Origin of the sequence: Nostoc sp., from assembly GCF_036917275.1 — a bacterium.
Lineage (GTDB): Bacteria > Cyanobacteriota > Cyanobacteriia > Cyanobacteriales > Nostocaceae > Nostoc.
This window is the reverse complement of the sequence record NZ_JBALDF010000012.1, coordinates 1-57,671: the sequence shown is the minus strand read 5'-3', so window position 1 is coordinate 57,671 and position 57,671 is coordinate 1. Positions and strand designations below refer to the sequence as shown.

The 57,671-nt window shown below is 40.9% G+C and carries 43 protein-coding genes and 6 pseudogenes (1 of these 49 running past the window's edge); 32 read left to right on the top strand and 17 right to left on the bottom strand.

Annotation, left to right across the window (positions count from 1 at the left end):
- From V7K35_RS05440 to V7K35_RS05430, 3 genes are all read left to right on the top strand, one after another.
- On the top strand, window positions 1-1,303 hold the 3' portion of the coding sequence (locus tag V7K35_RS05440; RefSeq protein ID WP_335077014.1) for a tetratricopeptide repeat protein. 758 nt of this gene lie to the left of the window's left edge; the window shows 1,303 of its 2,061 coding nt (coding positions 759-2,061); the start codon falls outside the window, past its left edge; the stop codon is at window positions 1,301-1,303.
- A 3-nt stretch (window positions 1,304-1,306) separates the two neighbouring features.
- A complete protein-coding gene (locus V7K35_RS05435) occupies window positions 1,307-1,432 on the top strand; it encodes a hypothetical protein (RefSeq protein ID WP_335077012.1) in 126 nt (41 codons plus the stop codon).
- A 267-nt stretch (window positions 1,433-1,699) separates the two neighbouring features.
- Complete coding sequence (locus tag V7K35_RS05430; protein ID WP_335077010.1) at window positions 1,700-2,680, top strand: magnesium transporter CorA family protein; 981 nt, start codon at window positions 1,700-1,702, stop codon at window positions 2,678-2,680.
- A gap of 469 nt (window positions 2,681-3,149) precedes the next feature.
- Here V7K35_RS05430 and V7K35_RS05425 read toward each other — a convergent pair.
- Window positions 3,150-4,328 (bottom strand): annotated as a pseudogene (locus V7K35_RS05425) (RNA-guided endonuclease InsQ/TnpB family protein).
- Window positions 4,329-4,410: 82 nt separating this feature from the next.
- Between V7K35_RS05425 and tnpA (V7K35_RS05415) the strand changes: the two are divergent.
- The 10 genes and pseudogenes from tnpA (V7K35_RS05415) (at window position 4,411) to V7K35_RS05370 (ending at window position 14,423) form a co-directional block, all read left to right on the top strand.
- On the top strand, window positions 4,411-4,809 hold the full coding sequence (gene tnpA / locus V7K35_RS05415; protein ID WP_335077004.1) for an IS200/IS605 family transposase: 399 nt from the start codon (window positions 4,411-4,413) through the stop codon (window positions 4,807-4,809).
- Window positions 4,810-4,956: 147 nt separating this feature from the next.
- Window positions 4,957-6,435 (top strand): amidase, encoded by a 1,479-nt coding sequence (locus tag V7K35_RS05410; RefSeq protein WP_335077001.1) that lies wholly within the window; start codon window positions 4,957-4,959, stop codon window positions 6,433-6,435.
- 142 nt (window positions 6,436-6,577) lie between these two features.
- On the top strand, window positions 6,578-6,871 hold the full coding sequence (locus tag V7K35_RS05405; RefSeq protein ID WP_335076999.1) for a microviridin/marinostatin family tricyclic proteinase inhibitor: 294 nt from the start codon (window positions 6,578-6,580) through the stop codon (window positions 6,869-6,871).
- A gap of 168 nt (window positions 6,872-7,039) precedes the next feature.
- Complete coding sequence (locus tag V7K35_RS05400; RefSeq protein ID WP_335076997.1) at window positions 7,040-8,044, top strand: MvdC family ATP-grasp ribosomal peptide maturase; 1,005 nt, start codon at window positions 7,040-7,042, stop codon at window positions 8,042-8,044.
- 65 nt (window positions 8,045-8,109) lie between these two features.
- On the top strand, window positions 8,110-9,075 hold the full coding sequence (locus V7K35_RS05395; RefSeq protein ID WP_335076995.1) for an MvdD family ATP-grasp ribosomal peptide maturase: 966 nt from the start codon (window positions 8,110-8,112) through the stop codon (window positions 9,073-9,075).
- Window positions 9,076-9,516: 441 nt separating this feature from the next.
- Window positions 9,517-9,782: pseudogene (locus tag V7K35_RS05390) on the top strand (biliverdin-producing heme oxygenase); the annotation flags it as partial.
- Window positions 9,783-9,873: 91 nt separating this feature from the next.
- Window positions 9,874-11,256 carry an oxygen-independent coproporphyrinogen III oxidase gene (hemN, locus tag V7K35_RS05385; protein WP_335076993.1) on the top strand — a complete coding sequence of 461 codons (1,383 nt, stop codon included), beginning with the start codon at window positions 9,874-9,876 and terminating at the stop codon, window positions 11,254-11,256.
- 807 nt (window positions 11,257-12,063) lie between these two features.
- Window positions 12,064-12,345, top strand: a complete 282-nt coding sequence (locus tag V7K35_RS05380) for a GlsB/YeaQ/YmgE family stress response membrane protein (RefSeq protein WP_335077041.1) — start codon at window positions 12,064-12,066, stop codon at window positions 12,343-12,345.
- A gap of 174 nt (window positions 12,346-12,519) precedes the next feature.
- Window positions 12,520-13,212, top strand: coding sequence for a manganese catalase family protein (locus tag V7K35_RS05375; protein ID WP_334798372.1), 693 nt, complete (start codon window positions 12,520-12,522; stop codon window positions 13,210-13,212).
- Between the two features lie 470 nt (window positions 13,213-13,682).
- Window positions 13,683-14,423: a DUF3891 family protein gene (locus V7K35_RS05370; RefSeq protein ID WP_335076991.1), complete on the top strand. Its 741-nt coding sequence runs from the start codon at window positions 13,683-13,685 to the stop codon at window positions 14,421-14,423.
- Between the two features lie 329 nt (window positions 14,424-14,752).
- Here V7K35_RS05370 and psaK read toward each other — a convergent pair whose 3' ends face one another.
- Window positions 14,753-15,013 (bottom strand): photosystem I reaction center subunit PsaK, encoded by a 261-nt coding sequence (gene psaK, locus V7K35_RS05365; RefSeq protein WP_335076989.1) that lies wholly within the window; start codon window positions 15,011-15,013, stop codon window positions 14,753-14,755.
- A gap of 1,179 nt (window positions 15,014-16,192) precedes the next feature.
- Between psaK and V7K35_RS05360 the strand changes: the two are divergent.
- The 6 genes and pseudogenes from V7K35_RS05360 to cls form a co-directional block, all read left to right on the top strand.
- Window positions 16,193-17,428: pseudogene (locus tag V7K35_RS05360) on the top strand (glycosyltransferase family 4 protein); the annotation flags it as partial.
- A 565-nt stretch (window positions 17,429-17,993) separates the two neighbouring features.
- Entirely contained in the window at window positions 17,994-19,730 is a 1,737-nt protein-coding gene (locus V7K35_RS05355) for an Rqc2 family fibronectin-binding protein (protein WP_335076985.1), read from the top strand.
- A 979-nt stretch (window positions 19,731-20,709) separates the two neighbouring features.
- Window positions 20,710-22,311 carry a DEAD/DEAH box helicase family protein gene (locus V7K35_RS05350; RefSeq protein WP_335076983.1) on the top strand — a complete coding sequence of 534 codons (1,602 nt, stop codon included), beginning with the start codon at window positions 20,710-20,712 and terminating at the stop codon, window positions 22,309-22,311.
- Window positions 22,241-23,455, top strand: coding sequence for a DUF790 family protein (locus V7K35_RS05345; protein WP_334798364.1), 1,215 nt, complete (start codon window positions 22,241-22,243; stop codon window positions 23,453-23,455). Before V7K35_RS05350 ends, V7K35_RS05345 begins: the two co-directional genes overlap by 71 nt.
- A gap of 5 nt (window positions 23,456-23,460) precedes the next feature.
- Entirely contained in the window at window positions 23,461-24,306 is an 846-nt protein-coding gene (locus V7K35_RS05340; RefSeq protein ID WP_335076981.1) for an endonuclease/exonuclease/phosphatase family protein, read from the top strand.
- 1 nt (window position 24,307) lies between these two features.
- Window positions 24,308-25,750 carry a cardiolipin synthase gene (gene cls / locus V7K35_RS05335; protein WP_335076979.1) on the top strand — a complete coding sequence of 481 codons (1,443 nt, stop codon included), beginning with the start codon at window positions 24,308-24,310 and terminating at the stop codon, window positions 25,748-25,750.
- An 80-nt stretch (window positions 25,751-25,830) separates the two neighbouring features.
- Here the strand turns inward: cls and V7K35_RS05330 are convergent, their stop codons facing one another.
- On the bottom strand, window positions 25,831-26,517 hold the full coding sequence (locus tag V7K35_RS05330) for a PD-(D/E)XK nuclease family protein (protein ID WP_335076978.1): 687 nt from the start codon (window positions 26,515-26,517) through the stop codon (window positions 25,831-25,833).
- Between the two features lie 98 nt (window positions 26,518-26,615).
- Here V7K35_RS05330 and V7K35_RS05325 point away from each other — a divergent pair, with 98 nt between their 5' ends.
- Both V7K35_RS05325 and V7K35_RS05320 read left to right on the top strand, forming a co-directional pair.
- A complete protein-coding gene (locus tag V7K35_RS05325; RefSeq protein ID WP_335076975.1) occupies window positions 26,616-27,050 on the top strand; it encodes a hypothetical protein in 435 nt (144 codons plus the stop codon).
- Window positions 27,051-27,125: 75 nt separating this feature from the next.
- Window positions 27,126-29,327 (top strand): tetratricopeptide repeat protein, encoded by a 2,202-nt coding sequence (locus V7K35_RS05320; protein WP_335076973.1) that lies wholly within the window; start codon window positions 27,126-27,128, stop codon window positions 29,325-29,327.
- 164 nt (window positions 29,328-29,491) lie between these two features.
- Here V7K35_RS05320 and V7K35_RS05315 read toward each other — a convergent pair.
- The 3 genes and pseudogenes from V7K35_RS05315 to V7K35_RS05305 form a co-directional block, all read right to left on the bottom strand.
- Window positions 29,492-29,809, bottom strand: a pseudogene (locus V7K35_RS05315) (DUF5615 family PIN-like protein); the annotation flags it as partial.
- A 54-nt stretch (window positions 29,810-29,863) separates the two neighbouring features.
- Window positions 29,864-30,094: a DUF433 domain-containing protein gene (locus V7K35_RS05310; protein WP_335076971.1), complete on the bottom strand. Its 231-nt coding sequence runs from the start codon at window positions 30,092-30,094 to the stop codon at window positions 29,864-29,866.
- 639 nt (window positions 30,095-30,733) lie between these two features.
- On the bottom strand, window positions 30,734-32,143 hold the full coding sequence (locus V7K35_RS05305) for an AAA-like domain-containing protein (protein WP_335076969.1): 1,410 nt from the start codon (window positions 32,141-32,143) through the stop codon (window positions 30,734-30,736).
- A 559-nt stretch (window positions 32,144-32,702) separates the two neighbouring features.
- Here V7K35_RS05305 and V7K35_RS05300 point away from each other — a divergent pair.
- The 4 genes from V7K35_RS05300 to V7K35_RS05285 all read left to right on the top strand — a co-directional run bounded on the left by V7K35_RS05300 (window position 32,703) and on the right by V7K35_RS05285 (window position 38,095).
- Complete coding sequence (locus V7K35_RS05300; RefSeq protein ID WP_335076967.1) at window positions 32,703-34,244, top strand: PAS domain-containing protein; 1,542 nt, start codon at window positions 32,703-32,705, stop codon at window positions 34,242-34,244.
- A gap of 535 nt (window positions 34,245-34,779) precedes the next feature.
- A complete protein-coding gene (locus V7K35_RS05295; protein ID WP_335076965.1) occupies window positions 34,780-35,379 on the top strand; it encodes a cytochrome b/b6 domain-containing protein in 600 nt (199 codons plus the stop codon).
- A 62-nt stretch (window positions 35,380-35,441) separates the two neighbouring features.
- Window positions 35,442-36,875 carry a bifunctional orotidine-5'-phosphate decarboxylase/orotate phosphoribosyltransferase gene (locus tag V7K35_RS05290; RefSeq protein WP_335076964.1) on the top strand — a complete coding sequence of 478 codons (1,434 nt, stop codon included), beginning with the start codon at window positions 35,442-35,444 and terminating at the stop codon, window positions 36,873-36,875.
- Between the two features lie 119 nt (window positions 36,876-36,994).
- Window positions 36,995-38,095, top strand: a complete 1,101-nt coding sequence (locus V7K35_RS05285; RefSeq protein ID WP_335077039.1) for an AI-2E family transporter — start codon at window positions 36,995-36,997, stop codon at window positions 38,093-38,095.
- Between the two features lie 191 nt (window positions 38,096-38,286).
- Here the strand turns inward: V7K35_RS05285 and V7K35_RS05280 are convergent, their stop codons facing one another.
- A complete protein-coding gene (locus V7K35_RS05280) occupies window positions 38,287-40,740 on the bottom strand; it encodes an ATP-dependent Clp protease ATP-binding subunit (RefSeq protein ID WP_335076962.1) in 2,454 nt (817 codons plus the stop codon).
- Window positions 40,741-41,111: 371 nt separating this feature from the next.
- Between V7K35_RS05280 and V7K35_RS05275 the strand changes: the two genes are divergently transcribed.
- Window positions 41,112-41,408: a DUF3288 family protein gene (locus tag V7K35_RS05275; protein WP_335077036.1), complete on the top strand. Its 297-nt coding sequence runs from the start codon at window positions 41,112-41,114 to the stop codon at window positions 41,406-41,408.
- Between the two features lie 70 nt (window positions 41,409-41,478).
- Here the strand turns inward: V7K35_RS05275 and V7K35_RS05270 are convergent, their stop codons facing one another.
- The 6 genes and pseudogenes from V7K35_RS05270 to V7K35_RS05245 form a co-directional block, all read right to left on the bottom strand.
- Window positions 41,479-42,915 carry a hybrid sensor histidine kinase/response regulator gene (locus tag V7K35_RS05270; protein WP_335076960.1) on the bottom strand — a complete coding sequence of 479 codons (1,437 nt, stop codon included), beginning with the start codon at window positions 42,913-42,915 and terminating at the stop codon, window positions 41,479-41,481.
- Window positions 42,916-42,949: 34 nt separating this feature from the next.
- On the bottom strand, window positions 42,950-43,273 hold the full coding sequence (locus V7K35_RS05265; RefSeq protein ID WP_335077035.1) for a sensor histidine kinase: 324 nt from the start codon (window positions 43,271-43,273) through the stop codon (window positions 42,950-42,952).
- Window positions 43,274-43,435 (bottom strand): hypothetical protein, encoded by a 162-nt coding sequence (locus V7K35_RS05260; RefSeq protein WP_335076958.1) that lies wholly within the window; start codon window positions 43,433-43,435, stop codon window positions 43,274-43,276. It lies immediately after the preceding gene.
- A gap of 266 nt (window positions 43,436-43,701) precedes the next feature.
- Window positions 43,702-44,790, bottom strand: a complete 1,089-nt coding sequence (gene aroC, locus V7K35_RS05255; RefSeq protein WP_334794020.1) for a chorismate synthase — start codon at window positions 44,788-44,790, stop codon at window positions 43,702-43,704.
- Window positions 44,791-45,074: 284 nt separating this feature from the next.
- Window positions 45,075-45,197, bottom strand: a pseudogene (locus tag V7K35_RS05250) (photosystem II q(b) protein); the annotation flags it as partial.
- 87 nt (window positions 45,198-45,284) lie between these two features.
- On the bottom strand, window positions 45,285-45,635 hold the full coding sequence (locus V7K35_RS05245; protein ID WP_334794021.1) for a histidine triad nucleotide-binding protein: 351 nt from the start codon (window positions 45,633-45,635) through the stop codon (window positions 45,285-45,287).
- A gap of 372 nt (window positions 45,636-46,007) precedes the next feature.
- Here V7K35_RS05245 and V7K35_RS05240 point away from each other — a divergent pair, with 372 nt between their 5' ends.
- The 3 genes and pseudogenes from V7K35_RS05240 to V7K35_RS05230 all read left to right on the top strand — a co-directional run bounded on the left by V7K35_RS05240 (window position 46,008) and on the right by V7K35_RS05230 (window position 50,821).
- Window positions 46,008-47,546 carry a glycosyltransferase family 39 protein gene (locus V7K35_RS05240; RefSeq protein WP_335076956.1) on the top strand — a complete coding sequence of 513 codons (1,539 nt, stop codon included), beginning with the start codon at window positions 46,008-46,010 and terminating at the stop codon, window positions 47,544-47,546.
- A 692-nt stretch (window positions 47,547-48,238) separates the two neighbouring features.
- Window positions 48,239-50,185, top strand: coding sequence for an amino acid transporter (locus V7K35_RS05235; RefSeq protein WP_335076954.1), 1,947 nt, complete (start codon window positions 48,239-48,241; stop codon window positions 50,183-50,185).
- Window positions 50,186-50,218: 33 nt separating this feature from the next.
- Window positions 50,219-50,821, top strand: a pseudogene (locus tag V7K35_RS05230) (Uma2 family endonuclease).
- Window positions 50,822-51,004: 183 nt separating this feature from the next.
- On the opposite strand, the gene V7K35_RS05225 reads toward V7K35_RS05230, so the two are convergent.
- Both V7K35_RS05225 and V7K35_RS05220 read right to left on the bottom strand, forming a co-directional pair.
- Window positions 51,005-51,775 carry an SDR family oxidoreductase gene (locus V7K35_RS05225; protein ID WP_335076952.1) on the bottom strand — a complete coding sequence of 257 codons (771 nt, stop codon included), beginning with the start codon at window positions 51,773-51,775 and terminating at the stop codon, window positions 51,005-51,007.
- A 120-nt stretch (window positions 51,776-51,895) separates the two neighbouring features.
- Window positions 51,896-53,116, bottom strand: a complete 1,221-nt coding sequence (locus V7K35_RS05220; protein ID WP_335077034.1) for an RNA-guided endonuclease InsQ/TnpB family protein — start codon at window positions 53,114-53,116, stop codon at window positions 51,896-51,898.
- A 78-nt stretch (window positions 53,117-53,194) separates the two neighbouring features.
- Between V7K35_RS05220 and tnpA (V7K35_RS05215) the strand changes: the two genes are divergently transcribed.
- Window positions 53,195-53,590, top strand: coding sequence for an IS200/IS605 family transposase (gene tnpA, locus V7K35_RS05215; RefSeq protein WP_335076950.1), 396 nt, complete (start codon window positions 53,195-53,197; stop codon window positions 53,588-53,590).
- 114 nt (window positions 53,591-53,704) lie between these two features.
- On the opposite strand, the gene V7K35_RS05210 is transcribed toward tnpA (V7K35_RS05215), so the two are convergent.
- Entirely contained in the window at window positions 53,705-54,541 is an 837-nt protein-coding gene (locus V7K35_RS05210; protein ID WP_334794030.1) for a nuclear transport factor 2 family protein, read from the bottom strand.
- 84 nt (window positions 54,542-54,625) lie between these two features.
- On the opposite strand from V7K35_RS05210, the gene murG reads away from it, so the two are divergent.
- Both murG and V7K35_RS05200 read left to right on the top strand, forming a co-directional pair.
- On the top strand, window positions 54,626-55,699 hold the full coding sequence (gene murG, locus V7K35_RS05205; protein ID WP_335076948.1) for an undecaprenyldiphospho-muramoylpentapeptide beta-N-acetylglucosaminyltransferase: 1,074 nt from the start codon (window positions 54,626-54,628) through the stop codon (window positions 55,697-55,699).
- A gap of 38 nt (window positions 55,700-55,737) precedes the next feature.
- Window positions 55,738-57,054, top strand: coding sequence for a hypothetical protein (locus V7K35_RS05200; RefSeq protein ID WP_335076946.1), 1,317 nt, complete (start codon window positions 55,738-55,740; stop codon window positions 57,052-57,054).
- A 23-nt stretch (window positions 57,055-57,077) separates the two neighbouring features.
- Here the strand turns inward: V7K35_RS05200 and V7K35_RS05195 are convergent, their stop codons facing one another.
- Complete coding sequence (locus V7K35_RS05195) at window positions 57,078-57,443, bottom strand: VOC family protein (RefSeq protein WP_335076944.1); 366 nt, start codon at window positions 57,441-57,443, stop codon at window positions 57,078-57,080.
- Between the last annotated feature and the right edge of the window lie 228 nt (window positions 57,444-57,671).

The window sequence follows — 57,671 nt, the reverse complement described above, 5'->3', positions numbered from 1 at the left end:
CCAGTATGCAACCGAAGTTTTAGACGATCTGAAAAATATAACAAATGTTGATCGCGATCAGCAAAAACAGCATGATAAAAAATTATTACTAATTCTAGCGGGGGTAGCTGGCTGTATCACACTTGGTGTTGGAGCACGGTTTTTGCATTCACTAAAACCTGTAAGTGATGCTCAACAGCAATTATATCAAGAAGGAGTAAATAAATATGATGCAGGAAACTATGAAGGAGCAGTTGAAGATTTCAATCAGGTTATTGAATTAAATCCACATAACGCTTTGGCTTATAATCGGCGAGGCGATGCTTATTATCGATTAGGAGACTATGAGCAAGCACAAGCAGACTCTAGCCAAGCCATTTTACTCAATCCTCAAGATGCTAATGCCTATTTTGACCGAGGATTTGCTTTGTCTGAATTAAACAAATACAAAGAAGCGATCGCTGACTATACCCAAGCAATTAAGTTAAATTCTGACAATGGATATGCTTATTATGGCCGGGGGTTAGCCCGTGCCCAAATGAAGGATAATAAAGGTGCAATTGGAGATTTCAGCAAAGCGATCGCTCTCAAGCCTCAGTATAGCGAAGCCTACTTGCAGCGAGGGATTCTCCACCGTCGCCTCAGACAAAGACTTGGAGCAATCCAAGATTTTGATACAGTAATTAAGATTAATCCTAGTGATGCCAAAGCTTATTATCAAAGGGGTTTAACTCAATCTCTCAATAAACAAAAATATGCAGCGCTTAAAGATTACACGGATGCAATTAGCATCAATCCTAAATATATAGAAGCTTATCTTAATCGTGGTGATGTTTACAGTGATCTGGGAGATAAACTCGAAGCTACTGAAGATTACAACGCTATTTTACAGATTGATCCTAAATTTATTGCAGCTTATATCCACAGAGGTATTCACCGCTTTTCTTTTGGAGATTATAAAGGCGCTATTGAAGATTACACCGAAGTCCTGAAACTAGATCCTAATAATATAGCAGCTTACAATAACCGTGGTAATGCTTATCTCGATATGGGAAATAAAAAAGCTGCAAATCAGGATTATTCACGAGCGATCGCCATTAATGGGAACAATGCCTTAGCCTACTATAACCGGGGTGTGATTCGCACCAAGCAGAAAAATAAACAAGGAGCGATCGCAGATTTCAAAAAAGCTGCAAAACTATTCCAACAGCAAGGAGAAAAAAATAGTTATCAAGATGCACAGAGAGAAATTGCAATTATACAAAATAAGTCGGCACCAGCACCAACTACTCGCCCTAAATCTGGGGAAAGAGAAAAAAATTGAGCTATGACTCAATATAGTGGGGTAGCGATCGCACTCAATATATTCCGTCAAAATGGTCAGGTTTTCATCACAATTGCTCAAATATTTATCTCTAATGATATTGACAAAAATCTTGCCTTTATAAAATAAAATAGCCCTGCTTGAACAAGGGGCTTAACCCCTTTGTTGTCTGGTTAATAAAGATGATAGCTGGATTTACGCGCCCGTTGTACTAGCCCTTTTAGGAGAGATGATATCAGTGGTGAATACCCGGGTATATGTCTCTTCTTTCAGCCCAATATGTCCAGTTACCGTCGGAAATCGTAGGCTTTGACATTTTACGTGTATTTGTAGTCAAATAAATTATCGCTCAATATGAGTCACCATATTTTCTCACGACTCAATTAGGATTACTATATGCTAATTCTCCTTACTTTTCATCCAAATAACCTGGAATTATTCACCAGTAGGGATGTCGATCCGGTACTAAAAAAGATTGATGGTTCTCACAATATTTGGTTGCGCTGTATTCACTTCCGTGATCGGACTGGAATAGCCAAAATTATCAAGCACTTTGGACTCAATCCATCTCGTGTTAATATGATTTTCAATCATTCCCCTCTAGGAATTGATGAAGACGTAGAAGATTGTTTATTTGACAGCTATGAAATTATAACTCCCCAAATAAAAAATCACGAGATGGAGGCTGCACGTGGTAATATTGTGGTTGGAAATAATTTTATCATCACCTTTGAAATCACTGAACTAAAAATTTTAAGTATTCTAGCTAATAATCTGCAAAAGCGAACTCTAGATATTCAAAAGTGGGGAATAGACTATCTTTTTTATCTTATTTTTAAAGAGATTTTGAATAATTACGATACTGTCTTTGAATATATTTCTCGAAAACTTGATGATTTAGAAGACGAAGTTTTAGAAAATTCCGGTGATGAATCAACGTACAAAAAAATTGCCACGATGAGGCAATCTACTCGTTCCGGACGCCGTAACTTTCAAAGCATCAAGTTACTTATGGCTATTATGGATCACGAAGATTTTCAATGGCTCACCCAGCCAGTTAAAGAACTATTCAATCAAGAATTGGTTCATCACGTTGATAAACTCTGGCAAGAATATCAAGCTCTGAGAGCCTGGATGTCAGAATTAATGGAAATTCAACGCGATAATATTGCTAGCAAAACTGGTGAACGAATTAATCGCCTGACTATCCTCTCGACCATATTTTTACCAATCACTTTTATGTCTGGTTTCTATGGTATGAACTTTAAATATATGCCGGAATTAGAGCAACCTTGGGCTTATCCTGTTGTGATCTGTGTGATGACATCAATTGTAATTGGTAGTATTGTTTATGCTAAAAAACAACGTTGGTTGTAGCTTCTATCAAGTTACAGACTATTTATAAACTAAAGATAAAATCATTGTCGGGTGTGTTAAGTGCATATTTTGATACAGCAGATTGCAAGTTAATGAAGTACAAAAATACCCCTCCCTAACCCTCCCCTTAGAAAGGTGAGGGAACTAGATTGGGAATTTCCCCCCAATACATCGGGGAGCCACTGCGTTGCGGAGGTTCCCTCCGTTGTAGCAAGTGGCGTGGGATTAAGGGGGGTAAGGATGTACTTCATTTAAATGCAAAATGCTGTATAAGTTGTAACCAAAAATAGTAAAATGAGCGCCTAACGCACCCTAACTTTTGATTTACTATGCTAAACAAAAATATTGGTTGTAGCAACTTGCAGACGTAAGCCTAAGATGCGGCATTCCTGCGTGAAGTTGGAAGCCGACTCTGTACAAGGCACGTCCAATTGACACTCCCCACGCCGTCATGCGGGGGATTCCAGCGTCACTGACGTTCCTTGCTTTTACAGGTCTTACGACCAATAGAAGTAGAGGAAACATCTCGACTGGCGTTACTTTGGGGTTGCCCACCCCTAGCGTTTACACGACTTAAAATTACTTTGGCTGCATTCACATCACGCTGTTCGAGATACCCGCACTTGTTGCAAGAATGAGTGCGGGTGCTAAGAGATTTCTGGACTTTAGCACCGCAATTACTACATTCCTGGCTTGTGAAATGGGGAGGAACTGCAATTATTTCTCTCCCAAATTTCTCTCCAAAGTATTCGAGCCACTGACGGAAGTTATACCAAGAAGCATCTGTTATACTTTTGGCTAATTTGTGATTTCTTACCATGCCGGAAATATTCAAGTCTTCCAGGACTACCTTAGCGTTAGCTAGGCACAAGTTACGCGCAAGTCTTTTTGCGTGTTCATCCCTTTGTCTTGTTACCCTTAAATGCTTCCGAGCATAAACACCACGCGCCCGAATTCTACCAGACGAACCTTTTTTCTTCTTGTAAATATTGCGTTGAACCCGTTTTATATCCTTCTCGGCTTTACGCAAATATCGTGGGTTTTCTTCATGATTGCCAGAAGAATCAGAGTAGAAATATTCCAACCCAACATCAATACCGATAGCAGACGTAGTTAATGGTGCGTCTTGTTGGTTGTCCACTTTGACACAAAATTGTACATAACAACCATCTGCACGACGAACAATCCGAACTCGTTTAATTAGACCAACAGGGTATTGATGAATATCCCATTTACCCAATAATTTAAGTTCGCCAATAGCTTTTTTATCAGTGAAAGTTATTCGGCGCTTTGTTGGGTGCAACTTTCATCCGGAAACTTTGTACTCAATAGAACGGGAATGTTTTTTGAACCTGGGATAACCCTTTTTCCCTGGTTTGTTCTTCTTGCAATTATCAAAGAATCTATTAATAGATCGTTCTACATTTTCTACAGATGCTTGGCAAGCATGACTGTTTAAATCATTAACAAATTTGTATTCTGAACGTAACTGAGTGTTGTACTGATACAGTTCTTTTTTGCCAACGCCACGATTATCTATCCAATATCTAAGTACCTTGTTTCGTACAAATTGACTTGTACGGATAGCCTCATCTATTGCCGTTGACTGAGCTTTCTTGAGGACAGCTTTGTATTCTAGTACCAACACTCCTGAATCACCTCCTTGGTTTGCCTATTAGCTTAAGCTATCCTATCATATAGATTGGATGTAGTAAACTACTTTTCTTGGGATGACTGAAAAATTTAAATCAAACAATAATATCGTCTACTCTTGCAAGTATCATGTTATTTTTTGTCCCAAGTACAGGCGAAAAGTTCTTGTAGACGCAATAGCATCTAGACTCAAAGAATTACTTGCAGGTATTGCTATTGAGATTAAGGTTGAAATCTTGGAAATAGAGATAATGCCCGACCATGTACATTTGTTGATAGATGTTGACCCTCAATTTGGAGTACACAGAGCGGTGAAGAGATTTAAAGGTGCAACATCTAGATACTTGCGGTTAGAATTCCCGGAGCTAAAAAGTCGTTTACCATCGCTGTGGACCAACTCTTACTTTGTCTCTACAGTAGGTGGTGCAACTCTAGACACAATTAAAATGTATATTCAAAATCAGAAAGAAACTTGACAGCGAATAAATTCGCCTGCGGCTAGCCCCCATAAATAAATTTAGGGGCTTGCCCGCCGCAGCTATCTTGGTCAGTGCGGCTAGTTCACGTAAATATAATTAACTTGATCAAGCTTTGGAATCTGACGAATGAGGTGAAATCGACTTATGAGTGACTTAGTTTTCCTACCCGCTCATCAACTTGCTCAGATGATTCGCGATCGCCAAGTCTCTGCTGTTGAAGTGTTCGATGCTTACCTGGCGCAGATTTATAAACATAACTCAAAGCTGAATGCGATTTGCACCTTAGACGAAGACAATGCTCGTGCTACAGCAAAGCTTGCGGATGAAGCCCTCGCTAGAGGAGATTACTGGGGCGCTCTGCACGGTGTCCCTGTAACAATCAAAGACATTTTTGAAACAGTTGGACTCAGGACTACAGCAGGTTATATTCCTCTCAAGGACTACATTCCTCAACAGGATGCCACGGTTGTAGCAAGGCTACGGGCAGCAGGAGCCGTTATCCTGGGAAAAACCAACATGGCCGAACTGGCTGGTGATTTTCAAAGTACAAATTCTCTGTTTCCCCGGGTAAATAATCCCTGGAATCTTGAGTATACAGCAGGTGGCAGTTCTGGAGGTAGTGCTGCTGCTGTTGCAGCCGGACTTTCAGCATTAGATATAGGCAACGATATTGCGGGTTCCGTGCGCCAGCCTGCAACTTTCTGCGGTGTGTATGGTTTAAAGCCAACAGATCGCCGGATTTCAACCGCAGGAAGTATCCCGGAAGTACCGGGAATGCCGTTATGTTTGCGACAAATGTTGACTATTGGCTGTTTTGGGCGATCGCTCGAAGATATTCGCCTTTGTTTTTCACTGATCGCTGGTGCAGATGTGCGTCGCCCAGATGTGCCACCGATTCCCCTTGATACTCCATCAGGTAAATCTTTGCGGGATCTTAAAATTGCTTGGATTGATGAATGGGTAGAGGTTCCCGTTGCTGCACAAATTCGAGCCGCAATACAGACAGTGGTGCAAAAACTTGCTCAAGCAGGTACTTATGTTGAACGCTGGCTTCCCAAAGACTTTGATATATCGACAGCGTGGAACCTCCACGGGAGGATGGAAGCATACATCAACAACTACGCCCAACCCAAGGATCGCTATAATGTGCTACGCAGTTTAGAGTTACTCTTTCGCACGGCAACTCAAGGTGACAAAAAACTCCGAAACTTGGGAAATTTCAGCAGCTTTCTCCCAGAACTTTTGAATCCCAGCTTAAGAGGATATTTCGAGACACTCACCGAGCGCGATCGCTTCATTGCCCAAATTGATGAAGCCTTAGAAGCATGGGATGTATGGCTCACTCCTGTGACAGCAACCCCTGCATTTACCCATTGTCCGGCTTGGAGCGCCATTGATATTGAGGGCAAATCCTATCCTCATGCGGTGGCAAACGGAGCTTACACCATACCATTTAATCTCAGTGGTCATCCGGCGGTGGTGATTCCGATTGGGCAAACTCATAATGGCTTACCGATTGGAATGCAGATTGTGGGAAAGCGATGGCGCGAGATGGAGTTGCTAGCGATCGCTCAAGAACTTGACAAAGTGGTTGGTGATTTCCGCCATCCATTGGGCTATTGAATATTTGCACAGGAGAATCAAAAGTATTTTTACGCAAATGTTACAAATAATTTCAAATGAAATTAATGCTTAATAGATGAAATACTATGTAACATCATTGAGAACAGTGTAAATTTATATTACTTAATTTGAGGAAAAAATTATGTCTGAAAACAAACCAGAAGAACTAAATTCACAAGCAGTACCCTTCTTTGCCCGATTTTTAGAAGGGCAAAACTTTGAAAACCTATCTGAGCAAGAATCAGAAGAGATTAGCGGTGGAAATTGTGGTGTAACCAAGAAGAATAAAAAGAATAAAGATACAATTGCCCAAACTCTCAAGTATCCATCTGATCAAGAAGATGTAGTAACGAAAAAGGCTCCCTCTGATAGTGATGAGGCTTTTACTAATAAGTACCCTTCAGACGGCGATGACACTTTGCCGCCAGGCTTTTGAGTACTCCAGAGATGCGGTTTTGAAAATATTTTTAGAATAAAAAGACTGTTAGCTTTGCCAACTCCATCTAGGGGTTGGCTTCCCATTAAAACTAAGTTCATTTTTTTAATGCTTTATTTTTTTAATAGCTGACATAGGGAAAATACAAAAACCTAATGAAGATATTTTATGCACCTTGAGCGTGATGTGGTTTTATTAATCACCCATAGTGGTGATTACTTCACAATAGATAGAGTTGCAGAAGCTGTATCAAAACGAGGCGCACAGCCATTTCGCCTTGATACTGATAAGTTTCCGATGACAGTACAAATCGAGGCGAATTTCAGTAACTCTGGTAGCAATCATACACTGGAATATGGCGATCGCTCCCTGAACACCGAGCAAGTGCAAGCTGTATGGATGCGGCGGATCTGGCAACCTGATCTAGGTAAAGAATTGGCTCCCCAATTCCAAGCAGCCTGCTCTAGTGAATCACTCGCAGTCTTAGATGGCTTTTGGGACAGTCTGAGGGGAGCTACCTGGGTGGATGATTTACAGCGCATCAGTGCAGCTGAAAACAAGTTACGCCAACTGAGAATTGCATCGGAAGTTGGTCTTGTCATACCTCGGACTATCGTTACCAACAATCCTCAACAAGCACGAGAGTTTTTTGGGGAAGTTAAAGGAAAAATGGTTGCCAAGCTACTCAGACCTCTTTCTTATGGGATGCAAGCCTCCTCTTTTTTCATGTATACTAGCGCCGTTAAAGAAGAAGACTTACTTGATGCTGAAACACTCCGCTATTGTCCAGTTGTGTTTCAAGAACAAATCCCCAAACAGCTTGAACTACGTGCAGTGTATGTGAATGGTAATCTCTTTGTCGGGGCACTGGATGCGTCTGAGTATGCAGCATCCACCCAAGATTGGCGACGTGGGACAAAAGAGGCTCTCACCTGGCAACCCTATCAATTACCTGATAAACTAATCCGTTGCTTGGATGCTTTTATGGCAAGGTTTGGACTGATTTTTGGAGCATTTGACTTTATCAAAACGCCATCAGGGGAATACGTTTTTCTAGAAATTAATCCTACAGGAGAGTGGGGGATGCTGGAGAGAGATTTGGAATACCCGATCGCATCTGCGATCGCAGATGCACTACTCTCAACAAATCCTAAATATAATCCTCTTACTTAAAAAATTAAAAACCAACTGCTAGCCCCTATATTTATCTATACCGTACTTCATTATTCATCCTTTAAATGACTGTTTTAATCATTACTCACAGCCAAGACAACGAAAGTATTCCTTTAGTTATTCAGGCTATTGTTGCCCAAGGAGGGAAAGCATTTCGTTTTGACACAGACCGATTTCCTACAGAAATCACCTTAGATGTTTACTATGCTGGAAGTGAACGAGTTACTCTGCTCGTAGATGATCAAACATTGGATTTGAGTGAAGTCTCAGCAGTTTGGTATCGGCGTATTGCAATTGGATCAAAAATTCCCGACTCGATGGACAGGCAACTTAGACAAGCCTCACTAAAAGAATCTCGCGTCACAATTGAGGGAATGATTGCTAGTATTAAGGGTTTCCATCTCGATCCTCTGCCAAATATTCGTCGAGCCGAAAACAAGCAACTGCAATTACAAATAGCACGAGAGGTCGGTTTAGATACGCCACGCACTCTGACTACAAACAATTCAGTGGCAGTGAAGCAATTTGCCCAAGAGTGTAAGCAGGGAATGATTACAAAAATGCTCTCTTCCTTTGCCATTTATGATGAACAAGGACTAGAAAAAGTTGTGTTTACAAATCCAATTTCATCTGAGGATCTGGACAACCTTGATGGATTACGTTTCTGCCCAATGACATTTCAAGAAAAAATCCCCAAGGCATTAGAATTGCGGACAATTATTGTCGGTAAGCGTGTGTTGACAGCTGCGGTTGATTCTCAAGCTTTGGATCAGGCGCGTTACGATTGGCGCAAACAGGGAATTGCCTTACTCGACGCTTGGGAGTCATACACTCTGCCTGAAGATGTCGAAGAAAAACTGCTCAAACTCATGGCAGAGTTTCGTTTGAACTACGGAGCTATTGATATTATTTTGACTCCTGATGGTCGTCATGTATTTCTTGAGGTTAACCCAGTTGGCGAGTTTTTCTGGTTAGAACGCTGTCCTGGCTTACCGATTTCTCAGGCGATCGCACAGATTCTACAGAATTAAATAGGACTTACGCACACTCTACGAATTCTTCTCTACGAGACGCTGCGCGATGGCGCTCTTGGCGGTTCGATAAATTAAGCTTTTTAGCAATTTTTGCGTAAATACTGTTAAAGCTAAAAACTTTTATTACAAGAACCTCAAATATAATTGCACAAGTAAGGGCACAACAATGTTGTGCCCCTACCTGTGTACCTCATTTACCTGAAAAACGCTGTAAGTTCGCCGAAATAACAAATGCGAACCCCGGAACAACAAATGCGAACGCCGAAATAACAAATGCGAACGCCGAAACAACAAATGCGAACCCCGAAATAACAAATGCGAACCCCGAAATAGCAAATGCGAACCCCGAAATAGCAAATGCGAACGCCGAAACAACAAATGCGAACGCCGAAACAACAAATGCGAACGCCGAAACAACAAATGCGAACGCCGAAATAGCAAATGCTACAAAAAGTTGCTCAGTCAGCCCTGAAGCATTCTGGTTATGAAGGCACGTCTTTTTGCAATTTTGAGCAAATTCCTGACAAAAAGGCATTTAAGGATAAGTATCGTCAGGCATTAAATGCATTATCCATTAATGATATAACAGCAGAACGGATTGTTGTAGAAGCTAATAATGCCTTTCGGTTCAATTTACAGATGGCTCAGGAAGCCTTACTCGTTCCCAGAATTCAGGTAGCACCGAAATAGCTGCGGCTAATTAAGTTAGGAGACGCGATTAATCGTTAGGAGTCAGTAATTATTCTTGCCTCCCTCATCCCCCTTCCCCTCACACATTTATTGGAAAGCAACTCAATGGTTTTTGTACTACCTAGTGTCAAATTTGATCTGGATCTGATCCAAAAGTACGACACTCGCGCCCCCAGATACACCAGTTACCCGCCCGCTACAGAATTAAGCGAAACATTCACTGAAACTGATTTTAAGGCCGCGATCGCAGCCTCGAATCAACGCAAAACCCCTCTTTCTTTATATTTCCACATCCCCTTTTGCCAAAGTGCTTGCTACTTCTGTGGCTGTAACACGGTAATTTCCAACAACAAAAATATTGCCAAACCTTACCTAGAGTCTTTAATTCAAGACATCAAAAACACCTCTGCTTTAATCGATCCAGATAGAAAAGTGCTACAAATCCACTGGGGAGGCGGTACTCCTAATTACTTGGATCGTTACCAAGTAGAATATTTATGGAAAAATATCAATCGCTATTTCAACATCGATCCACAAGCAGAAATCTCAATTGAGATCAACCCCCGCTATATCGATAGAAACTATATTTTATTTCTCAGACAGATTGGGTTTAACCGCATTAGTTTTGGCATTCAGGATTTTAATCGCCAAGTTCAAGTAGCTGTTAATCGTGTCCAGCCAGAAGAAATGCTTTTTGATGTCATGAGTTGGGTCAAAGAAGCTAAGTTTGAGAGTGTGAATGTAGACCTTATTTATGGTTTACCCTATCAAACCCGTGAGACATTTCGGGAGACGGTGAAAAAGACTATTGAGTTAGACCCTGACCGAATTGTTGTCTTTAACTTTGCCTATGTACCGTGGCTAAAACCGACGCAAAAAAATATCCCTCAAGAGGCGCTACCCCCAGCAGAGGAAAAGTTAGAGATTCTGAAAATGACCATTGAAGAATTAACGAATAACCAATATCTATTTATTGGGATGGATCATTTTGCTAAAACTAATGATGAATTAGCGATCGCTCAACGGAATGGTACTCTCAAGCGCAACTTCCAGGGCTATACTACTCATGCTGAAACAGAACTTTTTGGTTTTGGTGCTACATCCATCAGTATGCTAGAAGATGCTTATGCTCAAAACCACAAGGAATTAAAGGATTATTATCAAACACTTGCAACGGGTGCTTTACCTATTAGTAAAGGTATCAAACTTACTCAAGATGACATTATCAGACGGGATGTCATCATGGGAATTATGTCTCACTTTCAGCTTCATAAGCAAGATATTGAAAACAAATATCATATCAATTTTGATGAATATTTCTTTGATGAACTAGAGGCGTTAAAACCACTAGAAGCCGATAGCCTGGTCAGTTTATCAAAAAATCATATCCATATTACAGATATTGGTAGATTACTAGTTAGAAATATTGCCGTCATATTTGATACTCACACAAGAACGCGAGAGACAAAATTCTCTCGTGCGATTTGAGATAACTTCTGCAAATGGCTACATATTATCTCCTCAATCTACCTTCAAAATAACGGTTGAGGGAATATGATATAGCAATGCTATCTGATTTCGTTTAAATTTGCGGCGTCTAGATCCCCAACTTTGTAAAAGTTGTCAGGAATCTAACTTTTCACGAATGATTTAGGATTGCTATATATTCAATAGACCTCTTGCAAAAATCCTTGAATCACCCCTCCCTGGATGTATTGGGGAGGGGGCAATATTTCAAGTTTCCCCCCTTTATAAGGGAAGATAAAGGGGGGTTTATTCGACTTATGCAACAGGTCTAATATTCACAATAATTAGTGTAAGTAAATTGTCCTGTGTAATTTCATAAGTGATTAATAAAATTATTCTTTGGTCAGTTTATAAAGTTATTAAATAAAAATTGTCCAAAGAACCTAGTTGATTATTATGTGCAATAACATATAACTAATAATGAATTATCACAAAAAATCTCCATTTTATTTACAAGTAAATATTTTTTACGCATCCCCAAAAAGTTAGATAAAATGTTTCTTTCTTAAGATAGGTATAAAAGTAGATAAATTAATTTATTGTTGTTGTCTATTTTTTCAGTTAATCAGATCCAAGATTATATTTTGAATAATTCATGACTTAATCTAGAAAAAACTTTTATTTAGCATTTTAATGGTAAGGATTTATATCCAATCTGGATGTAAAGTTTTTTGTCTAACTTTTGGATTTAGCATTTATCCCATGTGGTAGAAAGAATTGTGAATAAAAGTTGATAAATTATATATAAGTGAAATGGTTGAGGCAGTTATGAGTATTATTGCTTGGGTAGTTTTAGGATTTTTGGCAGGTGCGATCGCTAAGGCTACTTATCCTGATTATCAAGGTGGTGGAATTGTCTCCGCAATGGTTTTGGGTATCATTGGTGCTTTCGTCAGTGGAAGTCTATTTACCTTGATACAAGCAGGAACTCTGCAAAATACTGCGGCTGCTGCTACTGCTTTAACTCTTCCTGGTATTTTAGTGGCTGTGCTCGGCGCAATTGTTGCTATTTATCTATGGGGATTAATCAGAAAAAGTAGCAATGCCTAACTGTTTATCGGTAGTTATCAACCATTAAACGAATACTGTGTTTTCTCAGTCTTCTAGCTAACTTTAGAAACATATAAAGTCTCCAATTAGCTAGAAAAAAGTTGAAAAATCCTCACAGATAAAAAATTCAGTCGATCCATTCTGTAAGAACACTATTTTCGGAAGAATAACAGTATGTTTTTTCACAAAAAAGACCCGATCCATACAGTAAAGATTAGTGAACCAAATCCTCGTTATGCTCAATTGCTTCTAGAGCAGTTTGGTGGAGCTACTGGAGAACTTAGTGCAGCCCTGCAATATTGGGTTCAATCATTCCATGTTGAAAATGCTGGAATTAGAGATATGCTCCAAGATATTGCGCTTGAGGAATTCGGCCATTTAGAAATGGTTGGTAAACTCATCGAAGCTCATACCAAAGATGTGGATCAAACAGAGGCTTTTAAGAGTACTCTATTTGCAGTTCGAGGGGTGGGGCCTCATTTTCTAGATAGCCAGGGTAATACTTGGACTGCAAGTTACTTAAATGAAGGCGGAGATGTAGTGCGTGATTTGAGAGCCAACATTGCAGCAGAAGCTGGTGCTCGTCAGACTTACGAATCATTGATCAAGTTGGCAACCGACCAAGGAACCCAAGAGACTTTAGTCCATCTGTTAACACGAGAAATTTCTCATACTCAGATGTTTATGAAAGCTCTAGATTCACTGGGTAAGTTGACAGATCCATTCTTTGGTAATGTTAAGCCAGATGAAACTGTTGCTCTTTACTACAACTTATCTACAAACGGTAATGGTAAAGATGAGCGTGGCCCTTGGAATTCTGAGCCAACATTCAAATACGTTGCTGATCCGCTACAAAGTCACTCTTAATTGCATAGGTTGTAGTTAGAGTGGTTAAAGTATAAGTTGATTTGAGGCTCAAATGTTTTTGACAGATTGTTGAAAACTCTCAATCATCCGGTGGGCAAATAGCCCACTTTATTTTGCAATTATTGGGTTGTTTGTCCACACAAAAGATTTTTTAGGTTGAATTTAGCTAAATTCAACCTATAGCAATCTTAAATCATTTTTGGACACCAAGATTCCCGGCTTCTCTGAGAAGTCGGGAATCTAAACCTAGCAGTATTTGCTGATATTAATTTGGGTGCAATATTTACTGTGGATACATATGCGCCATGAAGAATAGACTATTTAACACTCAATTAAGAATAGCTATAGATATTAATCCTAAGCCACACTAAAGAAGTCAGAGCGATCGCCCTTCAATATCTACATCAACATTTCTGACTTCAAAAATTAATTCAAATTCAAACCAAAACTCAGAATCAGGAGATTGACTTGTGATTGTCAAGGCTACGCAAAATGGTTGGGAAGTCATTTATCATCGTGCCCATGCTTTGTTAGCAGCTCAACTGGCAGGACAGTGGCGACGTAAAAATGCTCCAGAAAGGTTATATGAAACGCTAGCTGCAATTTCCCATCACGATGACCTAGAAAAAGAGTGGGAAGAAGATATTCTTACTAAAGCAGGGGCACCAAAGGATTTCACCCTCAATTCTGATGCTGATGCAGATGCCGGTGTCGAGAAATTGGCTGAACTAGCAAAGAATGCCCTTTACCGTGGACGATGGGTGGCTCTATTAATTTCCATGCACATCAGTCGTCTAAATGAGCCAAGCCGGGGTAAATCTTCACAGCTAGACAAAGTTTTAGATGAGCAACTTCAAAACCAGCAGCGTTGGTACAAAGAACTGGGCATCAAAAAGGAGAAAGTTGATGCAGCCTATGCATTTATGCAATGGTGCGATCGCCTTTCTTTGATCCTCTGTCAGGAGGAACTACCTGCTGATGAGCGGTTTTTAGAAATTAGTAAGGGTCCTGAAGGTCAGCGTTATGACATCATGCAGCGCAGTGATAATTTGGTAGTTGTCAAACCCTGGCCTTTCCAGGAGGATAAATTCACAGTCAACGTCGAAGCCTGCGATATATCCCAGGTAAAATTTGAGAGCAGCACCGAATTAACTCAAGCACTACAAAAAGCCCCTATCAAGGTGCTAAAGTGGACATTTGTTAAGAGTTAGAGTCAAGGAAAGGAGGTTTTGAAGTGGGGTTTTCAGTATACTTTACGACTTTTAAAACATCTTCTCAAAGGGATAGCAATAGTTAGCTAATATCTGGAATAGCAAGCACTCTCAGAAAGCTTTACAGGATAATAAGTTTGATCCAGCTAAAAAAATCTGTAACTTGCTTTTTTATTGATCTCTACAATAAAGCCATATCTTATAATTGCACTCACTATTTAAGACATTAAAACTCAGTATTCAATAAATAAAGAGCCAGAGAACTAACTTTCTGGCTCAAAGCTGGAGACAAAATGAATCATCAAATAAAGGCTAACTTGGGTAAGAACCTAAATTCTTCCCAGGTTATGCAGCCCTAAGACAGCGCCCACTCCTAAAATATGACCAAAGGCGGTACTTGCTAAAAGGGCTGGTAAACCAAAATTACCCAGGAAATTGACTGAGGGTAGTTTTGGTTCTGCGTTGGGATACTTGATAGTAGATTTGCCAATGACAATGGCAATGATATTGGCAATAATGATAATCAGTCCAACTATCGGACTCCATTGCAGAGGTGTAGTTGCAGCAGCGAGTAAGGTTGAAGTAAACACCTGATTTGCTCCTGAAATTTATTAATGATTGAAAATATAATCTGAAACTTTCCGAAGCAAATTCCACAAAGTACCCAATTTTGCATCAATATTTAACAGTTATTCTTACTACTTAATACAACGTAAGTTCAACGCGGTGAGTTGACTGTGGTAACTGGTTTGAATTTCAATGTAAGAAGTAGGCATTTTTTAGTTTTAAACTATACCGGATTATCAAATGCTAAGAAGAATTAATCGCGGTTGATCTATAATGCAGCGAATGTTAATAATATTTCAAGTAAAAAATAGAACATTCTTATATCTCAATAAGTGATTTGGCTCTGAGCAACTAGTTAAAGGTAGGCAAACTCCTGGCACAGCTTATTAAAAAAATAAACCTTCTTTAAATATTGACCTCTTGCATAAGTCGAATAGACCCCCCTTAATCCCACGCCACTTGCTACAACGGAGGGAACCTCCCTTCGGGTTCAGCAGTTCCTCATGGGGGTTTCCCCCATGAGGAACTGCCTCACCGCAACGCAGTGGCTCCCCGATATATTGAGGGGAAACTTTAAATCTTGCCCCCTCCCCTTCATAAGGGGAGCCACTGCGTTGGGCGGGCAATGCCCGACTTGAAGCAAGTGGCGTGAGGGTTGGGGAGGGGTGATTCAAGGATTTTTGCAAGAGGTCTATTGACCTAAAAGGTTTACCTGCTCTGCCTGTGACTGCTTTTTACAGCGGATTGCAAGTTAGTAAGCTAGTGCTTTGGTTTACAAGCCTGATAAAAAACCTTTTTTACTCCTGACTGCTACTGTAACTTCCTCGAACTCACGTTGAATGCATCTATCTATAGAATTTATCTGCGCCAGAAAAAAATATAATTTTCATCTATCAAAAGTATTAGATATAACTATAGTAATTTCTTCTATCTAAAGAAATTAAATATTTATACAGGACTTACTTACGCAAAGTTATGAAAAAACGAACCGCAAAGGACACAAAGGAATAAGGTTTCAGATAGTTATTGCGTAAGTCCTATATTTGCCCTAAGAGTATATTTCTGGTAGAAGATGTAAAAAAAGATTAGACATAGTAAATTAAAATCAATATTAATCAAAGTTCTTAAACAATTCAGGAAAGTGTGCTATACACGGACTTGGAATAGCCGAAAACTTTGTTAAAATCAGCACAACACAAACTATGAACTTTACCACCGAAAAACGTATTGCCTTGATTTCCGTCCACGGAGATCCAGCGATTGAAATAGGGAAAGAAGAAGCTGGGGGACAAAATGTTTATGTGCGCCACGTGGGTGAAGCATTAGCGCGGCTAGGATGGCAAGTTGATATGTTTACCCGCAAAGTGAGTCTGGAGCAAGACTCAATTGTTGAACATAGCGACAATTGTCGAACTATTCGTTTAAAAGCTGGTCCCCTTGAGTTTGTGCCACGAGATGATCTTTTTGATTTTCTCCCAGAATTTGTGGATAATTTCCTTAAATTCCAAGTAAAAAATGACTTTAAATACCAGTTAGTTCACACTAACTACTGGCTCTCTAGTTGGGTGGGGATGGAGTTAAATAAAATCCAAGATAGTAAACAGGTTCACACCTACCACTCCTTAGGAGCAGTCAAGTATAACAGTATAGAAAATATTCCTCTGATTGCTAGTAAGCGATTAGAAGTGGAAAAACAAGTTTTGGAAATAGCAGAGCGAATTGTGGCGACAAGTCCGCAAGAACAACAACATATGCGATCGCTAGTTTCCACTAAAGGCAATATCGACATCATTCCCTGCGGTACAGATATTCAGCGGTTTGGTTCAATTGCCCGAGAAGCAGCCAGAGATAAATTAGGTATTGAGAAAGAAGCCAAAGTTGTATTATATGTAGGACGTTTTGACTCACGCAAAGGGATAGAAACCTTGGTACGTGCAGTAAACGAGTCTGGGCTACGGGATTCCAACAATCTTCAGCTAATTATTGGTGGTGGTAGTACTCCAGGTAACAGCGACGGGATTGAGCGCGATCGCATTGAGCAAATCATCAACGAATTGGGGATGAGCGACTTTACCACTTTTGCTGGTCGTCTGAGTCAAGATATTTTGCCAACTTATTACGCAGCTGCCGATGTTTGCGTTGTTCCCAGTCACTACGAACCCTTTGGACTCGTGGCGATCGAAGCGATGGCAAGCGGTACACCAGTTGTCGCTAGTGATGTCGGCGGACTTCAGTTTACTGTAGTTAATGAAGAAACTGGTTTATTGGCATCACCACAAGATGTAGATGCTTTTGCGTCTGCCATTGACCGAATTCTCTTAAATCCAGAATGGCGAGACGAATTGGGTAAAGCTGGCAGAAAGCGCGTTGAAACTAAGTTTAGCTGGGATGGCGTAGCAAATCAACTGAGTGAACTTTACACCCAACTGTTGCAGCCACAACCAGTAGCGTCAACAGCAAAAGAATTAGTGCAGTCAACTGCCGAATTAGTGCAATCAACAGCAAAAGAACTAGTAGAGTCAACTGCCGAATTAGTGCAGTCAACAGTAAAACAGCCAGTTTTTGTTACTAAATAATTCTTTTGCCTAACAGATAATGGTGAGTGGATAACTCGGAAGTAAGCAATAATTTTCTTTTCCTAGTCTTCAGTCACCATTACTTAATCATTTATAGGACTTACGCAAAAATTGCCAAAAAGCTTAATTTATCGAACCGCCAAGACGAGGCAGTGCGTTGGGCGGCTCTGCCGACTTGAAGCAACTGCCGTGCCAAGAACGCCAAGAATCGTAGAGTGTGCGTAAGTCCTAATTTATTCTAAATATTTCCTCTAGGGTGAGTGATTTGTACTATTGGTTCACTGATAGATTTATTTGTGCGTTTTTTTATTCGCAGGTACTACCAAACCAAGTAACCGTTATGATAGTTGAGGTCTGCTATGCTTTAACTAAACGAAAATATAAAGCATAGCGATCGCTACCATTTGAATGTTAACAACTAATCGCTTTGCAACCAGTTGACTTTACCACTCTCACAGCTGCTTGTAGCGAAATCCGCGCTAACTGGCTACCATCACGCTTAGAACAAGTTTACCAGCGCGATCGCTACACTATTGCCATAGCATTACGCACCCTGAAACAGCGCGATTGGCTACAGATTTCTTGGCATCCCCAAGCTGCACATATTTGTATCGGCGATCCACCACCGCGATCGCCAGATACCTTTACCTTTAGCCAACAACTAATACACCAATTGAGTGGTTTGGCATTGGTGGCTATTGAAGCGATCGCCCCTTGGGAGCGGGTTATTGATTTGCAATTTGCCCGTCGTCCCGGAGAAAGCGCCCTGTATCATGTCTATGCAGAAATCATGGGCAAGTATAGTAACGTCATTCTCACCGACGCCAGCAATATAATTATCACCGCCGCCCATCAAGTCAGTCAGCAACAATCTAGTGTCCGTCCTATCCAAACCGGACAACCTTATGAAACACCACCGAAACTGACTGGAACTGTCCCCAGTTTCAGCGAATCCCAAGAACGTTGGCAAGAACGGGTAAGTTTAGTGCCAGGAGCAATCAAGCGGCAATTGCTAAAAAGTTATAGTGGCTTGAGTGCGGCACTACTAGAGTTAATGCTGTTAAAAGCAAATATTGCACCAGAAACATCCACTGATAGCCTTAACCCCGACGATTGGCAACGGCTATTTGAGCGCTGGCAAGAATGGCTGCAAGCCTTGGATTCCAGTAAGTTTCAACCAGCTTGGACAAAAGATGGCTACACCGTAATGGGTTGGGGTGGAGTTGAAAACGTCAAAGATATTCAGGAGTTACTTAACCGCTACTACAGTAACCAGATCAATCAACAGTTATTTTCTCAATTGCGCCATCAGTTGACTCAGAAATTGAATAATATTCTGACGAAATTACGCAATAAAGCGCAAACCTTTAAGACGCGCTTGCAGCAATCAGATCAAGCCGATGAGTATCGACAAAAAGCTGATTTATTGATGGCTCACCTGCAAAACTGGGAACCGGGGATGAAGGAAATTATCCTTGCTGATTTTGATACAAATTTGCCAGTAGCGATCGCTCTCCAACCAGATAAAAATGCTGTCCAAAATGCCCAAAGTCTTTACAAACAGCACCAAAAGCTCAAACGCGCTCGTTCTGCTGTCGAACCGCTACTGTTGTCAGTGCAGACAGAAATTGAGTATTTAGAACAAGTAGAAGCTGCGATCGCTCAGATAGACACCTACCAAATAGCAGAAGATTTGCGAACTTTAGAAGAAATCCGCGAAGAGTTGATTGGACAAAAGTATCTAGAAGATCCAGAATACCGCAGCCGCAGCGCCAATGAAGTCCCCAGCACCAACTTTCATCGTTATCTTACCCCCAACGGCTTTGAAGTATTAATTGGTCGCAACAATCGCCAGAATGATCAATTAACCTTTCGGGTAGCTGGGGATTATGACATCTGGTTCCACGCTCAAGAAATTCCAGGGAGTCATGTACTACTACGTTTAGAACCGGGTGCTGTTGCAGAAGAAGCTGATTTGCAATTTGTAGCTAATCTTGCTGCATACTACAGTCGCGCCCGTCAGAGTGATCAAGTGCCAGTAGTTTACACTCAGCTAAAACACGTTTACAAACCCAAAGGAGCAAAACCGGGAATTGCAATTTACAAGCAGGAGAGCATCCTCTGGGGAAAACCACAAATGGTCATCATTGGGCATAAGCCATAGGGCATTGGTTATTTCCCTCCTGCCCCCCTTCACCTCTTCCCCCATCTTCTACTTCTCTACACTACAGTTTGCTGAATTATCCTGATAGATAGAGGCTTTTTAGCTTTGTTTATATCTTTTTTTGATGAATATTCAGGAAAAATCTGTGTTGGCTGTTACAATATTGTTAAGAAAAGTTGCCTGTTGCATTTTGGGAACACGCAATTGGGTTTTAACTCTCTTGAGAAGACAACACAAAAAATATTTTTCAGACCAGCTGTGGGAGGCTGGTTTTTTTGTATTTAAAGTGCCTATACATTAGTTATGGCACTCAGACTTCTGATGGAACCAAGACTTGGGATACTTTTATGTCCCTGGTTGCCACGATTCATAACAATTTTAGATTTTAGATAATAGAAGAAAGAATTGAAGAATTAAAGCCTCGACTACTTCGACGCGGCTCAGTATAAGTCCGCTCGGCTTTAACACTGAGCGCAGCCGAAGTGTTAAAAATTATTTCGGTTCATGCCCCAACGTTGCATGGGCAGAACAATTCCATCATCCATTATCCAAAATTCGGCTGCCCTACACTCAATCTTGCCGGGGTCAATCCAAAATCCAAAATCGTTCGACTGAGCGTAGCCGTACCACTTCTCTACGTGGAAGGAAGCTACGCGTAGCGTTCCGCAGGAAAGTCCAAAATCCAAAATTGGCAGATGGAGTAACTGCTTGCCCTAAATTATTGATTGAGCCGATACCTTTTTGCGTTATTAGTAATCAATAGAGTGGGCATTGGGGATTAGGAAATAGGGACTAGTACCGCAAGGCGGAAGTCAAAAGTCAAAAGTCACTCATGTTTTAATTTTGGGCTTTTTAGCTGTAATGAAATGGTAGGTTTATTTCCGCCGATCTGTACTAGGCAGACAAGGAAGAGTTTTTCTAATCCCCAATCCCCAATCCCCAATCCCAATCCCCAATTCCCAATCCCCAATCCCCATAAATGGCTCGCACTCCTACATTAAATTTTGATCGTGGCACATTAATTTTGCATCCACCACCACGTGGCAAAGGTTGGATGGACTATGCTACATGGGATGATAGAGTTCAAAAATTCCGCATTCCAGCAATTAGATACCGATCGCTAGTGGAAGCACTACAAGCGGAAGATGTTAATTTTATTGATGAGGCGAAGAAATTTTATCCTGTAGATTTGGTTCCCAGTCTGGAAATGGAACCCTATCTTCACCAGACTGAGGCGCTAGCGGCTTGGAAACTGGCGGGTAGACAAGGGGTTGTTGTGCTTCCCACGGCGGCGGGAAAGACTTATTTGGCGCAAATGGCGATGCAGTCAACGCCACGCACGACGCTGATTGTAGTGCCAACTTTGGATTTAATGCATCAGTGGTATGCACATTTGGTAGCGGCTTTCCCTGATGCTGAGGTGGGATTGCTGGGGGGTGGTTCACGGGATAGAACGGCTATTCTAGTTGCAACTTATGATAGTGCAGCAATTCACGCCGAAACGTTGGGGAATCAATATGCGTTGATTGTTTTTGACGAATGTCATCATTTACCAACAGATTTTAATCGGGTGATTGCTGAATATGCGATCGCACCCTATCGCCTGGGACTCTCGGCTACACCAGAACGCACTGATGGTAAACACGCTGACTTAAATATCCTCATTGGTGAAGAAGTATATCGCAAACGCGCTGAAGATTTGGCTGGGAAGGCGTTAGCAGAACATGAAATTGTCCAAATTAAGGTAAAGTTATCGCAACTTGAGCGGGAAAAATATAACCAATTAATTCAAACGCGCAATGACTTTTTAAAGCAATCTCGAATTTCTTTGGGGAGTCTGCAAGGTTGGCAAATGTTCGTGCAAATGAGTGCTAGATCGCAATCTGGACGGAGAGCTATGTTAGCGCACCGGGAAGCAAAAGATATCGCTTTGGGTACTGATGGGAAATTGCGAATTTTGGTTAATTTATTGGCAGAACATTATCCGGCACGAATTTTGATTTTCACTGCTGATAATGCGACGGTTTACCGCATTTCTCAAGAGTTGCTAATTCCGGCAATTACTCATCAAACTCCTGTGAAGGAACGGCATGAGATATTAACAAAGTTTAGAGAGGGTAAATATAATACTTTGGTTGCTTCTCATGTGTTGAATGAAGGTGTTGATGTGCCGGCGGCAACTGTTGCGATTATTTTATCGGGAACGGGTTCGGCTAGGGAGTATACTCAGCGATTGGGGAGGATTTTACGGAAGGGAAATATTGAGAATAAGCAGGCGATTTTATATGAGGTGGTGGCGGAGGATACGAGTGAGGAAGGGACTTCGGCTAGGCGAAGAGGTGTGGAAAGAGAAAACGAACCGCCAAGACGCGGAGGACGCACAGAGGAGGAGAAAGGGAAGTTACAGGTTGTGTATGGGAGTGGGAAGGAAAGGAGTTTTAAGGCTGCGGAACAGTTAGAAATTAATTATTCAACCGGAAGTCCAAAATCTAAAAACAAAAATTCAGCAGATGTTACCGACAGATTTACTGATGCATCGCCAAAACGGGGAGGAGATTATTCCGAAGAGACTGAAGATTGATCAGAAAACTTCGGAGTTGGCGATTGAGTTGATTAATTATTTTCAATCAGCAGTGGGGAAGACTCAGGGTGTGCTTGAGCGACAGCTGACTGATTTTGAAGGAGATTCTACAGATTATCGGGTGAAGCGGGGATTAGCTTATATTCTCAAAAGCAGTTTTTGCACTTTTGAGGTGATTAGTCCTTTGGAACCACAAATGTTAAGAGAACGGGTGTTTTCACTAGCTTCAAAGTCTGTTTCTAGTCGAGAATCAACACAAGTTACTCTTGGTAAAGTTGCTGATGAGTTAACTCAAGAACTTGAACGGGAAGTTTTACTAGAACAGGTTCGGAATGGACTATATGCTGATTTATCTGAAAATAAAATTTTGACTGTTTTTGATGCACCAACAGCGCCAGATTTGTTGAATCGCTATAACTTATCTCAAGTGCAGGGTGTATTTTATAAAGCTAGTCAAATGGTGTTAAATGCTCATCGCAATGTTCCGGGTGAATATAAGCTGTTGTTTCGCTATCTAAAGTTGTTTCAATTGATGGCTTATATTGAGGGCGATGCTGACCACGGGTTTACAATTACCATTGATGGTCCGACGAGTTTGTTTAATCCTAGTACGCGGTATGGGTTAGCGATCGCTAAACTTATTCCCGCTTTACTTCACGTTACCAAATGGAGTCTTTCGTCGATTCTCCAAAGCCGCGACGCTTATACAAATACTTGGAAAACTGGACGTTTCACCCTTAATTCTGAATGTGGTTTGGTATCCCATTATCCACCAGGTAAGCCATATGATAGTATGCTCGAAGCATCTTTTGCTGATAAGTGGGATGCATTGAAAAGCGGTTGGGCGTTAGAGCGAGAAGTTGATTTGATCCCAATCCCTGGTAGTGTGATGATTCCTGATTTTCGCTTGGTGCATTCTGATGGACGCACCTTCTTATTAGAAATTGTTGGTTATTGGCGGCCAGAATATTTACAAAAGAAGTTTTCTCAGGTGCGACGGGCTGAACGGGACGATTTAATTTTGGCAATTTCCGAGCGACTTAATTTAGAAAAGGCGGGAGTAAAATTAAATGATGTTCCCGCGAGAATTGTTTGGTTTAAAGATAAGTTATTGCCGAAAGCTGTGTTAGCTGTGATGGATTGATAGTAATGCTTAATATTCCAGAATATGTAAACAGTCTCGTTACGAAATTTGTTCCATTTTATAGATTTATTCGTTTACAAGAACTTACAATTGATAAAAATTATTCCCTCCAAACAGAAATTAATAGTAACTCAATTAAAGTTCTCAGTTGGAATATTGCTAAACAAAACTATAATCAAACTTGGTTAAAAGATTTTTCAACTATAATTGAAACTTACCAACCCAACCTCATATTTTTACAAGAGTTTTCTCTAAAGCTAGAAGCAGATAAATTAGAAACCTGGCTGAAAATGAATTGGAATTTTGCCCCGAACTTTGTAGATATTCATCATCAAATTTATTCGGGAATTTTCACAGCAGCTACAATCAGTCCAGTTACAAAAAAAGTTTTCACTACTAAACATTATGAGCCTATTGTTAAAACTCCTAAAATTTCTTTAGTTACGGAGTATTTGCTATCAGATAAAAGCACAACTCTCCTGACAATAAATAGTCATCTGATCAATTTTGTAGATTTAAATAAATTTAAAATACAACTGAATGAATTAGAGCTAGCGTTATCTACACATCGTGGTCCACTAATATTTTCAGGAGATTTCAATACTTGGAGTCAAAAAAGAGCAGTTATCCTCAATCAAGTAACAACTCAATTAGGATTAACGCCTGTAATTTTCGCACCTCATGAGAAAGAGAAAATTAAACGCTTCCTGTTATCACCTCCTTTAGATCATATCTTTTATCGAAATCTCAATGTGAAGAAATCTAGTGCTAAGGTGCTAGACCAAATTTGTTCATCCGATCATAAGCCATTGCTGGCAGAATTTACTTATATAAATCCTCAAAAAAATTAAAATGCTTGTAGATGCTGGTGTTTTAGCTATTTTTAGCACAACTACAGTTGTTGTTCATGTCGTGGGAGTTGCACATGCAGCCCATGCAGTCATGAATGTCCGTTCTTCCCAAGGGGCGATCGCCTGGAGCATTTCTCTAATTACCTTTCCCTGGCTAGCTATTCCGTTGTATTGGATTTTAGGAAGAACTAAATTTCATGGATATGCTGAAACACTGCGCTCAGTCTATGCACAACACTACAATCTTATTCAGCCGATTTATAGTGAAATTATTAAATTTCAGGTTGCGCCACCAGATAATCTCGCCGAGTTGCAACCATTAGCGAAGGCTTTTACAGAAATTCCTTTCACATCAGGTAATGCTGCTGAATTACTAATTGATGGTCAGCAAACCTTTGAAGCGATGCTGAAAAAGATTGCATCAGCGACAAATTATGTTTTGTTCCAATTTTATACTGTTAACGATGACCAAGCTGGTAATGAGTTTAAAGAAGCATTGATTGCTAAAGCCAAGCAAGGAATAAACATCTACTTTCTCTACGATGAAATTGGTTCCAAGAAACTATCTCGTTCTTATATCCAGTCTTTAGAACAGCATGGAATTGCAGTAAGTGCATTTAACACCACCCAAGGTCAGGGTAATCGGCTGCAATATAATTTTCGCAATCATCGGAAAATCTTGGTGGTGGATGGAGAAATAGCATTTGTCGGTGGACTGAATATTGGTGACGAATATTTAGGAAAAAATCCTCGCTTGAGTCCCTGGCGTGACACTCACATGATGCTCGAAGGCCCAACTGTACAAAGTTTACAAAACTCCTTTGTGCGAGATTGGTATTGGGCGACTCGAAAACTTTTGGAAGTTAATTGGCAGGTAAAAATTAATCAAGAAACTAATCAAACTGCATTCATTCTTCCTACAGGCCCCGCAGATCAACTACCAGCTTGTAAGCTTTTTTTTGTCGAACTAATTAATCAAGCTCAAACTCATCTCTGGATTGCTAGTCCATATTTTGTGCCGGACGAAGCAACATTGTCAGCTTTAAAACTGGCAGCAATGCGAGGTGTAGATGTGCGTATTCTTTTACCAAATCGACCCGATCATTTATTTGTTTATTTATGTTCCTTCTCTTACTACACCGAAATGGAAAAAATCGGTATCAAGTTGTATCGTTACAAAAATGGGTTTATGCATCAGAAAATTATAGTCATTGATGAGAATATCGCAGGGGTAGGAACTGTTAACTTAGATAGTCGCTCTTTTTCCCTCAACTTTGAAGTTATGGGTTTTGTTACCGAGCCTCGGTTTGTCCAAAGTGTGAAAAAGATGTTAGAGGATGATGTAGCTGTCTGTATTCCTGTTGATCTTGATGAGTACGATAAAAAACCTTTTTGGTTCAAGTTAGCTGTGAGAGTGTCTCGATTGCTGACTCCTTTACTTTAATTACTAATAATTGCCTCTACCTTTAAATCGAGAAATTTCCATATCTGCTAAAAACTTCTCTGCAATGCCACTGACTAACTCTAAACACTTCTACGTTTCCAATACTCGGCGACTCTTTTTTCCCACTGCTCCCAGTAATCTTTGATAACTGCTGATTCAAACCAAAAGACTTCTGCTGGCATCTCTGGAATCGCTACTACTAAGAGAGCGTGCTTTAGCTGAATGCCATAATCTCGATAATATTCGTTAGCTGCTCCTATGTATGCCGTAAGTTGCAGTGGATGTTCATATAAATGCTCAATTGAGCCTTTAGGTTTGTCTGCTGTTTTCCACTCGCAAATACAGGGAATACCTTGATAGCTGGCAATACAATCAACTTTGCCAGAATAGCTCAAATCATGATGAAAAACAGAGCCTTCCACGAGTCTAACTGTGTCGATTTCTTCTAAAACTGGCTTGATACTCTCCCAATAAGGGCGACTCGCTTCGGAACAAACAGGGTTTTGTCCAAGGAGGTAGCGCTCAATTTGTTTGTGTGTTTGGGTTCCCCGACGACTAGCAGATGTCGTAATGCGGGTAGCTTCTTCTGTACCAACACGCGCTTTCCAGTTTAATAATCTGTCTCTGTCTGCTTGTGATTTTGTGGCATTAAGTATTGTAGTCACGCTGGGAAAGCGATTTCCCTTGGTATCTACATAATATTGTTTACCATTTTCTCTCTTGGATGTGGCATTAATCCGTGGTAGCAGTTGGGTATCAAATTGCATCAGTTGGTGTGTTGACTTTAATGTGTGTGATATATTTCCGAAATAGACAGAACTGCATTTGTATTTCCCAGTACGATGTTGTATTTTATTACTAAATTATGGAACCTGTAACATTAACAGCAGTTGCAACAGCGATCGCTACTATAGTTTTAACTAAAGCTCTAGAAAAAACTGGCGAAAAGCTTGGGGAAGCTGCATTAAACAAAAGTCATGAGTTAATCGAACAGCTACATAATAAAAATAAGTTACCGTTGCTAGCGGATGCAACAGAGCAAAATCCACAGCAGCCATTAGATTATGGCAAAGCAGTGCTGGAGTTGAAAGCAGTAGCAGACGCAGATACCGAAATTGCTCAATCTGTGCGAGAAGTGGAAGCAGCAGCAAATGCTGATCCTCAAGTAGCGCCGAAAGTCCAGGCGTTAGCAAATGACCTAAACTCGCAACCAGCAGGCGTTATCAATTCTACAAAGTTAGCTGACTCTATTAAAAACGTCTTTCAGGGAAATACTTTCACTGGTACTAATAATTTCTGACTGTACCCGCCTGTTGAGGAACAGGTAAAGTTAAATCCCTCTACTGAAACACCGCAAAATTTACCCCTGAGTGGAGTGGTGAAGTTTGTTGGACGTAAAGACGAACTGCAAACCCTTCATCAGATGTTGCAGGAAAATAATCAAGTAGCCATTGCTGCGATCGCTGGCATGGGTGGACTGGGTAAAACAGAACTGGCCTTACAATATGCAAAGGCTCATCGTGAAATTTACAAAGGTGGAATTTGCTGGTTGCTGGCAAAGGCTGGAGATGTGGGTATTCAAGTTGTGCAGTTTGCCAGAACGCAGCTTGACTTAAACCCACCAGAGGATTTGGATTTACCCGCGCAAGTGCAATACTGCTTTCGGCTTTGGCGCGAAGGTAATGTGCTGCTAGTATTAGACGATGTTGGAGAATATCAACAAGTTAAGCCTTATCTACCTTCGCCATCTTCCCGGTTTAAAGTGTTGATTACCACGCGCCAACACTTAGGAGCATCTATAAAGGAATTATCTTTAGATGTATTGCAACCAGAAGCGGCGCTGGAGTTATTAAAGTCATTTTTTAAAGAAACACCACAGCGAATTGAGCAAGAATTGGCTGTTGCAAATCAGTTGTGTGAATGGTTGGGATATTTGCCTTTGGGTTTGGAATTAGTCGGGCGATATTTGGCACGGAAACAGGATTTATCTTTAACAGAAATGTTGCGGCGGTTGGAGAAAAAGCGACTAGAACAACCCGCCCTTATTAAACCAGAAGCCGATATGACAGCACAACAAGGTGTATTAGCTGCCTTTGAGTTGAGTTGGCAGGAATTAGAAGACAGCGATAAGCAGCTTGGCTGTTTGCTGAGTTTATTTGCCGCTGCACCTATATCTTGGAAGTTGGTGGAACAGTGTTTACCAGAGGAAGACGAGGAAGAGTTAGAGGAAATTAAAGATGATACTTTGCTGAAACTGCATTTACTTCAGCGCAAAGGTGAGGGAATTTACCAATTGCATCCACTGCTAAGGGAGTTTTTCCAATATAAGCTTACAGGTTTAGAACAGGCAGAGGAATTAAAGCGATCGCTTTGTCGGGTAATGGTAACAGTTGCCAAGCAGATACCTCAAACCCTTACACTTGAGCAAATCAAGGCTGTTTCCCAAGCCATACCTCATATAACAGAAGTAGTAAATAATCAGATTCAATACGTCAGCAATGAAGATTTAATTTGGGTATTCGTTGGCAACGCTTTGTTTTACAACGGTCAAGGGTTGTATGACAAAGCCGCACATTGGTATAACGAGTGTTTAAAAATCACTAAAGAGCGCTTGGGAGAAGAACATCCTGATGTCGCTACCAGCCTCAACAATCTCGCGGCACTGTATGATTCCCAAGGCAAATACAGCGAAGCTGAACCCATGTTTATTCAAGCATTGGCACTCAGGCTCAAGCTGCTAGGCGAAGAACATCCCGATGTCGTCTCTAGCTTCAATAACCTCGCGCATCTCTACAAATCCCAAGGCAGATACAGCGAAGCCGAACCTTTGTACATACAAGCTTTGGCTCTCTGGCGTAAACTTCTAGAAGAAGAACATCCTAATGTTGCTACCAGCCTCAACAATCTCGCAGCACTCTACATTTCTCAAAGTAGATACAGCGAAGCTGAACCGTTGTTCATCCAAGGATTAGCACTCACGCACAAGGTGCTCGGGGAAGAACATCCCGATTTTGCCTCTAGCCTCAATAACCTAGCAGTACTCTACTATTCCCAAAGCAGATACAGCGAAGCTGAACCCATTCTCATTGAAGCTTTGGAACTCAGACGCAAACTACTCGGAGAAGAACATCCCGATGTTGGACAAAGCCTCAACAACCTCGCGTCACTCTACTACTCCCAAGGTAAATACAGCGAAGCCGAACCCTTGTTAATTCAAGCATTGGTACTCAAGCGCAAGCTGCTAGGAGAAGAACATCCCTCTTTTATCTCTAGCCTCAATAACCTTGCGGCACTCTACGACTCTCAAAGTAGATACAGCGAAGCCGAACCCTTGTACATCCAAGTATGGTCACTCAGGCGCAAAATGCTGGGGGAAAAACATCCTGATGTCGCCAAAAGCATAAACAATCTAGCATTACTTTACAAATCCCAAGGCAGATACAGCGAAGCTGAACCCCTTTACATCCAAGCTTTAGATATTTTTGAGCGACGGTTAGGTGCAGATCATCCTAATACTGTGACTGTGCGAAAAAATTTAGCATATTTGCGTGATCGCCTCCCCTCAAATCCAGAATAGACTACCTGGGGATACAAATTTACAGATTTTGTGCAAAGCGTACCATGCTAAAACTTAAAGGAGCGATCGCTTTAATTCGGCCTTTCCTGTTCTTAACTCTGAGGTAGAATGAAGTTCCCCAACCTACGCCAGTTTTAGTTTTTAGCCTTAACCCAAGCGTATTGTTATATAGGCAATCGCCTTACTCGGAAAGTTTCATTACTTACAGAAATAATTGTCCCTAACTCTAAATCTTCCTGGCATTCACTCAAAACTTGAGTCAACCGTTCATTAATTGCATCATAATTTTCGTTCCCCAACCTAAACAAAATCACACTGGGTAAACTATCCCCACTCACGGCTAAAAGTTGGGCAAAATCTAAATCTATAGTTAATAAAATTCTTCCTTCTGCACGGGCTTTAATTAAAATCTCATTATCTGGTAGTCTTTGCAAACCTTCATCGCGCAAATGCACCACATCATAACCAGCACCACGCAACCAAGTTACAGTGCGTAGTTAAATTCCCATATCTGCCAAAAACTTCATTATTACTTATTAAGCACTTTTGAAGGTATAAACCCGTTCTTGAGTTAACCACGCTGCATAAAGAAGAGATTGACGAATATCTTCTGCTTCTAAATCAGGATATTCTTCTAAAATTTTTTCTATAGGCTTTCCATAAGCTACCAAATTTACCACTAAAGAAACTGGAATTCGCATCCCGCGAATGCAAGCTTGTCCAGCCATAATGCTAGGGTCAAATGTAATTCTCTCCAGATCTAACACAAATGATCGCTCCAAAATCTTTTTTATCGTTCTGAGGTGCAATGATATTGTAAAGTCTAGCGCTCTATTTTTGATTTTAAACCGACAAGCGATCGCCCCCCCTTAAATCAAGAATAGACTACATGGGGATACGAATTTATAGGTTTTGTGCAAAGCGTACCGGAATAAAACTGAAAAGGGCGTTAGCGAAGCTTACCGAAGGTATCGCTTACACTAAAATTCATATTGAATAAGCAAAAATGCCTGATTACTTATTCAATATGAGCTTTTACTTCCTCAAAAGCAGCTTTTAATTTCGCATTTTAGTGTTTTCCACAAGCAAAAGTAGCTTTTACTTCTTCAAAAGCAGCTTTTAATTTCGCATTTTAGTGTTTTCCACAAACAAAAGCAGCTTTTACTTCCTCAAAAGCAGCTTTTAATTTCACATTTTAGTGTTTTCCACAAACAAAAGCTGCTTTTACTCATTCATTTTGGTGTTTTCCGCAAGCAAAAGCAGCTTTTACTTTCTCAAACCCCAGTTTGCTTACTCATTTCAGTAATTTACGCATTCATTTTGGTATATCATTGAGCCAAAAGCTTGCAATCGCTCTAGAAAATAAGTGTAAATCTACAAGCGATCGCCTGATTTATAAATGAGCATTACTCAAATAAATCAAATCCCTTTTCGCTTCTCAACTTTCTGTCAAAAGTTGCTGTTGAATTACAACCAGAATTCTGGGTACTTGTTTTAAAATATTGTCGGAAATATAAACGATATAATTCACACGCAGGTGTACTGCGATCGCCTTCTAAATTAATTAGCCCCATACTCTGTAATTTATATGCCAATGCTGGCTCTAATTTCACAGAATTTGTAGCGTTAATTACTTCATAAAAAGCATTTCCCAATTCTGGCTGATCTTGTAGTGCTAACACATACTGCCTTAAATACTCGTGATAAATTCCTGTTTCTGTGGGCGCTTGTTGCAATAGCTGTTCTAAATCTCCTTCTAGTCCCCCTTTACCCACAAGGTGATAAAAAGCCAATCGCACTAAATAAGGATATCCTCCCACTATTACCATCAAACTCTCGACGTTTTTACCATCTGTCCAATTCAAGCCGTGACGTTGTGCTAAATCCTGCACTTGCTCTTTCGTAAAGGGAGGTAAATTTATTCGCAAACCGATATTAAATGGCGATTGAGTCAGTTTTATGGAAACAAGTATTTCAGTTGAGTAAACCAAAACCAGGTGCAGTTTTTGCCAAATTTCTACGCCTTTGGCCTGTTCATGCCAACTTCTGATCAATGATAGTAATTCTCCAGTAATTTCTTGATATTCAAACACCCAATCCAGATCATTCAATACCAACACAAGGGGACTTGAGAGCGCCGAGAGTAAATACTGTTGGAAATAGATAGAGCAACTCACTTTGCTACCCATATCTTCATCCCAATAATCATTCAGTTTTGGTTCTAGCTGTAACTCCCGACTGACATTGGCACAGAACCAGCGCAAAAATTTATCTAAACTGGCAAATACTGCTTTATCTGCTTGCTGAAAGTTCAAGGTTACGGTGCGAAAACCTTGACTGTCAGCACGTGCAAGCAACCGCAAAATCAGAGAGCTTTTCCCCATCTTCTTAGGTGCTTTGATGCAAATGACACTCCCAGGTTCAGATATTTCTGCGTAGGCGAGTTCCTCAATTGGCAAACGAGGGATGTAGAATCGGGAATTAAGGGATACTGGCCCACTAGGAAATTCTAAGGATATAGCCGTAGCTGCTTTGTTGAATTCCTTAACTAACTGCTGATGGGCTTTGCTAAGATGGTGATTTTCTAGAGTCTGGCGGAAGTTGGATTGATTTATCGGTTCTTTACAAAAATCACTCAGTACTTGCCATAAATGAGCAGCAACTTTCCTGACACGTTCCTCGCCGTAGTGAGTTTCACTGGCTATATTGGTATAGGTTTTTCCTTCCCAGGAAGAACGCAATACAATCTCTTGGAGCGTTGTTAAACCCGTTGCTTGACTGGCTTTTAGCAGCAGTACTACTTCATCTATAGTCATTACTCATCGGCTCTACAGCATGACATATTCTCACAGGATTATTTTTTGGAACTCAATGTAGCCTACTTTCTGTGGGTAGCAGCTAGTTTTTATACCAATTATTTGTAAAAATGCACAAAATCAGCCTTGAGCAAATTGTTATATGCAACCTCACAAGTAATTGGTATTACCAAAAAATCTACAAACCAGGCTTGAGAATTTTTCTGTATCCGCAAATATTTGAGGTGACTTAATCATAGAATTTTTTTTACAAAAATTATCGAGTTTTTAGGTGATTATATGTGATTTTAACTACTTTTTTTAGACATATCTTAGAATGTAGATGCACACAATGGAGCTATTTTTTCTAAAAAATGGCCACGGCGATCGCAACAGCGGTTACATTCGTCTGTTTACCTTTTTTTAAATTTCATCCAAATTGATGATCTGGGCTGATACATCTCTGACCTAAGTTACAGCCTAATCAACCAAGTAGACGATTTGTCCATAATTGGATCGTCAGGGTGTTAAGACAGCGTAGAGAGAGCTACAGGATATCTTCCTCATCGTACCAGCAGCTATGCATATCGAAGAACCCACTACCCATGAACCGGAAGCTCCACTTTCAGTACAAGATTCTCAGAGTTTCCCAGAATCACAGCCACTGCAAAAAGACTTATCTCAAGAAAATTTAGATCCTTGTCAATGCTCACAAGCCACCTTACAAATGGCATTAATAGCCAATGGCTTGGGATTGTGGGATTGGAATCTGATTACCAATAAAACCTATTATGATCCCCGGTGGAAGGGCATTGTGGGGTATGAAGTAGACGAAATCGATCACGACCATAAATCTTTTGAGCAACTTGTACATCCACAGGATTTACCAAGAATTCATCAGGTATTGCACGATTATCTCCAAGGATGTACACCCGTATTTGAAGTCGAATTCAGAATGTTGACTAAATCCGGCGAGTGGAAGTGGATTCTGGCTTGTGGGAAAGTATTTCAGTGGGATGAATTCGGTAAACCAGTGCGGATGGCGGGGACGCACAAGGATATTAGTCAGGATAAGGCGATCGCTACTCAACAATATCAACTATTTGAACAACTCCAAAGAGAAATTGTCCAACGCCAGTCTACCGAAGACCAAGTTAGAGAAAAATCACAGCAGCTAGAAACTACTCTCGAAGAACTCAAATATACCCAAAAGCAGTTATTGCAGAACCAGAAAATGGCTAACCTCGGTCAACTGGTGGCGGATATGGCTAACGAAATTAACAACCCCGTTAGCTTCATCTACGGCAATCTCCATCCTGCAAGTCAATATGCTGAAGACTTAATCAGAGTCATTGAACTTTACCAACATTATTATCCCACACCGACCCCAGTCATCGCCTTACATTTGCAACGCCTCGACCTTGGTTTTGTGAAGACAGACTTTTTGAAATTGCTGTGGTCAATGCGAGCCGGATCTGAGCGCGTCAAAGAAATTGTTTTCGCCTTGCGGAATTTTTCAACCTCTGACGAAGGTCAAATGAAAAAGGTTGACCTGCACGAAGGACTTGATAGTGTTCTGAGGATTTTGCAACATCGTCTGAAAGAACAGCCTGATAGACCAAGGATTGAAGTCATTAAAAACTTTGGAGAATTACCCTTAATCGAGTGTTACCCTGGTGATTTAAATCAGGTATTCATGAACATCTTGACTAACGCCATTGATGCCTTAGAAGAAAGGATAAAACATGATTATCCTTTTATTCCCACTCTTTTTATTCATACAGAAATTATTAGTAGTCATTTATCATTAGTAAATAGTAATGAACTTTGGGGACATGACAACATATTAGGGAAAAAACACAAAGTTATTATTCGTATTTCTGATAATGGAAAAGGCATACTTCCCCATATTCAAAGACAGATATTTGAACCATTTTTCACAACCAAACCAATCGGTAAAGGGAAGGGACTGGGACTATCAATTAGTCGGGAAATTATAGTTGAAAAACATCAAGGTAAACTTAAGTGCAATTCTCAATTAGGTCAAGGCACAGAGTTAGTTATTGAGATGAATACCACAGCTAGACACTATGCCGTGATTAGAAAACACGCCAGCTTTTAACTAATTAACCTTGGGCACAAGGTATTAATTTTTGCAAGCCGATGCATTAACAAAGCGGCTGTTGTATTCATAATGCAAGTCAATGCAATAACAATACCTGAGTTCGATAAATTTGGTATTGTCTTTTTCATACTTAAATTACAGCAGAAGCCATCAGTATCCTTTTTGCCATAATCACCGCATAGCCCGCCGTAGGCATCGCACTAATTACCAGTGTATACTGCTGCAATGGTTGAGCCGACGAAAAACGCTTCAGCCATTGGTGAGCGTAGATAATGACTAAGTTTCCTTCATATCAGTTTAATTAGTTGATCACCGTTAGGGATACACTGGATAAAATATCTTTTTTCAGACATCCTCTTAGAAAAACCCTAACCATATCTAAAACTGACATTTAAAACAGAAGATGGGAGACCATCAATATCAAAATACTGAATCATAGGATGGGAAAATAAAAGTGAGTAATGCCCACCCCCAAACTAGCTAGGCCATTCAACCAAGACAGATAAACACCAAATTTTATCGGTCAAAATCTATGACTTCGACTGTTTCTTCTCAAACTCGAAAGCCACCCACTCAAGCAATAGGAGCCAAAATTTTCCACTCCTGTAACATCATTAGTCTGTTTATCATGCTCACCAGTGGACTACAAATTTACAACGCCAACCCTGTTTTTGGTGGACGTGCAGGTTTGCACATTCCTCCGATATTTACTTTAGGAGGTTGGCTTGCAGGAGGTAGACACTGGCATTTTGCAGCAATGTGGCTATTTTCGCTGAATCTCTTGTGGTATGGGATTTATGTTTTAATTACCCGACGCTGGCGACATCGGTTTGTAAGTGCCAATGACTTCAAAGCATTACAAAAAAGTAAAAATTCTCAGCGCCTAATTTATGCTTGGCATCGTATTGCCTATACAGCAATTATTCCTATCTTGCTGCTGGCGTTATTTACAGGAATAGGAATGTATAAACCTGCTCAATTTCCCTGGATTGTGGATCTGTTTGGTAGTTGGCAAGCATTGCGAATTGTTCATTTTAGCTCAGTACCGATGGTTATTCTATTTGGAGTGATTCACTCTCTATTAGGACGTAAGGCTGGAGGCACTCAATTAACAGAATCGATGTTTTTGTAAAGGAACTATGGTAAGTGAGACGCAAAGACTAATAATTAATAACTCTTTTTTAAACAAAAAATATGAACTTTTTTGATAAATTGAATCGTAATATCTTGCAAAATCAAAGCTTACTGTTTGTAGGACTTGATCCAAATCCAGAGATGATGCCTGTGGATTATGAATCTGAAGAACTCATCGCTGGTTTACAGAAGTGGTTACAATTCATTATTGCTGAAACTTCTGATTTCGTTTGTGCCTATAAACCGACACTTGGCTTTTACGAAGCATTAGGTATTCCTGGTTTAGAACTGTTGCACAAAACTTTAGCCGCTATTCCTCCCCACATCCCAGTTATTTTAGATGCCAAACACAGTGACTTAAATACCAGTACCATTTTTGCCAAAACTGTGTTTACAGAATGGCAGGTGGATGCAATTACTCTCAGTCCCTATACAGGACAAGATCATGTAGCACCTTTTTTGGTATATCCTGATAAAGCTGTATTTATTTTATGCTGTACTTCTAATCCAAGCGCAGAAGCTATACAGCAATATCCTACAAAAGAATCGCCCCTTTATTTACAGGTGGTAAAAGAATCAAAAACCTGGGGAACTCCAGAACAATTGGGTTTGGAAGTGGGAACTACAAAACCTGAAGTTTTAGCACTTATTCGAGCGATCGCGCCGGAACGAATTATTATGGCGCGTAGCATCTGGGCGGAGGGACTAAATCTGAAGCAAATTTTAGAAGCGGGTTTGAATACTAACGGTGATGGTTTGCTAATTCCTGTTCCTCAAGATATGTTGGGCAAACAAAAATTATCTCAGGAAATCCAGTCTTTACGCGCAGAAATTAATCAAATAAAAACTGAAATTATTTATGAAAATTCCACTTGTTCTGTCTGGTTCCCCGATGTTTGTTTGCTAAATCAGCATCCCCAACAGGATTTGATTTTACAACTTTATGATATTGACTGTATTATGTTTGGCAGCTTTGTCCAAGCATCAGGAGCTATATTTCCTTATTACATTGACTTACGCAAAATTATTTCCAATCCCCAAGTTTTTAATCAAGTTATCACCGCCTATGAAAATATTTTGAAGAACTTGAATTTTGATAGGTTAGCAGGTATTCCCTATGGTTCTTTACCTACTGCTACTGGTTTATCTTTACGTCTTAATTGTCCGATGATTTTCCCCCGTAAAGAGGTTAAAGCCCACGGAACTCGGAGAGTAATCGAGGGTAACTTTCATCCTGGCGAAACAGTTGTGGTGGTTGATGATATTCTCATTAGCGGCAAAAGTGTCATGGAAGGAGCAGAAAAGTTAGAATCAGCAGGATTAAATGTTAATGATATTGTGGTATTTATCGATCATGAACAAGGGGTGAAAGATAAGTTACAGCAAAATGGTTATCGTGGTCATGCGGTTTTAACTCTTTCTGAAATTACTAATACTCTGTATCAAGCAGGGCGGATAAATGAGGAGCAATTTTTAGCTTTTGCTGAAATTTAATCCTCAAATAACCGAAAATTGGCAATATAGAAAGATTTTTTTCATCTATTTTCCCTTAAACATATTTAATTTTCAGCTTCAATCTAGTAACTAGAATAATTTTGATTTTTAAATTGATGATGAATTTTTCACTCAATCAACTAGTTAAATGGTTAATTTTGACACTGCTATTTCCTCTAGTCTTTCTCAATGGTTGGCTAGCATTTTTACTTGTTAAGAGTTTTCAACCTGTTGTCACAATTATTGTCTTATCTACTTTGCTTGCATTCGTTTTAAACTATCCTGTTTCGGTTCTCCAACAGCGGGGAGTTAAACGCGGCTATGCAGTAGCATTAGTTTTTATACTAGCATTGTTAATTGTCGTTGCTCTGGGTATCACTTTGGTTCCCATTGTTTTAGATCAATTTAATGAGATGGTTAAAGTCCTTCCCCAATGGATTGATTCTAGCGAAGAAAAACTTCAGATTGTAAATGATTGGTTTTTTAGGCATAAAATAAATGTTAATTTAAGTCAGTTGTTAACACAAATAACCAACAAATTGCCCAATGAGTTAGAGTTTTTTTCAGATAAACTTTTAAGCATTATTATAGATACTATTGATAGTGTTTCTGAGTCATTAATCACAGTAGTCGTGACTTTTTATCTGTTGTTAGATGGGCCAAGAATTTGGCAGGTAATATTTAAGAAGTTACCTGGAAATTTTGCTCACGAGATAAGCCAGTCTATTCAGCAAAACTTCCAAAATTACTTGATTGGTCAGGGAACTTTGGCTTTGCTAATGGGAGTTTCTATAACATTATTGTTTTTAAGTTTTCAAGTCCAGTTTGGTTTACTCTTTGGTTTGGTAGTTGGGGTTTTGAGCTTAATTCCCTTTGGTGATGTCCTCAGTCTTGTTGTAATAAATTTAATAATAGCCACACACGACTTTTGGCTAGCAGTGAAGATTGCTGCGGTAGCTGTTGTGATTGATCAGTTAATTGATCAGGCGATCGCACCACGCCTTTTAGGAAAATTTACTGGTATTAGACCAATATGGGTGTTAATTGCTTTGCTTGTAGGAACCAATGTTGGTGGAGTTTTGGGTTTGCTAATCGCGGTACCTGTAGCTGGTCTTATCAAAGATGTAGCAGATGGTTTTTCTAAATCTGGTGATTCTGAGGATGTAGTTAAGAGTGAATTAGCATCAGAATTGCTGGTAGAGAAATCAATATCGCAATAAGTTTATGTAGGGATGTGTCTGAACGAGGCAGATAATTGCAGCTACAAAAAAGCCCCTGGTAGAAATACCAGGGGTGAAAGATATAATACCATTTCACTTTATGTTTGTCGGAGATGCCCCTGCTTACGCCTCTACTTAGATAAGCTGAAGTGTTTCTCAAATATTACAGCAAAAAGTGATTAGGTATAAAATTAGCCAACATTTGCCAAGAGCAATTCTCGTTTCTCTGATTTTTGCACTCTCACCTGAGAGTCATCATCAACATCGATAATCGCTGTGTCTCCATCTGTAATTTGACCAGACAGCAGTGCTTCGGCGAGAGAATCTTCTAAAAGGCGCATAATTGCCCGACGTAATGGCCTAGCGCCATAGCTGGGATTATAGCCTTCTTGTACTACAAGGTCTTTGAAGCGATCGCTAACTTCTAAGATAATTCCCTTTTCCGTCAAGCGCTTAGAAACTTCACGAAGCATAATCTCAGCGATTTGCTTAACTTCATCCCTAGAAAGCTGAGTGAAGACGATAATTTCATCAAGACGGTTAAGGAACTCAGGACGGAAGTAAGCTTTCAATTCCTCATTTACCAGGGTGCGAATGCGGTTATAACTAGCATCAGCTTGAGTGTCGAAGTCAAAACCTAAGCCACTACCACCTTTTTCAATTACCTTGGAACCGATGTTGGAAGTCAAAATGATCAGCGTGTTCTTGAAATCAACTTTCCGACCTTTGGAATCAGTAAGTTGACCGTCATCCAAGATTTGCAGCAGCATATTGAATATATCGGGGTGAGCTTTTTCGATTTCGTCGAATAGCAACACTGTGTAAGGTTTCCGCCGCACGGCTTCTGTTAGTTGTCCGCCTTCGTCGTATCCCACATAACCAGGAGGCGAACCAATTAGCTTGGCTACGGTGTGGCTTTCCATGTATTCGGACATATCTAGACGAATCATCGAGTCTTCCGAACCGAAGAAGTAGGCAGCTAGTGCCTTCGCCAATTCTGTTTTACCGACTCCAGTAGGACCAGAGAAGATAAAGCTAGCAATGGGACGATTGGGATTTTTTAAGCCGACACGGGCGCGACGGATACCGCGAGATACAGCCGAAACTGCTTGTTCTTGACCGATGAGCCGTTGATGCAGAGTGTCTTCTAGGTGCAGCAGCAACTCGGACTCAGATTCAGTAAGCTTGTTGACTGGTACGCCAGTCCAAGAGGCAACGATTTGGGCGATGTCTTCTTCGTCAACGACGGTGGAGTTGACAGGTTGATCGTTTTGTGTAAAGGTTGCTTGCAGTTGTTCTGCCAGTTCTAACTCTTGGTCGCGCAGGTTTCCAGCTTTGTCAAAATCTTGGACTCTGACTGCTGCTTCTTTAGCTTTGGTAACGCCAGCGAGTTCGCGTTTAAGTTCTTTATTCGGAGAACTCTGAGAGTTCCGCAGACGAACGCGAGAACCAGCTTCATCAATTAAGTCTATTGCCTTGTCAGGCAAGAAGCGATCGCTAATATAGCGGTCTGATAATTGTGCTGCTGCGACAAGTGCCGCATCTAAAATTGTGACTTTGTGGTGCTGTTCATAAGCGCCGCGCAAGCCGTAGAGAATTTGTATGGTTTCCTCTACTGAGGGTTCCCCAACCATAATCGGTTGGAAACGACGCTCTAGGGCGGCATCGCGCTCGATATGCTTACGATACTCATCAAGGGTAGTTGCGCCGATGCACTGGAGTTCGCCCCGTGCTAAGGCAGGTTTGAGGATGTTGGCTGCATCCAAACCACCTTCTGTACCACCAGCGCCAACCAAGGTGTGAATTTCGTCAATCACCAAGATGATATTGCCTACAGTGCGGACTTCTTCCACGACTTTTTTGATGCGTTCTTCAAAATCGCCACGGAAGCGAGTTCCAGCTACCAATGACCCCATATCGAGGCTGATAACTTGCTTGTCTTGTAAACTTTCGGGAACATCCTGGTTGATAATCCGTTGAGCTAGACCTTCTGCGATCGCAGTTTTACCAACTCCTGGTTCTCCAATCAACACTGGGTTATTCTTAGTGCGGCGACCGAGAATTTGGATCGCCCGCTCAATTTCCTTCTCGCGACCAACTACGGGGTCGAGTCTGCCTTCTTGCGCTAGTTTGGTCAAATTTCTACCAAACTCTTCCATCGTTAGCGGTTGGGTGCGCTTTTGATTACCACTACCAGCAAAAGCTGGTGCATTTTCACCCAAACGGCGAACTATGGCACTGCGGACACTCTTGAAGTCAACTCCTAGATTTTGCAGTACTTTGGCGGCAACACCTTCACCAGCTTCGGTCAATCCTAAGAGTAAGTGTTCAGTATTAATGTAATTCTGTCCCAGACTATGAGCTTCTTTAAACGATTGCTCAAACAGGCTTTTCACCTTGGGGGTAAAAGGAATTTCTGGTGGTACAAAGCCAGAACCCCTACCAATAATTTTTTCTACCTCGCGACGTGCATCTTTGAGGGTAACGCCTAACTCGGCCAACACTTTAGCAGCAACCCCAGTTCCTTCTCCCATCAAACCCAGGAGAATTTGTTCAGTTCCTACGAAGTTGTGTCCCAGGCGACGTGCTTCCTCCTGAGCTAACATAATTACTCTAATGGCTTCGGAAGTGAAGTGTTCAAACATAATGGGTTCTTGCTCCCTCGCTGCTTGGACTTTGGGTGAGATAAAATTCACCCTCATCTAAAGTTTTTTGTATTTTCTTAAGGACTAATGTAACTTTATTTAAAGTTGAGTGGCAGTGGTGAGAGCCGTAAGACCTCAGGTGTAGTTGCCGTCTGTAACAGTTTTGAGTGCTGTTAGCGATAGCGGGGCGTTTAGCCCGTGCTGAGTAGAGTAGTTAGGAAGTAAGTAGTCGTATATTTAACAATTAAACTTTCTGTGTTTAGTGATTTACCTTTGCCTACTATACTCCTCTGCTCTGGGCTAAACTAAAAACTTAGGAGTTTAGCACGGGCTAAACTGTAGGTATCCGCTAACGACACTTAAGACTCATGATGACTGAAGCAACCGGAGGTAAAGACCAACAACATCCTCTCTATAACCGCGATCGCCCTCTTATTGATATCTTACTCGCTCAACAGGCCACAGACTATAACTTAGCAGAATTAGCTAGACTGCAAATGCGTTATCAAGGGTTTCCAGGGGCGAGAGATATCCAAAAAGACCTAGATAAAGTGTTGCAGCAGTGGGGTTTGACCGAAGCCGAGCTTTTTGAAAAAACTCGCAAAATTCACGATTTGGGGGGAATTTACAAAAGTCGCGGTAAAAAGGACGAGCAAGATTGGAATTAGGGCATTTTAGTTATTCCCTTCGCACTTCTAACTCCAAACTCCTGTACAGAGGCGATTAATCGCGTCTCTCCTAACTTTCTACTGGAATGGCGATCGCTAATTCTGTGCCTTTGCCTAATTCCGATGTCACTGTGAGTTGTCCACCATGTTTTTCTTCCACAATCTGACGGGAAATCGTTAATCCCAAACCTGTACCTTTCCCTACTCCCTTGGTGGTGAATAAGTAACCAAACAGTTTTTGCTTGACATTTTCGGACATTCCCATGCCATTGTCTTGAATTCGGATCAAGACATGATGCCGATCTTCAGATAATGTGGTAACAATTGTGATGCGATTGGGATTGTCTGTGATTTGTTGTAAACTACGCTCCTTGTTAGATTCTTCCAAAGCATCAATGGCGTTGGCGATCAGATTCATAAACACTTGGTTGAGTTGTCCAGGAAAGCATTCTAATTGAGGTATTTCCCCGTAATCTTTGACTATATCAATGGCAGGATAATGCTCATGGGCTTTTAATCGGTGCTTCAGGATGAGTAATGTACTTTCAATGCCTTCGTGAATATTAAAAGGGACTTTGTGATCACTGTCTCCCCTGGAGAAGGTGCGAAGACTGGCGCTAATACCACGGATGCGATCGCTACCTTCTTTCAGGGAAGAGATGAGTTTAGGTAAATCTTCTTGGAGATAGTCTAAATCGATTGTGGCGATCGCTTCCTCTATTTCTGCTCCTGGATCAGGAAAGGTTTGCCGATAAAGGTCGATTAGTGCCAACAAATCGTGAATATATTCTTGAGCAGGTTTCATATTGCCTGCAATAAAGTTAATCGGGTTATTAATCTCGTGGGCAATAGCTGTAACGAGATTACCCAGTGCTGACATTTTTTCATTTTGCATCAGACTGTATTGTGTCTGTTGCAGGTCATGCAATGCTTGAGTTAACTGTGCTGTTTGTTGTTCTATAGTGATTAAATCGCGGTATGACCTTAAAGCAGCGATCGCACTTGTAATTAACTTTTGGCGAGTCAGTTCTACCTTCAACTTATAATCATTGATGTCATAGTTCAAAATCACCGATTCCTCTGGCGCATCTCCTGGTTGTCCTGTGCGTAAAATCACCCGCACAATCTGATTTTTCAACTCCTCCCGAATGTACTGAATTACCCTTAACCCAGCATCATTGGTTTCCATAACCACATCTAATAAAATAAATGCGGTATCTGGGTGGACTGCAATCAGCTTTTTGGCTTCTGTTCCCGAAAAAGCAGAGAGGAAAGTTAAAGGTTTGTCTTCAAAGGTAAAACTTCTCAAAGCTAGCTTAGTCGCCTGGTGGACTTCAAAATCATCGTCCACAATCATCATTTTCCACCCTTCAGAAGTCTCTTGTGCCTGAGGGACTACCTCAAACGGAGTTAATTGAGTTTTATTACTTATCGGTTCTTCATCATCTTCAAACACGAATACTTCATCGTCTGTTAGTGAGAGAGATATATGGGGATCGTTAAGCATTGTCAACCAACTTTGTTAAAAAGAACAAGAAAACTTAATAGTTCGTAGACAGAGGTAGTGTCACTATAAATAGGGTTCCCTTTTCTACTGCGCTGTTAACATCAATAGTCCCTTGTAGCTTTTGAGTGACCAAGTTGTAGACAATATGCAGACCTAAACCACTGCCTCCCTGCTGTCTAGCGGTGGTAAAGAAAGGCTCAAAAATTTTGTTTAAGTTTTTTGGCGGAATGCCGCAAGTATCGTCGCTATATTGAATCACAACGCGATTGCCTTGTTGTTTCACCTCAATACGCAACTGCCCTGATTCATGAGGTTGATAGGCATGATTCAAAGAATTCATGACTAAGTTGGTGAGAATTTATGCCAAAGCCCCAGGATAGCTGTCTGGCGAGGGATAAGCATCTCGCAGGGTTTTGAGAATTACAGGTTGGTTATCGGCTTCCCGGTAGCCTCGATATATCAGAGAGTTGCTGCTTTCGTAGATTTGGTCAATAATTTGATAGCCGGAAAGCGTGAGCATAGTTTGGGTACTCCTCAAAAGTGGGTTAATGCTGTCCCAGTTACTTTGTTAGAGTTAGTGTACCCATCAGCAGCGCTATCGTAATCGCGGAAAACATTTTGGATTAAGTAAGTGGCGCCAATATTTCAAGCTATGTTAATAATTTTAAACGTAGGGTGCGTTATCTCCGAGAGGACGATACCATCAACAACTTAAGGTGCGTTAGCCTACGGCATAACACACCCTACTTTTATTTCAAATGTATATTTCTTTATACACATTGAAACCTACAAAACCTTACACTGCCCATGATGCCGTAACAAATGGTCACATAGCACCAACGCCACCATTGCCTCAACCATTGGAACTGCACGCGGTAATACACAAGGATCATGGCGTCCTTTCGCTGCTAATAGCGTTTCTTCACCCTCACGAGTTACAGTCTTCTGCTCTTTTCTAATTGTTGCTGTCGGCTTAAATGCAACTCGCAAAATGATATTTTCCCCGTTGGAAATCCCCCCTTGAATACCACCAGAACGGTTTGTTAATGTGCGGATTTCACCATTTTGATCTATATAAAATTCGTCGTTATGCTCAATTCCTGTTAACAGCGTTCCCCCAAAACCGGAACCAATTTCAAAGCCTTTGCTAGCAGGGAGAGACATGACACCCTTAGCGATATCAGCTTCCAATTTATCAAATACTGGTTCGCCCAAACCTTTGGGCACATTTCGCGCCACACATTCTACTACACCGCCAATAGAATCCCCTTGTCTACCTATTTGCTCAATTAATTCAATCATGCGATCGCTACATTCCGAATCGGGACAGCGGACGATATTGCTTTCTACTTGTTCTAAGGTGACAGTATTTGGATCAACTACACCTTCCAAGTCTTTGATGCGCTTAACGTAAGCGATAATTTCAACATTGGCGACTTGATAAAGAATTTTTTTAGCGATCGCACCTGCTGCTACTCTTCCAATTGTCTCACGCGCTGACGACCTACCCCCACCTTGCCAATTGCGAATGCCATATTTTGCATCATAAGTTGCATCTGCGTGAGAAGGCCGATACTTCTCGGCCATCTCGTCGTAATCTTGGGGACGAGTATCTTGATTACGTACTAAAATTGCTATAGGTGTTCCTAGTGTTTTGCCTTCAAATACCCCCGATAAAATCTCGCAGATATCGGCTTCTTTGCGAGGGGTCGTAATTTTACTTTGTCCGGGACGCCTTCTATCTAGTTCTGCTTGAATTTCTTCTGCCGAAATTTCTAGTTGTGGAGGACAACCATCAATCACAACCCCCACACCGCCGCCGTGAGACTCGCCAAAAGTACTGATGCGAAATAGATGACCAAAAGTGTTGCCCATGATTTTGAGGAAAAAGGTGAGGCTTATGTATTCTACCTAGAGTTCTTGCAAAAGTTTGTTTTTGCTCTTGTATAATTTTTCGCTATTTTTTAGTATTTATCCAACAGCGTCTCTGAGTTCTTATCCAACTCTATATTGGTAAATACCTCATCTGTTGCTAACTTAAATCAAAAAGCGCCTCCCAATTTAGGAGAGCGCTTTTTGATTTAGCTAATCTTTACTATTTAACCGTTGATAGCAGGAGCAGTAAGAACCACAGGAGCAAAATCACCAGCAGCTAAATCTTAAGGGAAGTTGTGAGCATTGCGCTTGTGCATTACTTCCATACCCAAGTTAGCCCGGTTGATTATATCTGCCCAAGTCGCAATCACTCGACCTTCTGAATCAATGATTGATTGGTTGACATTTGTAAATAAGTATTACATAAGTATTGATTATGACAGTGATTTTTTTAGTGATGAACCGCGTCTAGAGACGCAATTCATCTGGTTTTATCAACCAGGGGGCCAGCTCAACTGCCGTCCTCCCAAAATATGCACATGTAAGTGATGGACTGTTTGGCCGCCTTCATCACCAGTGTTGATGACAACTCGATAACCATTTTTCAGTCCAGCTTCTTCGGCAACACGTTTGGCGGTTAGGAAAAGATGCCCCAACAAAGCATGATCCTCAGATTGAGCATCAGCTAGTGTCGCAATGGGTTTTTTGGGAATGACGAGGATGTGAACGGGTGCTTGGGGATGGATATCTTTGAATGCCAGGGCCAAATTATCCTCATAAACAATATCAGCGGGAATTTCCCGACGAATGATTTTGCTGAAAATCGTTTCTGTAGCTTCACTCATGCCAATATACCTACTCATCTGCTAGAGATTTTATATTAGTCTGGCAAATCATTTCTCATTAAAATGTTTTTACGTTTCTCCAAGTTCTGATGCCTACGACGGGCTGCGCCAACGCCGGAAGCTGGCACTCAGACAACTCAGGGTGTCAGTCTAAATGATAAGTCTTTAAGCGGACATGATATTAAAGGTTTGCTGTAGTGACTAACTCATCCACGCAACAAAATACTCCTTCCTGTGATAAAGTCTTCTGTAGATAAAATTCGTTCCACCCCACTATAGATATAAGAATTACAATCTCTCACTCAACTATAGAGTGCGATTTTCATGCTTATAAAGTTGCATATTTCGCGTATTGGCGCTTTGGAAATTGATATGAAACTGTCAAAATACTATTTTTTTGTTTTTATTATTATCATAATTAGCATTTTTCTGCGTTTCTGTTTGTTGCAAAATCAAAGTCTTTGGTTTGATGAAGGCTGGAGTCTAGCTTTATCTGATGGTAGAACCTTTCATGAAAATCTCTCCGTAATTATAAATCGAGAAGCTGGTGACAAATACCAACCGCTTTATTATTTGGTCTTGTTCTATTGGCGTTCAGCTTTTGGAGATAGTGAATTTGCCATTCGATCACTCTCAGCTTTGCTAGGAGTCGGCTCAGTAATTGCCATATTCTTTACTAGCTTACGTGTTTATGGAAAAAAACATGCCTTATGGTCGTCCATGCTCCTTGCTGTTAGTTCTTTCAGCGTGTTCTACAGCCAAGATGCCAGACCTTATGCATTATTAATATTTATAACCACACTTCAAATATATTTTTTTAGTCATTCAATTAAAGAAGATAAGAGTAATAAAATTATTTCACAAGTGCTTTTTGGAATCTTTACTGCCATAGGAAGTTTTGGCAGTATTTTGACAATAATCTTTAGTTTCTCCCTTAGTTTATCTCATGCTATTGTTTATAAAAACTTCAAAGAATGGATCAAATGGTGGATACCTGCGGTAGTTTTTTCTTTTCCAATGATTTGGTTCTACTTGTCTTCACCTGCTGTATCTGATCCGACAGCTACTGTAGTTACTCGGACTGGATTACCGATAGTTCAAAACATTCTTTTTGTAATCTACGGTATATTGGTTGGCACATCCTATGGTCCGCCACTGGAGCAATTACGGGGTGAGGAAAAGATAAAGGTTTTACTTAGTTACTGGCCCCATTTCCTAATCCTTATTATTGTGATTAGTATAATTTTTATAGCTTTAGTAACAAATTTATTGAAAGGGCACAAGATAAAAAAATATCAACAGGCTGATTACTTATTTACATCTCTTTTAGTTACATCATTTTTAATAGCTTTTCTCTTTGCTTTGGTGACAAAAATTAATTGGCTACCGCGTCACTCTTTTTATCTATGTATACCAGCTTTTATTCTGATCCCATCAGCATTTTTACATAACTCTTACCGTCAGAATAAACTTGATATCTTGCCTCAATTTGCCAAGTTAGCTACTGTTTTTTTGGTAGCTATGAATGTGTATTCAAATTTTCAATACTATTCAAATCCAGCCTATGCGAAAGACGACTACCGCTCGGCTGTTCACTACCTTTTACAACATCGAGATAAATCAGCAAAATCTGTATTGTTCTTTGGACAGCCTAGATTACTCCAATATTATGGAGATTCATCGACTTTATATGCATCAGAATATATTCTCAGAACTATGAATGGTAAAAATATTGCAGAAAAAGTTAGTACAATAACCAAAAATGCAGATTCAGTTTTTGTGATAACTAATCGCGAATTTTATTGGGGACTAAAAGATGTTTTTAAAAGAGAAATGAGTGATTTATATAAGTTGGAAGAAGAGGCTGATTGGCCTTATATGAAAATATATCGATTTACAAGGAAGGAATAGAATAAAGCACCATAGTATATGTCTTGTAAACATACAGCCTCATCAGATCGACTTGATCCATTTTTGTAAATGGCGCGATCGCTCTGGTAAGTAGGATGTGGCGAAAGCACAGATCAATTAAGAGATAGGGAGAGGGAAAGCAGGGGACGAATACAGCAATGGCTCTGTCCCATACCTAAAAAGTTGGGTGAAGCTTGATACCGATGTTTCGCTTTGCTACTCGTCTTGGTGTTTTAAAAGTATTTTTGGTAACATCAAAACCTTTCCTACATTCGCGCAGCGGCATGATGTGCGGGAATCGGGGTTTCAAAGCCTCTGTCCCTATGGAAAAGAGGAATGGAAGCGGGGTTTATAGTATAGACTTTTCAAACATCCGCTTAGGGCAGATTTGTTAATTGCATACTTGCCTTATTTAGCAGCGCTTTTTTTAGAACTGACGTAGATTGAAGATGCTAAGGGTGCGAAAGCTTTAATCCGAAAATATACAGATCCAAGATTGATTCTTCCCATACCATAAGCAACTATTTATTTTGATCAGCCAGACAATTACTAGCAGCTATTATATATTTTGTAAATTGGACAGGATGCTTAACATACAATAATAGTGCGATATATTTGTAGTTCCAAATTTTAATAAACTACGAAAGCTTAAAAATATCACAAAGCCGACTTTTGCAACACAACCGTATTTGATGGCTAAATCAATTGTTTCAACAAAACGCCTCAGCAGACAGTTAATCCGCTGGTTGCTTCAAGAAGACCGACGAGAGAAGGAAAGACCTCACCGCAAGCAAGAAATACATCGCCAGCACCCTTGGTGGCAAGTGATGTGCTTGACTGGTGTAGATTATTTCTCGACTCTTGGCTATCAACCTGGGATTGCAGCACTGGCAGCTGGCGCTCTTTCTCCTGTGGCTACCCTGGTTCTGGTTTTGCTGACGCTCTTTGGAGCATTGCCAATCTATCGGCGCATTGCTGCCGAAAGCCCTCATGGTGAAGGGTCGATCGCAATGTTAGAGCGTTTGCTCCCCTGGTGGCAAGGCAAATTACTTGTGCTGTGCCTACTCGGCTTTGTCGCAACCGACTTTATTATTACCATTACCTTGTCGGCTGCTGATGCTACAGCCCATATTATCGAAAATCCGCTGGCTCCAAATTGGCTTCACAATCAGACGATCACAATCACCCTGATATTAGTTGCATTACTAGGTGCAGTTTTCCTCAAAGGTTTCCGAGAAGCAATTGGTATTGCAGTAGTTTTGGTGGGAGTTTATTTGGTTTTAAACTTTATTGTCGTTAGCGTTGGTCTATATCAGATCCTAACTCACCCTGAAGCGATCGCTAACTGGCAGACTGCACTTTTCGCCAGCCATTCCAACCCTTTGATCCTAATTGGTATCGCTCTTTTGATATTCCCCAAGCTAGCACTGGGATTGTCAGGCTTTGAGACTGGCGTGACCGTTATGGGCCTGGTAAAAGGGAGCAGCACTGACACTCAAGAGCATTCCAAAGGGCGGCTTCGGAATACACGCAAGCTGCTCACCACTGCTGCTGTGATTATGAGCTTCTTTTTGCTCACCACCAGCTTTATAACTACTCTTCTGATTCCCGCCGCACAATTTGCATCTGGGGGCAAAGCCAACGGACGCGCCCTTGCTTATTTAGCACATCAGCATTTAGGTAATGGCTTTGGCACAATTTACGATCTAAGTACTATTTCCATTTTGTGGTTTGCAGGTGCATCTGCAATGGCAGGGCTGCTGAATATTGTGCCTCGCTACCTACCACGCTATGGCATGGCACCCAATTGGGCCCGAGTAACGCGACCTTTAGTGTTAGTCTACACAGCGATCGCTTTTGTGGTCACAATTATCTTCCGGGCAAATGTAGAAGCCCAAGGTGGGGCTTACGCAACTGGTGTGCTTGTATTGATTACCTCAGCTGCCTTTGCCGTCACTCTATCAGCCCACCGTCACAGAGAGAAGCGGGCAAGAGTCGTGTTTGCAATCATCACACTGTTGTTTATATATACTACTGTTGTCAATATCATCGAAAGACCAGAAGGGATTAGGATAGCTGGGTTTTTCATCGGCGCGATCATTTTTACCTCGCTGGTTTCTCGTGTTTGGCGTTCAACGGAACTGCGAACAGAGCGGATCGAAGTTGACGAACTTGCTGGCCAATTCCTTGCCGAAGAAAGCCAGGGAGCAATCCGACTGATTGCAAATCGGTTGAATAAGGGCGATGTCCTAGAGTATTTTATGAAAGAGAAAGAGGTACGGGAGGACAACCATATTCCATCCAACGATCCAATTCTGTTTCTAGAAATTAAGGTATCCGATGCTTCGGAATTTGCGGATGTCATCAAAGTAAAAGGGGTGCAAGTTGGTGATTACCACATCCTCCGGGCTGAAAGTGCAGCAGTACCTAATGCGATCGCGGCTTTACTGCTTTATATTCGTGACCAAACAGGTAAGATTCCCCATGCCTACTTCGGTTGGGTTGAGGGCAACCCCATACAATACTTACTGCGTTTTATTTTGTTTGGGGAGGGTGATATTGCTGTGGTCACCCGTGAAGTACTCCGTCGGGCTGAAAAGAATCCCCACAGGCGTCCTGGCGTTCATGTCGGGGGGTAATTATCATGGCTGATTGAAGAGAGCATTGACTCAATGACATATATCTTTGCAAAAACCCTTACCTTTGAAGATTTTCTCTCTCAATACCGAGATAATCCCCGCTATGAGCTGGCAGATGGAGAACTAATTGACATGTAACCCACTGGCCCGCACGAAACGGTGAGTGGTATTGCAACCCAAATTGGTATCTACCTTGTTGCAGAACAACTCCCCTGGTTTATTCCTCGCACTTGTTTAATTTACCCCTTTGCAGATGCAGCTACAGCTCGTCGTCCTGATGTCGTAGTTCTGGATGAAACTGTTCTCAACCGTGAACCCCTTTGGGAACGAGAACCTGTAATTACACTGGGGCGATCCATTAAACTGGTGGTTGAAGTTGTTAGCACCAACTGGGAAACTGACTATGCTCGCAAGGTTGAGGAATATGCCCTCTTAGGCATTCCTGAATATTGGATTGTGGATTACCGAGGATTAGGCGGTGTGGCATTTATTGGTAAACCCAAACAACCTACCTTTACTGTTTGTCAACTGGTTGAAGACATTTATACTCAACAAAAATATCGGCTGAACCAATCAATTAATTCACTGCTTTTGCCTAGTCTCCAACTTCGTTTAGATGATATTTTGCCTCGTTAAGTGTAGGTGCAGAAGAATAGTGAGAAGCGACGCCGATAGCGAGTCTTCTCCCAAGGGGAGACGCCAAGGGTGATAGCGACGCCGATAGCGAGTCATCGAGCGTCACGAGCGTCATAGGCCGTCGTAGAGATCGCCTAATTTAAAACCATTTGAAGAAATGCGATCGCCTTAAGGAGGTCATTTTTATCGCCGATTAACTAGGGTAGCGCTAGCTTGGTCAACAGGCATCAGCACAACTTCATTAATATTGACATGGGGCGATCGCGTCACGCAGAAAAATATCACATCAGCTACATCATCTGCTGTCAGGGGTGTAACTCCCTGGTAGACTTTGTTGGCGCGTTCAGTATCTCCGTGAAAGCGCACCTCGCTAAATTCCGTTTCTACCATCCCAGGATCAACGGAAGTTACACGGACTCGCGTTCCCAACAGGTCTTGTTTTAAACCTTCAGAAATTGCTCTCACCGCTGCTTTGGTAGCACAGTAGACATTACCTCCGGGATAGGTTTGATGTCCGGCGATGGAACCTAAATTTACCACATGACCGCGATCGCGACTCACCATTCCGGGAACGACATAACGGGAAAGGTAAAGTAAACCCTTAACGTTAGTATCAATCATGTCTTCCCAGTCTTGAAAGCTGCCTTCGTGCAACTTGTCTAAACCACGACTTAGACCAGCATTGTTAATGAGAATGTCAATGTCAGACCAGGCAGAAGGGAGAGTATAAATGGCAGATTCGACAGCGGTGCGATCGCGCACATTTAGCTGTAACAAATGGATTTCAGTACTAGAATCTTTACTGAGAGTATCTGCTAACTGCTGCAAACGTTCTAACCGTCGTGCCGCTAAGATTAATTTTGCACCAGCACTAGCAAAGATTTTGGCACAAGCAGTACCAATACCACTACTTGCACCAGTGATCAAAATGATTTGATTTTGTAGAGAAGTCATTAGGATAGTTAGGAGTGAGGAGTTAACAGTTATGAATTATGAATTAGCAGAAGTTTCATCGTTCATAATTTATCATCAGTCGTTGACACTCCCCATGCCTAAAGGCAGGGGATTCCAGCGTCACTGACGCTCCTTGCTTTTACTGGACTTGCGTCCAACAGAAGTAGAGGGAACATCTCGACTGGCGTTACTTTGGGGTTGCCCACCCCTAGCGTTTACACGACTTAAAATTACTTTGGCTGCATTCACATCACGTTGTTCAACGTGACCGCAATGAGAACAAGAATGAGTTCTGGTGCTAAGTGACTTATGAACTCTAGCGCCACAATTACTGCATTCTTGGCTTGTGAAATAAGGCGGAACAGCGATTATTTCCCGTCCAAATTTCTCTCCAAAGTATTCGAGCCACTGGCGGAAGTTGTACCAAGAAGCATCTGTTATGCTTTTGGCTAGTTTGTGGTTTCTTACCAAGCCGCTAATATTTAAATCTTCCAAGACTACCTTAGCGTTAGCCAGGGTTAAGTTACGAGCCAGTCTCTTGGCGTGTTCATCCCTTTGTCTTGTTACTTTTAAATGTTTACGAGCATAAACACCACGCGCCTTCCTTCTACGAGATGACCCTTTTTTCTTTTTATAAATATTACGCCCAAGCCGTTTGATATCTTTTTCAGCTTTACGCAAATATCGCGGGTTTTCCTCATGCTTACCGTTACTATCAGAGTAGAAGTACTCTAACCCTACATCAATCCCGATAATATAAGTAGTTAACGGTGCTTCCTGCTTATTATCAACTTTCACGTGAAGCTCGCCACGGGGATACTCCCCGGTGGCAGACTTCACACAGAACTGCACATAATATCCATCTGCACGACGAACAATCCTGACTCTTTTGATTAATTCAACAGGATAAATATGAATATCCCATTTACCCAATAATTTGAGTTCGCCAATACCTTTCTTATCAGTGAATGTTATTCGTCGTTTTGTTGGATGCAGCTTCCAAGACTGTTGTTTATATTCAACAGAGCGACTATGTTTTTTAAACCTTGGATAGCCTTTCAACCCTTGTTTTTTGGCTTTGCAGTTAGCGAAAAATCTGTTGATAGCACGTTCTACATTTTCGACCGATGCTTGACAAGCATGACTGCTTAAGTTTTTTACAAATTCATATTCCGCTCTTAATTGAGTGTTGTACTGGTACAGTTCTTTTTTGCCAACACCACGATTATCCATCCAATATCTAAGTACTTTGTTTCTGACAAACTGACTTGTACGGATAGCTTCATCTATAGCTTTTGCTTGCGTTTTTTTGACAACTGCTTTGTATTCCATTACTAACACTCTCAAACCACCTCCTTGATATATAGCTTTAATTGAAATACTATATAGCCATAAGCTATATAATGTCAACAAAGTTAGATGCAAGAGTTTAAATCAAACAACAATGTTGTTTATTCGTGTAAATATCATGTTATTTTTTGCCCTAAGTACAGAAGACCAGTACTTGTGAAAACAATCGCTTCTCGACTGAAAGAGTTACTTGCTCAAATAGCAATTGACATTAAAGTTGAAATCATAGAGATGGAAATAATGCCAGACCATGTGCATTTATTGGTAGAAGTTGACCCGCAATTTGGAATACACCGTGTTGTGAAGAGATTTAAAGGTGCGACTTCTAGGTATTTGCGATTAGAATTTCCAGAGTTGAAAAGTAGATTACCTACTTTGTGGACTAATTCTTACTTTGTTTCGACGGTGGGAGGCGCACCACTAGAGGCAGTTAAGATGTACATCCAAAATCAAAAAGAAACTTGACGGCGATTAAAATCGCCAACGGCTAACCCCCATAAATGAATTTAGGGGCTAGCCCGCCGTTGATACTTTGGTCTATAACTTCTAACTCCTGTACAGACGCGATTAATCGCGTCTCTACTTCTTCACCACTTGCAGGCGCTGAGTCACCATTGTCATCCCACTACCCCGCAGAATGACAGCAGAAACCCATTGGCTACCAGGGATAGATGGTGCTTGTCCCGTTTTAAACAGTCCGCCAGATGTCAGTAATTCCAAATCCACGGGTGTGGGGTTGAGAAATTTCTCTGGTTGGATAGATTCTTCTAGGGCCGTTCCTAGTAGAAAATCATCACCAAGTGGTTCTTGGATGATCGCATCAAAATTATACTTCTGACCAACTAGTACCTGCTGTGGTAATTTAATATCAATTTGGGGCGGCTTGCTGCCAGAGGTAAGTAGGGTGCGTTCTGCCAAAATGTCTTGGCGGACGATTTTTCCACCTACAATGCGCTGACGCGATTTAATCGTGGCATTGAGAGCCAAATTATTGCTGTTACCGGAGGGTAAGCCAGTTATTTTCGTTTCTGTTTCAGCAATAATCCCATTGCCTTCAGATTTTGAAGATAGCAGTTTCGTGCTGTATTGTAATTTAGGATATCGTTGCCAAAGTGAAATCAAAGATTTTTCCAAAGTTTGGCGGTTTAATCCATCCCCATGAGTGAAATTGGGGCTGTAGTATTGCAACACCCCTTTGACATCGCCCCGGCTGGCGGCTGCATCAACTTGTGTCAACAGGTTTTTCAGATCAGCTGGTGCATTTTGGGCTGTAGTTTGGACTAATTGCTGTGGTGTCGTCGCTTGAGTGCGTTCCCAACCACTTGTTAAACCAAGGGTTAGCAGGAAGGAAACCAGCCAGATATTTGCTGGAAATCTGAGTTGGCTTCTCACTAAGGTGGTAATAATGTTAGTCATTGGTAAGAGTTTACTGATTTGATGAGAGAAAGTAGGGAAATTGTTTTATCTTAGTTAAGCTAGACGCTAAACGGTAGAGGTTTGATGGCAAACGCACCGACACGATTATTAATAGCTGCCAGTGGGACTGGTGGACACTTGTTTCCAGCGATCGCACTGGCAGAAAAACTTCCAGATTATCAAATAGAATGGCTGGGAGTCCCCAATCGGCTAGAAACTCAACTTGTCCCCAAACAGTATCCCTTGAATACTATTGCAGTTGAAGGGTTTCAGCAAGGGTTTGGATTCTCCTCGGTTCGCACCTTGGGTAAACTCGCCCTTTCGATTCTGGAAGTTAGACGAATTCTTAAACAGGGAAATTTTCAAGGGGTGTTTACCACAGGAGGTTACATTGCCGGGCCAGCAGTCATTGCGGCGCGTTCCCTCAGTTTACCCGTGGTTTTCCACGAATCTAACGCAATACCTGGTAAAGTAACTCGCTTTTTTGGCCCTTGGTGTAGTGCGGTAGCCTTGGGATTTGAAGTAGCTGCTAAATATTTACCCCGTGCAAAAAATGTCTGTGTTGGCACTCCTGTAAGGGCGCAATTCCTCGATGGGGCAATTCATGCACCCCTGGATTTACCCATTCCTGATGGTGTTCCTTTAATTGTCGTCTTTGGTGGTAGCCAAGGTGCAGTTGCGGTTAATAAGTTGGTGCGCGAATCTGCAAATGCTTGGTTTGATGCTGGTGTCTATGTAGTACACTTAACTGGCGATCGCGATCCAGAAGCAGATAGTCTCAAACATCCACAGTACATAGCCTTACCTTTTTACAACAATATGGCGGCGTTGTTGCAACGAGCAACTCTTGCTATTAGTCGTTCTGGCGCAGGTAGCTTGACAGAATTGGCAGTGTGTGGAACGCCAGCGATTTTGATTCCTTACCCCTTTGCCGCAGAAGACCATCAATCTTACAATGCAAACGTATTTACTTCATCTGGTGCAGCGTTAACACTGAAGCAATCAGAATTGACAGCACAAGTATTGCAAAGTAATGTATTAAATTTGTTGCAGTCACCGCAAGAGTTAGCAAAGATGAAGGAAAAAGCTCATGCGATCGCAGTTCCCGATAGTGCCGAAAAGTTGGCGCATTTAGTGCGTGAGGTGATAGAAACATAACATTGATTATTTAGCATTAGAAATTGATTTTCCCAGCTATGAAGATCCTATTCAACCAAAAATTTCGCTTTCCAGTAGGTTGTGGTGTTTTATTACTTGTCAGTTTAGCCAGTAGCCATCTATATACTCAGTTAAAAACTAAACAGCTAGTTCAACAAAATCAGTCTTTTACTCTGCAAAAAAATTTTGCCCCACTTCAATCACAAATTTACCTCACCTCAAAATTTAAAAATGCTTTTGTCGCTCAAGAAACATCTAGTGAAATTATCGACAAGCAAAACGCTTTTTCCTTTCAGCAGAATTTAATATCAGCATCTGCACCCTATCCAGTTGTCGATGAGTTCAAAAAATACAAATTTAGGATTAATGGTAGCCAGGTTGTTACTACAGCAAAACTACCAAGTAGTAAGGTTAATTTCGCTCAAGGAGATTTATTAACCGTTCTTGTTAATACTAGAAAATATTTTCAAGACTACTCTTCAGAAGACCCAGATATTCTGCGTACAGGAATACTTGCCACTCAAGGGGTTACTGTACAAGATGTTCTCAAAACTTTAGATTTTATGATTGTTGTCTTAAAGGAGGATATTGCTAATAATCGAGCTACTCGTTTACAAGACCCTAAATTTATCAATACTAATTTTCGAGTCATTAAATGGTCTGCCTACAACCCAAATAATAAACAGCAAAAACAGTTACGAATTACCGAATATGCTGTCTTTACTCACTCAGGTTCTCGTAAGAAAACCTCTACTTTTAATACACCCATTTATAGCTTAAAAGAAAACTCTAATAACGATAAGTTTTACACTAGATACACAAAACAAGATGTTTTATCCGGCATTTATGAACTAGGGGGTAGAGAATTTGGAAAAGTTACAAATCTCGCTTATTTGACCAGAAATGGCTTAGAAGAAGCAATTATGGAAGGAACAATCCTGATTAATTTTACAGATGGTTATAAGGCATTTTTTAATGTAGATAGAAATAATGGCATGTCTTATATTCGCGGATTGAAGGCAACAGCACAAAAGCGTTATTGGTATTTTAGAGAAGTTGATGCTATTAAAGGCTATGGATACAAAATAGATGCAAAAATTTCTATTAAACCTGGAGTCACTTTTGCTGGAGATGTTTTGAATATCGGTTTAGGTAAAGTGATTGTGATTGAGCATACTATAAATGGTCGCAAACACCTGCAAATGGGAGTCATTGCCGATACAGGCGGAGCATTTTTACCCAATCTTTATCAACTCGATTTTTTGGCTGGTATATTTAAGAATAAAAAAGAATTTGGGCAACATATTACGCAATTGCCGGAGTATGCTACAGCATATTTTTTAGTAAAGAAGTAATGCATTGACTTGATGTCAAAAATCTATGCACGGGTCAACAATTCTAAATTGTGACCATTAGAGTCATAGAAATAGAACCCACGACCCTTATTCCAGTGATTAATTTGTCCTTTATTTTGATGCATGGGGTCGCTACTGTATTCAATACCTGCCTCTTTCACGCGGGCAAAAATTGTATCAAATTCTTCATCACTCACATGGAACGCATAATGATGCTGCTCGAACGCTTCAGCATCGGCAAAGTCGAGCGTCAGTGCATCATTTATATGCACAGCAGCAAAGCGACCAACGGGAACATCGACCTCTAAACCAAAAATTTTTGCAAAGAACCTTGCCGATGCTTCCTTGTCATGTGCAGGCACTATGGTGTGATTTAGAGTAATTGTCATCTCACACGCCCTCCTAATTTAGGTAGTAATCCATATCAACTCTCTATTCAGAGTCGATAACAACAATGCTTCTTTCTATTTTATCTTTTCAGCGCTGACACCAGCATAAATTTATATAATAAAAACTAATAGGTTTTATCAGCTTTACAAAAGCAAGATAGTTAATTAAAAATTGTAAAGCAGTGTAAAGTAGTTACACAGGCAAAAACAAAACCGTCTGATTCATAA

What these genes read in the sequence shown, in the direction of transcription:
- V7K35_RS05435 (WP_335077012.1), top strand. Translation starts at nt 1,307, where the DNA reads ATGACTCAATATAGTGGGGTAGCGATCGCACTCAATATATTCCGTCAA.
- V7K35_RS05430 (WP_335077010.1), top strand. Translation starts at nt 1,700, where the DNA reads ATGCTAATTCTCCTTACTTTTCATCCAAATAACCTGGAATTATTCACC.
- tnpA (WP_335077004.1), top strand. Translation starts at nt 4,411, where the DNA reads ATGACTGAAAAATTTAAATCAAACAATAATATCGTCTACTCTTGCAAG.
- V7K35_RS05410 (WP_335077001.1), top strand. Translation starts at nt 4,957, where the DNA reads ATGAGTGACTTAGTTTTCCTACCCGCTCATCAACTTGCTCAGATGATT.
- V7K35_RS05405 (WP_335076999.1), top strand. Translation starts at nt 6,578, where the DNA reads ATGTCTGAAAACAAACCAGAAGAACTAAATTCACAAGCAGTACCCTTC.
- V7K35_RS05400 (WP_335076997.1), top strand. Translation starts at nt 7,040, where the DNA reads ATGCACCTTGAGCGTGATGTGGTTTTATTAATCACCCATAGTGGTGAT.
- V7K35_RS05395 (WP_335076995.1), top strand. Translation starts at nt 8,110, where the DNA reads ATGACTGTTTTAATCATTACTCACAGCCAAGACAACGAAAGTATTCCT.
- hemN (WP_335076993.1), top strand. Translation starts at nt 9,874, where the DNA reads ATGGTTTTTGTACTACCTAGTGTCAAATTTGATCTGGATCTGATCCAA.
- V7K35_RS05380 (WP_335077041.1), top strand. Translation starts at nt 12,064, where the DNA reads ATGAGTATTATTGCTTGGGTAGTTTTAGGATTTTTGGCAGGTGCGATC.
- V7K35_RS05375 (WP_334798372.1), top strand. Translation starts at nt 12,520, where the DNA reads ATGTTTTTTCACAAAAAAGACCCGATCCATACAGTAAAGATTAGTGAA.
- V7K35_RS05350 (WP_335076983.1), top strand. Translation starts at nt 20,710, where the DNA reads ATGGCTCGCACTCCTACATTAAATTTTGATCGTGGCACATTAATTTTG.
- V7K35_RS05345 (WP_334798364.1), top strand. Translation starts at nt 22,241, where the DNA reads ATGTTACCGACAGATTTACTGATGCATCGCCAAAACGGGGAGGAGATT.
- V7K35_RS05340 (WP_335076981.1), top strand. Translation starts at nt 23,461, where the DNA reads ATGCTTAATATTCCAGAATATGTAAACAGTCTCGTTACGAAATTTGTT.
- cls (WP_335076979.1), top strand. Translation starts at nt 24,308, where the DNA reads ATGCTTGTAGATGCTGGTGTTTTAGCTATTTTTAGCACAACTACAGTT.
- V7K35_RS05330 (WP_335076978.1), bottom strand. Translation starts at nt 26,517, where the DNA reads ATGCAATTTGATACCCAACTGCTACCACGGATTAATGCCACATCCAAG.
- V7K35_RS05325 (WP_335076975.1), top strand. Translation starts at nt 26,616, where the DNA reads ATGGAACCTGTAACATTAACAGCAGTTGCAACAGCGATCGCTACTATA.
- V7K35_RS05305 (WP_335076969.1), bottom strand. Translation starts at nt 32,143, where the DNA reads ATGACTATAGATGAAGTAGTACTGCTGCTAAAAGCCAGTCAAGCAACG.
- V7K35_RS05300 (WP_335076967.1), top strand. Translation starts at nt 32,703, where the DNA reads ATGCATATCGAAGAACCCACTACCCATGAACCGGAAGCTCCACTTTCA.
- V7K35_RS05295 (WP_335076965.1), top strand. Translation starts at nt 34,780, where the DNA reads ATGACTTCGACTGTTTCTTCTCAAACTCGAAAGCCACCCACTCAAGCA.
- V7K35_RS05290 (WP_335076964.1), top strand. Translation starts at nt 35,442, where the DNA reads ATGAACTTTTTTGATAAATTGAATCGTAATATCTTGCAAAATCAAAGC.
- V7K35_RS05285 (WP_335077039.1), top strand. Translation starts at nt 36,995, where the DNA reads ATGAATTTTTCACTCAATCAACTAGTTAAATGGTTAATTTTGACACTG.
- V7K35_RS05280 (WP_335076962.1), bottom strand. Translation starts at nt 40,740, where the DNA reads ATGTTTGAACACTTCACTTCCGAAGCCATTAGAGTAATTATGTTAGCT.
- V7K35_RS05275 (WP_335077036.1), top strand. Translation starts at nt 41,112, where the DNA reads ATGACTGAAGCAACCGGAGGTAAAGACCAACAACATCCTCTCTATAAC.
- V7K35_RS05270 (WP_335076960.1), bottom strand. Translation starts at nt 42,915, where the DNA reads ATGCTTAACGATCCCCATATATCTCTCTCACTAACAGACGATGAAGTA.
- V7K35_RS05260 (WP_335076958.1), bottom strand. Translation starts at nt 43,435, where the DNA reads ATGCTCACGCTTTCCGGCTATCAAATTATTGACCAAATCTACGAAAGC.
- aroC (WP_334794020.1), bottom strand. Translation starts at nt 44,790, where the DNA reads ATGGGCAACACTTTTGGTCATCTATTTCGCATCAGTACTTTTGGCGAG.
- V7K35_RS05245 (WP_334794021.1), bottom strand. Translation starts at nt 45,635, where the DNA reads ATGAGTGAAGCTACAGAAACGATTTTCAGCAAAATCATTCGTCGGGAA.
- V7K35_RS05240 (WP_335076956.1), top strand. Translation starts at nt 46,008, where the DNA reads ATGAAACTGTCAAAATACTATTTTTTTGTTTTTATTATTATCATAATT.
- V7K35_RS05235 (WP_335076954.1), top strand. Translation starts at nt 48,239, where the DNA reads ATGGCTAAATCAATTGTTTCAACAAAACGCCTCAGCAGACAGTTAATC.
- V7K35_RS05225 (WP_335076952.1), bottom strand. Translation starts at nt 51,775, where the DNA reads ATGACTTCTCTACAAAATCAAATCATTTTGATCACTGGTGCAAGTAGT.
- tnpA (WP_335076950.1), top strand. Translation starts at nt 53,195, where the DNA reads ATGCAAGAGTTTAAATCAAACAACAATGTTGTTTATTCGTGTAAATAT.
- V7K35_RS05210 (WP_334794030.1), bottom strand. Translation starts at nt 54,541, where the DNA reads ATGACTAACATTATTACCACCTTAGTGAGAAGCCAACTCAGATTTCCA.
- murG (WP_335076948.1), top strand. Translation starts at nt 54,626, where the DNA reads ATGGCAAACGCACCGACACGATTATTAATAGCTGCCAGTGGGACTGGT.
- V7K35_RS05200 (WP_335076946.1), top strand. Translation starts at nt 55,738, where the DNA reads ATGAAGATCCTATTCAACCAAAAATTTCGCTTTCCAGTAGGTTGTGGT.
- V7K35_RS05195 (WP_335076944.1), bottom strand. Translation starts at nt 57,443, where the DNA reads ATGACAATTACTCTAAATCACACCATAGTGCCTGCACATGACAAGGAA.